General features: G+C 70.1%; 54 protein-coding genes and 1 pseudogene (1 of these 55 only partly in view). 38 read left to right on the top strand and 17 right to left on the bottom strand.

The genetic code is table 11. The features are described 5' to 3' along the window. The 8 genes in view from E4P42_RS10170 to E4P42_RS10135 are tightly spaced (at most 35 nt apart) and all read left to right on the top strand, a layout consistent with a single transcriptional unit that may run on beyond the window. Positions 1-1,473: the 3' end of an AAA family ATPase gene (locus E4P42_RS10170; protein ID WP_209305742.1), read on the top strand. The gene continues 2,907 nt to the left of window position 1, outside the view; 1,473 of the gene's 4,380 nt are visible here — the last part of the coding sequence; its start codon lies off the left edge, out of view; it ends in the stop codon at positions 1,471-1,473. A gap of 35 nt (positions 1,474-1,508) precedes the next feature. Further along, entirely contained in the window at positions 1,509-2,315 is an 807-nt protein-coding gene (locus E4P42_RS10165; protein ID WP_135125764.1) for a hypothetical protein, read from the top strand. Between the two features lie 6 nt (positions 2,316-2,321). After that, entirely contained in the window at positions 2,322-3,488 is a 1,167-nt protein-coding gene (locus tag E4P42_RS10160) for a polyprenyl synthetase family protein (RefSeq protein ID WP_135125762.1), read from the top strand. Continuing rightward, positions 3,485-3,943, top strand: coding sequence for a hypothetical protein (locus tag E4P42_RS10155; RefSeq protein ID WP_135125760.1), 459 nt, complete (start codon positions 3,485-3,487; stop codon positions 3,941-3,943). Before E4P42_RS10160 ends, E4P42_RS10155 begins: the two co-directional genes overlap by 4 nt. Further along, the gene (locus E4P42_RS10150) at positions 3,940-4,197 is read left to right on the top strand and encodes a hypothetical protein (RefSeq protein WP_135125758.1); all 258 of its coding nucleotides are present in this window, start codon (positions 3,940-3,942) and stop codon (positions 4,195-4,197) included. Before E4P42_RS10155 ends, E4P42_RS10150 begins: the two co-directional genes overlap by 4 nt. Continuing rightward, complete coding sequence (locus E4P42_RS10145) at positions 4,194-5,204, top strand: hypothetical protein (RefSeq protein WP_135125756.1); 1,011 nt, start codon at positions 4,194-4,196, stop codon at positions 5,202-5,204. The genes E4P42_RS10150 and E4P42_RS10145 overlap by 4 nt, the downstream gene beginning before the upstream one ends. After that, positions 5,197-5,601, top strand: a complete 405-nt coding sequence (locus tag E4P42_RS10140; protein WP_135125754.1) for an SCP-2 sterol transfer family protein — start codon at positions 5,197-5,199, stop codon at positions 5,599-5,601. The genes E4P42_RS10145 and E4P42_RS10140 overlap by 8 nt, the downstream gene beginning before the upstream one ends. After that, positions 5,598-8,459, top strand: coding sequence for an FAD-dependent oxidoreductase (locus E4P42_RS10135; protein WP_135125752.1), 2,862 nt, complete (start codon positions 5,598-5,600; stop codon positions 8,457-8,459). The genes E4P42_RS10140 and E4P42_RS10135 overlap by 4 nt, the downstream gene beginning before the upstream one ends. Here E4P42_RS10135 and aspS read toward each other — a convergent pair. Next, complete coding sequence (gene aspS / locus E4P42_RS10130) at positions 8,456-10,231, bottom strand: aspartate--tRNA ligase (RefSeq protein WP_135125750.1); 1,776 nt, start codon at positions 10,229-10,231, stop codon at positions 8,456-8,458. The genes E4P42_RS10135 and aspS overlap by 4 nt on opposite strands. Positions 10,232-10,306: 75 nt before the next feature. On the opposite strand from aspS, the gene E4P42_RS10125 reads away from it, so the two are divergent. Both E4P42_RS10125 and E4P42_RS10120 read left to right on the top strand, forming a co-directional pair. Beyond that, on the top strand, positions 10,307-11,218 hold the full coding sequence (locus E4P42_RS10125) for an oxidoreductase (protein WP_245233966.1): 912 nt from the start codon (positions 10,307-10,309) through the stop codon (positions 11,216-11,218). Positions 11,219-11,237: 19 nt separating this feature from the next. Further along, positions 11,238-11,744, top strand: a complete 507-nt coding sequence (locus E4P42_RS10120) for an SRPBCC family protein (RefSeq protein ID WP_135125746.1) — start codon at positions 11,238-11,240, stop codon at positions 11,742-11,744. Here the strand turns inward: E4P42_RS10120 and E4P42_RS10115 are convergent. After that, positions 11,741-13,240 (bottom strand): carboxylesterase/lipase family protein, encoded by a 1,500-nt coding sequence (locus tag E4P42_RS10115; RefSeq protein ID WP_135125744.1) that lies wholly within the window; start codon positions 13,238-13,240, stop codon positions 11,741-11,743. The genes E4P42_RS10120 and E4P42_RS10115 overlap by 4 nt on opposite strands. Before the next feature lie 69 nt (positions 13,241-13,309). Here E4P42_RS10115 and E4P42_RS10110 point away from each other — a divergent pair, with 69 nt between their 5' ends. From E4P42_RS10110 to E4P42_RS10080, 7 genes and pseudogenes are all read left to right on the top strand, one after another. Then, complete coding sequence (locus E4P42_RS10110) at positions 13,310-14,200, top strand: neutral zinc metallopeptidase (protein ID WP_135125742.1); 891 nt, start codon at positions 13,310-13,312, stop codon at positions 14,198-14,200. After that, positions 14,193-15,845 carry a DUF885 domain-containing protein gene (locus tag E4P42_RS10105; protein ID WP_135125740.1) on the top strand — a complete coding sequence of 551 codons (1,653 nt, stop codon included), beginning with the start codon at positions 14,193-14,195 and terminating at the stop codon, positions 15,843-15,845. The genes E4P42_RS10110 and E4P42_RS10105 overlap by 8 nt, the downstream gene beginning before the upstream one ends. Further along, on the top strand, positions 15,842-16,378 hold the full coding sequence (locus tag E4P42_RS10100; RefSeq protein ID WP_135125738.1) for a DinB family protein: 537 nt from the start codon (positions 15,842-15,844) through the stop codon (positions 16,376-16,378). The genes E4P42_RS10105 and E4P42_RS10100 overlap by 4 nt, the downstream gene beginning before the upstream one ends. A 32-nt stretch (positions 16,379-16,410) precedes the next feature. Next, on the top strand, positions 16,411-17,004 hold the full coding sequence (locus E4P42_RS10095) for a TetR/AcrR family transcriptional regulator (protein ID WP_135125736.1): 594 nt from the start codon (positions 16,411-16,413) through the stop codon (positions 17,002-17,004). Then, positions 16,997-18,553, top strand: a complete 1,557-nt coding sequence (locus E4P42_RS10090; protein WP_135125734.1) for an NAD(P)/FAD-dependent oxidoreductase — start codon at positions 16,997-16,999, stop codon at positions 18,551-18,553. The genes E4P42_RS10095 and E4P42_RS10090 overlap by 8 nt, the downstream gene beginning before the upstream one ends. Further along, a pseudogene (locus E4P42_RS10085) lies at positions 18,550-19,376 on the top strand (mycofactocin-coupled SDR family oxidoreductase). The gene E4P42_RS10090 and the pseudogene E4P42_RS10085 overlap by 4 nt, the downstream one beginning before the upstream one ends. A gap of 54 nt (positions 19,377-19,430) precedes the next feature. After that, complete coding sequence (locus tag E4P42_RS10080; protein ID WP_135125732.1) at positions 19,431-20,696, top strand: HNH endonuclease signature motif containing protein; 1,266 nt, start codon at positions 19,431-19,433, stop codon at positions 20,694-20,696. Positions 20,697-20,826: 130 nt separating this feature from the next. Here the strand turns inward: E4P42_RS10080 and E4P42_RS10075 are convergent, their stop codons facing one another. Continuing rightward, positions 20,827-21,708: an acyl-CoA thioesterase II gene (locus tag E4P42_RS10075; protein WP_135125730.1), complete on the bottom strand. Its 882-nt coding sequence runs from the start codon at positions 21,706-21,708 to the stop codon at positions 20,827-20,829. 116 nt (positions 21,709-21,824) lie between these two features. Between E4P42_RS10075 and E4P42_RS10070 the strand changes: the two genes are divergently transcribed. The 4 genes from E4P42_RS10070 to E4P42_RS10055 all read left to right on the top strand — a co-directional run bounded on the left by E4P42_RS10070 (position 21,825) and on the right by E4P42_RS10055 (position 26,202). Next, positions 21,825-22,451 (top strand): TetR/AcrR family transcriptional regulator, encoded by a 627-nt coding sequence (locus E4P42_RS10070; protein ID WP_167759434.1) that lies wholly within the window; start codon positions 21,825-21,827, stop codon positions 22,449-22,451. Between the two features lie 98 nt (positions 22,452-22,549). Further along, complete coding sequence (locus E4P42_RS10065) at positions 22,550-23,779, top strand: amidohydrolase family protein (RefSeq protein WP_135125728.1); 1,230 nt, start codon at positions 22,550-22,552, stop codon at positions 23,777-23,779. 15 nt (positions 23,780-23,794) lie between these two features. After that, the gene (locus E4P42_RS10060) at positions 23,795-24,934 is read left to right on the top strand and encodes an acyl-CoA dehydrogenase family protein (RefSeq protein ID WP_135125726.1); all 1,140 of its coding nucleotides are present in this window, start codon (positions 23,795-23,797) and stop codon (positions 24,932-24,934) included. Continuing rightward, complete coding sequence (locus E4P42_RS10055) at positions 24,931-26,202, top strand: acyl-CoA dehydrogenase family protein (protein ID WP_135125725.1); 1,272 nt, start codon at positions 24,931-24,933, stop codon at positions 26,200-26,202. The genes E4P42_RS10060 and E4P42_RS10055 overlap by 4 nt, the downstream gene beginning before the upstream one ends. 10 nt (positions 26,203-26,212) lie before the next feature. Here E4P42_RS10055 and E4P42_RS10050 read toward each other — a convergent pair whose 3' ends face one another. After that, positions 26,213-27,238 (bottom strand): Rv2578c family radical SAM protein, encoded by a 1,026-nt coding sequence (locus E4P42_RS10050; protein ID WP_135125723.1) that lies wholly within the window; start codon positions 27,236-27,238, stop codon positions 26,213-26,215. 136 nt (positions 27,239-27,374) lie between these two features. Here E4P42_RS10050 and E4P42_RS10045 point away from each other — a divergent pair, with 136 nt between their 5' ends. Then, positions 27,375-27,578, top strand: a complete 204-nt coding sequence (locus E4P42_RS10045) for a cold-shock protein (protein ID WP_135125721.1) — start codon at positions 27,375-27,377, stop codon at positions 27,576-27,578. A gap of 307 nt (positions 27,579-27,885) precedes the next feature. On the opposite strand, the gene E4P42_RS10040 is transcribed toward E4P42_RS10045, so the two are convergent. Beyond that, the gene (locus tag E4P42_RS10040; RefSeq protein WP_135125719.1) at positions 27,886-28,293 is read right to left on the bottom strand and encodes a hypothetical protein; all 408 of its coding nucleotides are present in this window, start codon (positions 28,291-28,293) and stop codon (positions 27,886-27,888) included. A 262-nt stretch (positions 28,294-28,555) separates the two neighbouring features. Here E4P42_RS10040 and urtA point away from each other — a divergent pair, with 262 nt between their 5' ends. From urtA to E4P42_RS27385, 6 genes are read left to right on the top strand one after another with little or no spacing between them, the layout of a single operon-like run. Continuing rightward, positions 28,556-29,821, top strand: coding sequence for an urea ABC transporter substrate-binding protein (gene urtA / locus E4P42_RS10035; protein ID WP_135125717.1), 1,266 nt, complete (start codon positions 28,556-28,558; stop codon positions 29,819-29,821). A gap of 11 nt (positions 29,822-29,832) precedes the next feature. After that, positions 29,833-30,717, top strand: coding sequence for an urea ABC transporter permease subunit UrtB (gene urtB, locus E4P42_RS10030; protein ID WP_135125715.1), 885 nt, complete (start codon positions 29,833-29,835; stop codon positions 30,715-30,717). Further along, a complete protein-coding gene (gene urtC / locus E4P42_RS10025) occupies positions 30,714-31,835 on the top strand; it encodes an urea ABC transporter permease subunit UrtC (protein WP_135125713.1) in 1,122 nt (373 codons plus the stop codon). Before urtB ends, urtC begins: the two co-directional genes overlap by 4 nt. Beyond that, on the top strand, positions 31,832-32,656 hold the full coding sequence (gene urtD / locus E4P42_RS10020; protein ID WP_135125711.1) for an urea ABC transporter ATP-binding protein UrtD: 825 nt from the start codon (positions 31,832-31,834) through the stop codon (positions 32,654-32,656). The genes urtC and urtD overlap by 4 nt, the downstream gene beginning before the upstream one ends. Continuing rightward, complete coding sequence (gene urtE, locus E4P42_RS10015; RefSeq protein WP_135125709.1) at positions 32,657-33,349, top strand: urea ABC transporter ATP-binding subunit UrtE; 693 nt, start codon at positions 32,657-32,659, stop codon at positions 33,347-33,349. 52 nt (positions 33,350-33,401) lie between these two features. Beyond that, a complete protein-coding gene (locus E4P42_RS27385; RefSeq protein ID WP_245233965.1) occupies positions 33,402-33,944 on the top strand; it encodes a hypothetical protein in 543 nt (180 codons plus the stop codon). 15 nt (positions 33,945-33,959) lie between these two features. On the opposite strand, the gene E4P42_RS10005 is transcribed toward E4P42_RS27385, so the two are convergent. Continuing rightward, complete coding sequence (locus E4P42_RS10005) at positions 33,960-35,111, bottom strand: LLM class flavin-dependent oxidoreductase (RefSeq protein WP_135125707.1); 1,152 nt, start codon at positions 35,109-35,111, stop codon at positions 33,960-33,962. Between the two features lie 60 nt (positions 35,112-35,171). Between E4P42_RS10005 and E4P42_RS10000 the strand changes: the two genes are divergently transcribed. The 6 genes from E4P42_RS10000 (at position 35,172) to E4P42_RS09975 (ending at position 39,331) form a co-directional block, all read left to right on the top strand. Beyond that, positions 35,172-35,942: an enoyl-CoA hydratase/isomerase family protein gene (locus E4P42_RS10000; RefSeq protein WP_135125705.1), complete on the top strand. Its 771-nt coding sequence runs from the start codon at positions 35,172-35,174 to the stop codon at positions 35,940-35,942. A 129-nt stretch (positions 35,943-36,071) separates the two neighbouring features. Next, positions 36,072-36,728, top strand: a complete 657-nt coding sequence (locus E4P42_RS09995) for a TetR/AcrR family transcriptional regulator (protein WP_135125703.1) — start codon at positions 36,072-36,074, stop codon at positions 36,726-36,728. A 109-nt stretch (positions 36,729-36,837) separates the two neighbouring features. Next, positions 36,838-37,206 carry a nuclear transport factor 2 family protein gene (locus E4P42_RS09990; protein WP_167759433.1) on the top strand — a complete coding sequence of 123 codons (369 nt, stop codon included), beginning with the start codon at positions 36,838-36,840 and terminating at the stop codon, positions 37,204-37,206. A 13-nt stretch (positions 37,207-37,219) separates the two neighbouring features. After that, entirely contained in the window at positions 37,220-37,858 is a 639-nt protein-coding gene (locus E4P42_RS09985; RefSeq protein WP_135125699.1) for a carboxymuconolactone decarboxylase family protein, read from the top strand. A gap of 1 nt (position 37,859) precedes the next feature. After that, entirely contained in the window at positions 37,860-38,564 is a 705-nt protein-coding gene (locus tag E4P42_RS09980; RefSeq protein WP_167759432.1) for a GntR family transcriptional regulator, read from the top strand. Next, positions 38,561-39,331 carry an SDR family NAD(P)-dependent oxidoreductase gene (locus E4P42_RS09975; RefSeq protein WP_245233964.1) on the top strand — a complete coding sequence of 257 codons (771 nt, stop codon included), beginning with the start codon at positions 38,561-38,563 and terminating at the stop codon, positions 39,329-39,331. The genes E4P42_RS09980 and E4P42_RS09975 overlap by 4 nt, the downstream gene beginning before the upstream one ends. On the opposite strand, the gene E4P42_RS09970 is transcribed toward E4P42_RS09975, so the two are convergent. From E4P42_RS09970 to E4P42_RS09950, 5 genes are read right to left on the bottom strand one after another with little or no spacing between them, the layout of a single operon-like run. Continuing rightward, positions 39,328-40,224 (bottom strand): LLM class flavin-dependent oxidoreductase, encoded by an 897-nt coding sequence (locus tag E4P42_RS09970; protein WP_167759431.1) that lies wholly within the window; start codon positions 40,222-40,224, stop codon positions 39,328-39,330. The two genes, E4P42_RS09975 and E4P42_RS09970, sit on opposite strands and share 4 nt — an antisense overlap. Continuing rightward, positions 40,221-41,405, bottom strand: a complete 1,185-nt coding sequence (locus E4P42_RS09965; protein ID WP_135125693.1) for an LLM class flavin-dependent oxidoreductase — start codon at positions 41,403-41,405, stop codon at positions 40,221-40,223. The genes E4P42_RS09970 and E4P42_RS09965 overlap by 4 nt, the downstream gene beginning before the upstream one ends. 27 nt (positions 41,406-41,432) lie before the next feature. Next, positions 41,433-42,803, bottom strand: coding sequence for a 4-hydroxyphenylacetate 3-hydroxylase N-terminal domain-containing protein (locus E4P42_RS09960; RefSeq protein WP_135125691.1), 1,371 nt, complete (start codon positions 42,801-42,803; stop codon positions 41,433-41,435). A 17-nt stretch (positions 42,804-42,820) separates the two neighbouring features. After that, positions 42,821-43,633: an enoyl-CoA hydratase/isomerase family protein gene (locus E4P42_RS09955; RefSeq protein ID WP_135125689.1), complete on the bottom strand. Its 813-nt coding sequence runs from the start codon at positions 43,631-43,633 to the stop codon at positions 42,821-42,823. Then, positions 43,630-45,960, bottom strand: a complete 2,331-nt coding sequence (locus E4P42_RS09950) for an acyl-CoA dehydrogenase (protein ID WP_167759430.1) — start codon at positions 45,958-45,960, stop codon at positions 43,630-43,632. The genes E4P42_RS09955 and E4P42_RS09950 overlap by 4 nt, the downstream gene beginning before the upstream one ends. A gap of 148 nt (positions 45,961-46,108) precedes the next feature. Here E4P42_RS09950 and E4P42_RS09945 point away from each other — a divergent pair, with 148 nt between their 5' ends. After that, complete coding sequence (locus E4P42_RS09945) at positions 46,109-47,266, top strand: zinc-binding dehydrogenase (RefSeq protein WP_135125685.1); 1,158 nt, start codon at positions 46,109-46,111, stop codon at positions 47,264-47,266. Here the strand turns inward: E4P42_RS09945 and hisS are convergent. Further along, the gene (hisS, locus tag E4P42_RS09940) at positions 47,263-48,528 is read right to left on the bottom strand and encodes a histidine--tRNA ligase (protein WP_135125683.1); all 1,266 of its coding nucleotides are present in this window, start codon (positions 48,526-48,528) and stop codon (positions 47,263-47,265) included. The genes E4P42_RS09945 and hisS overlap by 4 nt on opposite strands. Then, positions 48,525-49,190: an MBL fold metallo-hydrolase gene (locus E4P42_RS09935; RefSeq protein ID WP_135125681.1), complete on the bottom strand. Its 666-nt coding sequence runs from the start codon at positions 49,188-49,190 to the stop codon at positions 48,525-48,527. Before E4P42_RS09935 ends, hisS begins: the two co-directional genes overlap by 4 nt. Before the next feature lie 132 nt (positions 49,191-49,322). Here E4P42_RS09935 and E4P42_RS09930 point away from each other — a divergent pair, with 132 nt between their 5' ends. Next, positions 49,323-50,201, top strand: a complete 879-nt coding sequence (locus E4P42_RS09930; protein WP_135125679.1) for a peptidylprolyl isomerase — start codon at positions 49,323-49,325, stop codon at positions 50,199-50,201. A gap of 9 nt (positions 50,202-50,210) precedes the next feature. Further along, positions 50,211-51,209 (top strand): peptidylprolyl isomerase, encoded by a 999-nt coding sequence (locus E4P42_RS09925; RefSeq protein WP_135125677.1) that lies wholly within the window; start codon positions 50,211-50,213, stop codon positions 51,207-51,209. 76 nt (positions 51,210-51,285) lie between these two features. Here the strand turns inward: E4P42_RS09925 and E4P42_RS09920 are convergent, their stop codons facing one another. Next, positions 51,286-51,639, bottom strand: coding sequence for a hypothetical protein (locus E4P42_RS09920; RefSeq protein ID WP_135125675.1), 354 nt, complete (start codon positions 51,637-51,639; stop codon positions 51,286-51,288). A gap of 54 nt (positions 51,640-51,693) precedes the next feature. Here E4P42_RS09920 and E4P42_RS09915 point away from each other — a divergent pair, with 54 nt between their 5' ends. Further along, positions 51,694-52,218 (top strand): helix-turn-helix domain-containing protein, encoded by a 525-nt coding sequence (locus tag E4P42_RS09915; RefSeq protein ID WP_135125673.1) that lies wholly within the window; start codon positions 51,694-51,696, stop codon positions 52,216-52,218. Here the strand turns inward: E4P42_RS09915 and E4P42_RS09910 are convergent, their stop codons facing one another. Genes E4P42_RS09910 through E4P42_RS09900 form a run of 3 tightly spaced genes read right to left on the bottom strand, consistent with a single transcriptional unit; the run spans position 52,219 to position 56,783 of the window. Continuing rightward, positions 52,219-54,576, bottom strand: a complete 2,358-nt coding sequence (locus E4P42_RS09910; RefSeq protein WP_135125672.1) for a bifunctional (p)ppGpp synthetase/guanosine-3',5'-bis(diphosphate) 3'-pyrophosphohydrolase — start codon at positions 54,574-54,576, stop codon at positions 52,219-52,221. Positions 54,577-54,618: 42 nt separating this feature from the next. Then, on the bottom strand, positions 54,619-55,143 hold the full coding sequence (locus E4P42_RS09905) for an adenine phosphoribosyltransferase (protein ID WP_135125670.1): 525 nt from the start codon (positions 55,141-55,143) through the stop codon (positions 54,619-54,621). Continuing rightward, the gene (locus tag E4P42_RS09900; protein WP_135125994.1) at positions 55,140-56,783 is read right to left on the bottom strand and encodes an ABC transporter substrate-binding protein; all 1,644 of its coding nucleotides are present in this window, start codon (positions 56,781-56,783) and stop codon (positions 55,140-55,142) included. The genes E4P42_RS09905 and E4P42_RS09900 overlap by 4 nt, the downstream gene beginning before the upstream one ends. Positions 56,784-56,790: the final 7 nt, after the last annotated feature.

Here is a 56,790-nt window from a genome sequence, read left to right as displayed (position 1 = left end):
TGGCTGAGCCAGGGCATGACGGTGCGCGCAGGTCGGCTGGCGCGGTCGCATCCATGGCTGCTCAGCCGCGACCTGGTGTCGGCCGGCGGCACGGGAGTGGACCCGGGCAACGCGCATCGCGTCATGCGGGCGCTGGCGGGGGCGCGGACGCCCGACCGGCTGGGCGCCGTCGTCGTGGCCACCGTGGCCGACCTCACCGGCGCGAGCCGGGTCGTCCTGCTGACCGGTGAGGCGCAGGACATGACCGTGCGGGTGGTCCGCGAGGGGGCCGACACAACGACGATCGACGGGCCCTGGAACGAAATCGACTACGACCGGGCTGTTGTCGGTCGTGTGGTGGACAGCGGCGCCCCGGTGACCACCGCGGGCGAACCCGCGCGCGGGTCGGCCCGACGGCTCCGTCACCGCCTTCCGGCGATACTGGCCGTGCCGATCCAGGTGCAGGAGAGGACCATCGGCGTGGTCTACGCCGAACACCGGGATCCGGAGCGGTCGTTCACCGTCCGCGACGAGGAGGCGGTCAGCTTCCTGTGCGACCAGGCCGCCGCACCGCTGTGGAACTTCCAGCTCGAGGCCCGGTTGCGGGCCGCCGACGAGCACCGGCAGTCGCTGATGGATGTGCAGTCGAGATTCGTCCCGAATGAACTGCTGCGCATCCTCGACATCGACGATCTGCGCCGGGTGCGCAACGGCTACCGCGTCGAGCGGGTGATGACCGTGCTGATCTCCGACATCCGCGGTTACACGACGCTGCTCGAGGACATGACCGTCTCCGAGGCCGGAAACCTCGCCATGGGTTTCATGCGGGCCGTCGAGGTGCCGATCGTCTCCTTCGGCGGCATGATCCAAGACGTCCGCGGCGACGAGATCGTCGCCATCTTCGAAGGCGATCCCGACAACGCGGTGCGGGCCGGGCTGGCGATGTTGCGCGCGTTGCGGGACCACAACCGCGAGCGCACGGCGCTGGGGTCCGAGGAGCTGCGGGTGGGCATCGGCATCAACACCGGCACCGTGGGGGTCGGCCTGGTCGGCGGGGTGAACCGGATGGTGCTGACCATCATCGGTGACGCGGTCAATCTGGCGGCGCGCATCGAGAGCACCAACAAGCGCTACGGTTCCGCGCTGCTGATCTCGGACGCCACGCACACCCGGCTGGCCGACCGCGACCAGTTCGACATCCGCCGGATGGAGCGGGTGATGGTGGTCAACCGGCGGCGCCCGGTGACGATCCACGAGGTCTACGACGACGATCCGGCGCCGCTGCGCGAGGCGAAACGGGCCGCGCAGCCCACCTTCGACCACGCGTTCGCGCTCTTCGACGCGGGCGACTTCGAGGGTGCGCGTGCCGTTTTCGAGCGGTGTTGCCGCCTGCTACCCGATGACCCCATCGCCTCGCTGCACCTCACCCACTGTGAGGCGATGGCGCACGGCGAGCTCTCACCCGGTCAGGGATTTGCGCTCGTCCACAAGTAACCGACTATGCATCGACACACGAGGGGGGCACGAAGATGTATCTGAGCGCGGAGCGGATGGCGCTGGCCAATCAGACCGTGATGGAGACGTTTGAGCAGACCTGCGTTGCCTGGCAGACGATTCCTCACTGGGACGTCGGCGACCCCGGTGCAACCAGGGTGCGCGACGACGTCATGAACAAACCGAGTTTCATCGATCTCAAACCCGAGGCCGAGCCGTTTCAGCTCACCCTGGTCCAGGCCGGCGCGCCCACCCCCGACTCGCTACTCTCCGAGGTGATGGCCGCGGCGGTCAAGCTCGCAGGCAAAGTCGACACCAAGATCATCACCGAGTTGCGCACCAAGGCTTCGAAAGCAGTCGAACTTCCCGGCGTCGACCCGGAGCCGAAGAACATCATCCCGACGCTGATCGATGCTCGCGCCCACTTAGAGGACAACGGGTTCCGCGCGCCAACCTGCCTCCTCACCAACACGCAGGGCCTCAAAGTCCTCAGTGCCTTCGTCGGCGGTTACCCGGCCACCGAGTCGTTGCTGACCGCAGCCAATGTCAATGCACTGCACCGGGTCTCGCAGTTGGACAAGGCCGTCGACGCAGGCGGTGGCACATCCCGGGCGGCCGCCGTCATGCTCATGCTCGGCCGCCGGCAGCGCATCGCCCACAACGCTGCTGCCGACGCGTCGCCCGGCGAAGAACCGGTCGACCTGGCGATCAGCGTCATGCCCGGCGTCGCGGTGCTCGGCGAAACCACCGGCGGTCATGTCGAAGTCGAGGTACGCATCCGCTTCGCGATCAGGGTCAAGGACGCCACGGGCATCGTTGCGGTGGTCGACGAAAAGAACTGACCGACGATGACATCGACCGTGCCGGACGCTTCGGCCGCCGCCGGGGTGCTCGAGGACTACCTCGCACTGTGCAAGGAAGCGTGCGACGGTGAGATCTCCCGGCTCTACGGCTCCGAGCGACGCGGAAGCAACACCCTCTACGACCTGATCCTGGATTACCCGTTGCGCGGCGGGAAGGCGCTGCGCCCGACCCTGGCCATCGCGATGTGCCTCGGGCTCGGTGGTCACCTCGACGCGGTCCTGCCGAGCGCCGCGACACTCGAGCTCTACCACAACGCCTTCCTGATCCACGACGACATCGAGGACGAATCGTGGTGGAGGCGCGGCAAACCCACCCTGCACATGGACCACGGCGTCCCGATCGCCATCAACGTCGGCGACGCCATGCTCTCGCTGTCACTGCAACCGCTGCTCGACAACGTCGAGCGGGTCGGCCTCGGATCCGCGCTGCGCATCCTGCGTGCCGTCGCGCGCATGGCGCGGATGACCGTCGACGGGCAGGCGCTCGAGCTGGAGTGGATCCGGTCGAACACCTGGCAGTTGCGCGACGCGGACTACCTGGGGATGGTCGAGCTCAAGACCAGCTGGTACTCGTTCATCACCCCGCTGCAGGTCGGGGCCATCGCCGCCGGCGCCGGACCCGACCGGTTGAAGCCGCTCGAAGCGCTGGGCCGGCACCTGGGGGCGGCGTTCCAGATCACCGACGACCTGCTCAACCTGCGCGCTGACCCCGAGGACTACGGCAAGGAGATCGGCGGCGACCTCTGGGAGGGCAAACGCACGCTGATCCTGCTGCACGCCCTGCGCCATGCCGAGCCAACGGAACGTGAACGGGCGGTGTGCATCCTGACCAGGCACCGCCCCGGCGGCGACGGCGATCCCGGGCTCACCGACCTGCTCGACCGGCTCACCTCCCGCGGCGACCTGTCCCGGGCGGCCCGCGCCGAGATCGCCGCGCGCCTGGGCACCCGGCAGACCAAGACCCTCGACGACGTCCGCTGGCTGTACGCGCTGCTGCACCGCGCCGGCTCGATCGCCCACGCCCGCGATGTCGCCGCCCGGCACGCCGAGGAGGCGGCCGGCGTCCTGGGCGAGCTGGACTGGCTGCCGCCCAGCCGGCACCGCGACACCCTGGACGCGCTGGTCGACTTCGTGCACGGACGGACCCGATGACACCCGAGGCGCTGGCCAGGATGCTGGCCGAGCTGGAACGCCTGCGGGAGCTGACGCTCGACCTGATCGAACGCGACGCTCCCCGGCTGCTTCCGGCCCCACCCGATGAATCCTCGGGCACCGAGCGGGCGGTGTTCGATCTGCTCGTCGGCGCGCGCCGTGCCGTCCTGGGCAGTCCGACCGCCGCCCGTCGCGTCCACGACCTGCTGGTCGCCGAGGGCCGCCGCTACGCCGACACCCCGGAGGGGGCGCGCCTGCGCGACGGACTCATCGCCTCCGAGGCCGTCGAGAACCTGCGCCGGGTGTGGGAGACGGTGAGCCTCAACGTGCTTGACGGCCCCGCCGCACCTCACTCGGCGCCGACGGCGTGGGCCGAACTGGTGGCCGACGCCATCGTCGGGCACGGTGTGGACGACGCGGTGCTGGCACGGCTGCGGCCGGAGGGGTTCGCGTGACGCTCCTGGACCCCCGCAATGCGCTCGCCGAGCAGAGCGCCTTCATCGCCTATCTCACCGGTCTGGCCGGGATCGGGCACATCGTCCGCGACCTCGCTGAGCACGCACCCCGCACCCACACCGCAGGCCCCGCCGACGACGTCGTCGATCTGCTCCTCGGCCTGGCCAGCCTCGGGGCGGCGATCGAACGGCTGGCGCCCCCACCGCCGAGCGCTCCGGTGACGCCGACGACCGGCACGCGGTGGTTGCGGTGACTGCGGCCCTGTCCAGCAGCGACTTCGTCCGCGCGCCACTGCTGTCCGCCGCCGACCCCGTCGACTTCAAGGAATGGCAGCACTTCGTCGTCCACGCACCCGACGTCCGTATTCTGGTCAATCTCAGCCTCACCCACGACGGCCGCGGCCTCATCCCACGGGTGATCGTCGTCGTCCACCACCGGACGTGGACCGGCGCTGTCGAGCGGTTCGAGCACACCGACGTCACCGTATCGGCCGACCTGTCCGAACTGGCCGTCGGCGGCAACCGGATCACCGTGCGGCCCGATGGGTACGACATCGTCGTCGATCTGCCCACCCACCAGATCAGCGGTCAGATCCACTGCACCTCGGGCAGTAGACCTTTCGTGGTCAACAATCAGCCGGTGGGCGACGACGGGCGGATGTGCTGGCTGTTCGTGCCGCGGCTGCGGGCCGACGGCCGGCTGCGCATCGCGGGCCGGGAGCACCGGATCGCCGATGCCGTGGCCTACCACGACCACAACTGGGGCCGGTTCCGGTGGGGCGACGACTTCGGCTGGACGTGGGGCACCATCCTGCCGACCACCGCGGACGACCCGTGGTCGCTGGTGTTCCTGCAGATGACCGACCGGCGACGGTTGCGGACCCTGTCGCAGGCGCTCTACGTGTGGCACCGTGACGAACCGGCCGCGATCTTCCGGCACGCCGCCGTGCAGACCCATATCGACGGGCCGCTCGGCCGCCCGGCGGACTGCACGCTGCCCGCGCCGATGCGGTTGGTGCTCAACGGCCGGACACCCGGGGTACCCGAGCGGATCCGGGTCAGCGCCGAACGTGCCGGCGACACCGTGCACGCCGAATTCCGTGCCCAGTCCTACGTCCGCCTGGCCCAGCCGAGTGAGGCCCACCTCGACCGGTCGGTGGTGCTGTGCGAGGCGGGCGGCACCGCGCACGTCCGGGGTAGGGTGGGCGGCCGCGACCTCGACGTCGTCGGCACCGCAGTATTCGAGTTCCTCCATGGCTGAGAGGGTCTCGTCGTTGCTGCGACGTTCGGTCGCCCACCTCGCCGAGGAGGTGCCCGACAGCTACCTCCTGGTCCTCGACGCGCTCGGCCCGCTGGTGGTCGCCCTCGACGTCGACGGCGAACACTTCGGCCTGCGCGGTGGCGAGCGCATCGAGGTCTGCGACAGCGCCCCGGCGGCACCCAAGGCGTGGATCAGCGCCTCGCGGGACGCGGTGCTCGCCGTGCTCGACGCCGCGGTCGGACTCGAGGACGCCGTCGAGTCGGGGATGGTGGAGGTGCGGGGCGCACTCGACGACATCCTGCGCGCCCACGACACGCTGCTCGCATACGTCCACGCCGCAGTCCGCGCGCCGTCCCAGCCCGGGCTCCTGACCGCCCTGCGAGTGGGTGCGTCATGAACGCGCACATCGCCACGCCCGCATCGTGCGCGCGCCGCCCCACGGTCGCAATCCTGGGCGCGGGTATCGCGGGTCTCACCGCGGCACACGAGCTGGCCGAGCGTGGCTTCGAGGTCACCGTGTACGAGCCACACGCCGACGAGCGGGCCGGACTGGGTGACGAACCGGCGCAGTGCTTCCCGCCGGTGAAGCTGGGCGGCTTGGCGGCCTCGCAGTACTCCACGGTGGGCAGTCGGGACGGCAGCGAAGCCGAACTGCGGCCTTTCCCGGGCCGGCGCGGCAACCCCCGTCCGCCCGGGCGCGCAGTCGCCGGTGAGCACGGCTTCCGCTTCTTCCCCGCCTACTACCTACACATCTGGGACCTGTTCCAGCGCATCCCCATCTTCGAACGCCTCGACCGTCCGGGCGGGGAGTTCCGGTGGCTGCCGACCTCGCGGACCGTCATGGACAACGTGCGACGGGTGATCACCCAGGGCATGACGGTGGAGGGCAAGCCGTCGCTGGTGTTCCCGCGTGAGGCGCCGCGCAGCCCAGCCGAATTCGCGAGCGTCGTACGGCAACTCGGCGACGTCGGGGTCACCGCAGGCGATGTGGCGATGTTCGTGAGCAGGCTGCTGCGGTTCCTGGTGACCAGCCCGCTGCGGCGCGCCACCGAACTGCAGCAGATGTCGGCTTATGACTTCTTCGTCGGGCGCGACCGGGCGAACGGCCCCACCCGGTTCGCCTACTCCCCCGCGTTCGACCGCTACCTGCGCGAAATGCCCCGGGTGCTGGCCGCATTCGACCCGCAGTGGGGCGACGCGCAGACCAACCTCACCACATATCTGCAACTTCAGCTGACGATGGAGCGGCGCGACAACAAGGCCGACGGCGTGCTCAACGGGCCGACCACCGAAGCGTGGCTCGATCACTGGTACCGCCACCTCGTCGCGCTCGGCGTCCGCTTCGTCCGCGGGTCCGCCGAGCGCCTCGAACCCGCCCCCGCGCACCCGGCCACCCCGCCGCACCGCCGGCCGCGCGTCCAGGTCACGCTGGCCGACGGAACGCGGATCACCCCGGACTACACCGTGGTCGCCGTCGATGCTCCTGCGGCCGAGAAGATCACGACGGCACTGCGAGCGGCAGGCGCCGGAGGGACCATCGCCGGCCTCGACGGGTTCACCACCTCCGTGCCACCGGAGGCCGGGCCGCTGCAACCCGCCGACACCCGCTCCGGCGCCCGGCGCGACCCCTACCGGATGGACCAGATGGGCCGGGTGCCGTGGGACCGGTTTCAGACGCTGGCAGGCATCCAGTACTTCTTCGACACCGAATTCCAGCTCCTGCGCGGACACATGTACTACTCGGGCAGCGAATGGGCGCTGTCGTCGATCAACCAGCACGGGCTGTGGGAGCAGCGGCCGAATCTGGGACGCGACGGCCATATCTCGGTGTTGTCGGTCGACATCGGCGACTTCAACACGCCGTCAACGGTTCTGATGGACGAGGACGGCCGCGGCAAGACCGCCCGGGACTGCACGCCCGACGAGATCGCCACGGAGGTGTGGCGCCAGATCGCGGCGGCGCTGACCCAGGGCACGGATCGGACGCCGGAAACAGTGCTGCCCTGGCCGGCGTGGTACGCGCTCGACCGAGGCCTGGTGATGGCCGACGGCGAAGGTCAGGGCACCGGCCGCCCCGTCCGCAACCAGACCCCCTATCTCGTGCCGATCGTCGGGGACTGGCCGAACCGCCCGGGCGGCAATCCGTGGAACCCGCACGGTACGTCCCCGGTGCCGCGGCCCTCGGACGAACAATGGCGAGACGACCTCGTGCGACGCGACGTCTGGCAGGCCGGTCACGGCGGATACCAGGTCCACCACAACTCGGTGGTGTTCGCCGGCACGTGGACCAAGACGTTCACCCGCATGACGTCGATGGAGGCCGCATGCGAGTCGGGCCGCCACGCCGTCAACGCGATCCTCGACCACTACCTCTGGGTGCAGACCGACGGCCTCGACCGCCGGGACGACACGTCGCTGCACTGGCGGTTCCCCTACGGCTTCCTGGATCAGGGGCACTCGAGCCCGGTGCGGATGCCGACGCCGGCCGGGGACTACTGCTACATCTTCGACATCGAGAACCGTGAGCCGGCCGAGACCCGCCTGCTGCGCGTCCTCGACACCCGTCTCTACCGGCAGTCGCTGCCGCATCCGCTGGACGTCCCCACCGGCGCGCCCGCGCCGCATCCTCCTCGGGAAGGAGTCACGATGACCACTCCGCCGACCGGCATCGATCAGCAGGTGCTCGCCACGCTCACGGCATGGCGCCAGTTCCTCGAACAGTGGACCACCATGGCGTCCGGCCTGCCGCTGATGGCCGGAGCGCCTGCGCCGCCGTCCCCGGCCGACTACACCCAGCAGCTGTTCGGTTATCTGCAGGCGTGGCGGCAGTATCTCGAACAGACCGCCGGCGTGCTTCCGTCGCCGGGGTCTCCGCCGCAGCCGCCGGCCGAGACCATGGACGCGCAGACACCTGCGACCGGCGGGCGCCGTCGTACGGAGCCCGATGAGTGGGTCGGGAGATTCTCCGCCGCCGACAAGTCCGCCCAGTCCGGACCCCTGGAGCCACCGAAGGTCGAACACAGTTCGTGGAATGAATTCGGCAACCAGATCGACTGGACCAGGGACCCTCGACGCGAGATCCGCGACATCGGTGCGCCGCTACGGGGCGAGCCGGTGACCCGGGGCACGCCGTCACCGGCCGTCGCTATGCCACGGTCGGCGCACACCAGGACGGTGAGCCCGGCGCAGGTCGATGCCGCACGGATCGAGACGCCCTCGCTGTTCTCCGAGCGGACGACGCGGCCCCGGGGTTAGGCGTCCGGGTCCTTCTTGGGTTTGGCGTCGATCCCGGATTCGCGGCGCTGCTGCGGGGTGATCGGCGCGGGCGCACCGGTCAGCGGGTCCGCGCCGCCGCCGGACTTCGGAAACGCGATCACCTCGCGGATCGAATCCATCCCGGCCAGCAGCGCGGTGATGCGGTCCCAACCGAACGCGATACCGCCGTGCGGCGGGGCGCCGAACGTGAACGCGTCCAATAGGAATCCGAACTTCTCCTGGGCTTCGTCATGCTCGATGCCCATCATCGCGAACACCCGCTCCTGGATGTCGCGGCGGTGGATACGGATCGAGCCGCCGCCGATCTCGTTGCCGTTGCAGACGATGTCGTAGGCGTCGGCGAGCGCGCTGCCCGGGTCGGTGTCGAACGTGTCCTGAGACCCCGGCTGTGGCGCGGTGAACGCGTGATGCACGGCGGTCCAGGCACCGGAGCCGACCGCGACGTCACCGGCGGCGGTCGCCTCCTCGGCCATCTCGAACAGCGGCCAGTCGACCACCCAGGTGAGCGCCCACGCGTTCGGATCGATCATGTCGAGGCGTTTGGCGATCTCGATGCGCGCGGCACCGAGCAGGGCCCGCGACGACTTCGCCGGCCCCGCGGCGAAGAAGATGCAGTCCCCGGGGTTCGCGCCGACGTGCGCGGCCAGACCAGAGCGTTCAGCGTCGGTGAGGTTCTTGGCCACCGGACCGCCCAACGTGCCGTCGTCGGCGACCAGCACGTAGGCCAGACCCTTCGCACCGCGCTGTTTGGCCCACTCCTGCCAGCCGTCGAGCGTGCGGCGGGGCTGTGACGCGCCGCCGGGCATCACCACGGCACCCACGTAGGGCGCCTGGAACACCCGGAACGTCGTGTCGGCGAAGAAGTCCTTGCACTCGACCAGCTCGAGACCGAACCGCAGATCGGGTTTGTCGGAGCCGAACCGGCGCATCGCCTCGGCGTAGGTGATCCGCGGCAGCGGCGTCGGCAGGTCGTAGCCGATCAGCGCCCACAGCGCGGTGAGGATCTCCTCGGAGACCGCGATCACGTCGTCGGCGTCGACGAAGCTCATCTCCATGTCGAGCTGGGTGAACTCGGGCTGACGGTCGGCGCGGAAGTCCTCGTCGCGGTAGCAGCGGGCGATCTGGTAGTACCGCTCCATGCCCGCCACCATGAGCAGCTGTTTGAACAGCTGCGGGCTCTGCGGCAGCGCGTAGAACGAGCCGGGCTGCAGACGCGCGGGCACCAGGAAGTCGCGGGCGCCCTCCGGGGTGGAGCGCGTCATCGTCGGGGTCTCGATCTCGACGAAGTCGTGCCGGGCCAGCACCTCACGGGCGGCGGCATTGACCTTGGACCGAAGCCGCAGCGCGTTACCCGGGCCCTCGCGCCGCAGGTCGAGGTAGCGGTACTTGAGTCGGGCCTCCTCGCCGGCCTCGTCGTCCAGCTGGAACGGCAGCGGGGCGCTCTCGCCGAGCACCGTCAGCGAGGTGGCGTTCACCTCGATGCCGCCGGTCGGGATCTCGGCGTTCTCGTTGCCCTCGGGCCGGATCTCGACGACACCTTCGACGGCGACGCAGAATTCGGCGCGCAACCGGTGCGCGGCCTCGAGCACCCCGCCTTCACGGAACACCACCTGGGAGACCCCGGATGCGTCGCGCAGATCGATGAAGATGACGCCACCGTGGTCGCGGCGACGGGCCACCCACCCGGCCAGCGTCACCTTCTGACCGGCGTCGGCGGGCCGCAGCGAACCGGCGGCATGACTGCGCAGCACACAATCTCCTGGAATAGCCTTACGGGAACAACGGGCCAGTGTAGTGGGGGCCGTCGCGCCGGTACCTTGGCGACGGTGCAGCCCACGTCCGTCACTGGAAACGCCCCGCGCATCGCGCTCATCGGACCCGGCGCCGTGGGCGCCACGATCGCCGCGCTGATCCACGAGGCCGGCCGGCCGGTCGCGCTGTACGGGCGCACCGCGCGCGCCTCCCTCGACGTGCGCCCCGAGGACCGCGACCCGATCGTCGTGCCCGGGCCGGTGCGCACCGACCCGGACGCGGCCGATGGCCCGGTCGACGTCGTGCTGCTGGCGGTGAAGGACACCCAGAACGAGGCCGCGGCGGGGTGGCTGGCCCGGCTGTGCGACGACCGCACCGTGGTGTGCGCACTGCAGAACGGGGTCGAGCAGGTCGAGCGGGTGGGTCGGTACTGCCCGGACGCGACGGTGGTGCCCGCCGCGGTGTGGGTGTCCGCCGAGACCGATCCCCGGGGCTGGGTGCGGGTGCGCACCGACGCGCGGCTGGTGCTGCCCGACACCGCGGCGGCCGCCCGGCTGGCCGACGTGCTGGGCACCGACCGGCTGCGCGTCGACCTCGACCCGGACTTCCCCTCCGCCGCCTGGCACAAGCTGCTGGTCAACGCGGTGGTCGGGCTGATGGTGCTCACCGGGCGGCGGGCCGGGATGTTCCGCCGCGACGACGTCGCCGCGCTCAGCCGCCGCTATCTGGCCGAATGCCTGGCCGTCGCGCGGGCCGACGGTGCCACCCTGCCCGACTCGGTGATCGACGACATCGTCGGCATGCTGGCCGCCGGACCGGCCGACATCACCACCTCGATGCTCACCGACCGGGAAGCCCACCGTGCGCTGGAGTGGGACATCCGCAACGGCGTGATCGCCCGCAAGGGCGCCCGGTACGGCGTCGCCACGCCGATCAGCGACATCGTCGTGCCGCTGCTGGCCGCCGCGGGTGACGGCCCCGGGTAGACACCGTGCTCTACCCTGTATGGCCATGCACGCCTGCGAACGCGTCGACCTGTCGTTCGTCGACTCCGCGCCGTACCGGTTCGTCAGCACGGTCGACCTCGCGATCACGCCCGAACAACTCTTCGAGGTGCTCGCCGACGCCGAATCGTGGCCGCACTGGGCGACGGCCATCACCAAGGTGAACTGGACCAGCGCCGAACCGCGCGGCATCGGCACCACCCGCACCGTCCACATGCGCGGGGGCATCGTCGGCGACGAAGAATTTCTCGCCTGGGAGCCGTTCAGCCACATGGCGTTCCGGTTCAACCAGGCGTCGACGAACAGCATCGCCGCGTTCGCCGAGGACTACCGGGTGAAGCCCACGCCGCAGGGTTGTCACCTGACCTGGGTGATGGCGATGAAACCGCGCGGCCTCCCGGCGCGGCTGGGCATGTCCCTCGGGCGGCCGCTGATGGCCCGCACTTTTCAGGGCTTCCTGCACAACCTGCGCCGCTACACCGACGAGCGGTACCCCGTCACCGGCTAGTACACGCCGCTCCAGGCGCTGCGGCGCACCGCGTCCGGATCGTCGACCGAGTCGTCGCGGGCCGACCGGATCACCCGCGTGCGGCGGCGCTGGGCGTCGTAGCGGGGCCAGTCGTCGCGCCACTGCTCACCGGGCGCCCACCCGCGGGTGGCGAAGTCCAGCCAGGTGCGCTGCATCCGGCGTCCCACCGACGGCAGGACGCGCCGGCCCAGCGGGTGGATCTTGCGGCCCAGATAGGACGCATAGCTGTGCTGGATGTGCACGATCTCACTGCCGTGCGTGGCGCCGAGGCCGAGCGCGCGCAGGGTCCAGGTGGTGTGGTCGAAGCGGTACACGTGGGTCTGGGCGTGCGCGCTGTAGGCATCGGCGAACGCCCAGGTCGGCCCGCCGAACATGACATCGGAGCCGATCGCGATCAGCGCGCGCCGGCGCGGGAAGTCCGGGTAGGCGCCCAGGATGCGCTCGCGGGCCTGCGGCGCGCAGCGGGCGATCCAGGATTCGACGCCGGCCGGCGTGGTCGGCAGCATCGGCGGTTTACCCCAGGCGAACATCGACGCCTCGTGACTGTTGGTGCCGACGATCAGCGGCACCGCCTGCCGCACCGCCCCGGCGCGCGCCGCCTCGATCGGGTGCTGGGGCAGCAGCTCCACGCCGTGGGTCAGGCCGTACGCCAGCGCCGGGGTCTCGGCCGCGCTCTCCAGCTGCAGCTGTCCGGCCGCGCGGCGCAACAGCCGCTGCGGGGCGGCCTTGACCTGGTCGACGTCGAGGCCGAGCAGGTCGAGAAAGCGTCTGGCGCGTTGCGCCCGGGTCTCCCGGTCGGTGATCAGCGGCAGCGCCGGGCTCTGTGCGATGGCCCTGGCGAACAGCCCGTCGGCGGCCGGGCTGGTGAGCAGCGCCAGCACCGAGGTGGCGCCGGCGGATTCGCCGAACACCGTCACCCGGTCGGGGTCGCCCCCGAACGCGGCGATGTTGTCGCGCACCCATCGCAGCGCGGCGATCTGATCGCGCAGGGCGAGGTTGTCGTCGAACCCGTCGCCGAGGTCGCTGAGGTCCAGCCCGCCGAACACCCCGAGCCGGTAGGTGACGTTGACCACCACGACCTCGCCGTTGGCCGCCAGCCGCGACCCGTTGTAGAGCTGCAGCTGCCCGGCGCCGTAGACGAACGCCCCGCCCGGGATCCACACCATCACCGGAAGCGAACCGGAGACGTCGGGTGACCACACCGTGACGGTCAGGCAGGCCTCGTCGCGGATTTTCGGGTCATCGCGGCCGCCGCCGACGAAGGACTTGCCCTGCGGCGGGATGGGGCCGTGGTCGACGACGTCCCGCACCCCCGTCCACGGCTCTGGCGCCACCGGCGCGGCGAACCGGAGGTCGCCGAGGGGCTGGCGGGCATAAGCCACGCCCCGCCACACGTGCACGCCACCCTCGGTGGTGCCGCGGAGCCGCCCGAGGGTCGTGTGCGCGACGGTGGCGGCTTCGGCGACGACGGACACAGAAGAAATCGTAGTGTGGGTAGCTGACCGACGGCGCCGTGCGCCGACCGACGGCGGACGGAGTGCGCGATGACCTTCAACGAGGGCATGCAGATCGACACCAGCACCACGTCGAGCAGCGGCGGGCGCCGCGGCGGCGGCCGCGGGATCGCGATCGGCGGCGGCATGGGCGGCCTGCTGGTGGTGATCGTCGCGCTGTTCCTCGGGGTCGACCCCGGCACCGTGCTGCCCCAGCAGGCCGAATTGGGCACCGAGGACGTCTCGACGCCCGGCTTCGACCTGAGCCAGTGCAGGACCGGCGCCGACGCCAACGAGTTCGTGCAGTGCCGCGTGGTGGCGACCGGCAACTCGCTGGACGCGGTGTGGGCGCAACTGCTGCCCGACTACACCCGGCCGCAGGTCGAGATCTTCACCGGCAGCGTTGACACCGCGTGCGGACCGGCCACCAGCGCGGTCGGCCCGTTCTACTGCCCGGGCGACCAGACCGCCTATTTCGACACCGACTTCTTCGACACGTTGCGCACCCAGTTCGGCGCCAGCGGCGGACCGTTCGCCCAGGAGTACGTCGTCGCTCACGAGTTCGGTCACCACGTCCAGCAGCTGGAAGGGTCGCTGGCCCGCGCCCAGCAGGACCCCGAGGGGCCCACCGGCGGCGGGGTGCGCACCGAACTGCAGGCCGACTGCTACGCGGGGATCTGGGCGCACTACGCGGCGGTCACCACCCAGCAGAGCACCGGGGTGCCGTTCCTGGAGCCGCTGAGCGACCGGGACATCGCCGATGCGCTCTCGGCCGCGGCGGCGGTCGGTGACGACCGCATCCAGCAGGCCGCCACCGGCCGGGTGAATCCCGAGTCGTGGACCCACGGTTCCTCCGAGCAGCGCCAGAAGTGGTTCACCGTCGGCTATCAGACCGGCGACGTCAGCAAGTGCGACACGTTCGCCACCAACGACCTTGGCTAGGGTCCGCAGCGCCGTCGACGCCGTCGCCGAGCGCTACCTCGACACCGTCGCCGAGCTGGACCCCTGCACCGCAACCGAACTGGGCATCACCGGCCGCGATCGCGATTACGACGAGGACATCACCGACTACTCCCCCGACGGGGTCGCCGCGCGCGCCGAGGCCGCCCGTGCGGCACTCAAGGAACTCGACGGCGTGGCCGCTGTCGACGAGACCGACGCGGTGACCGCCGCGGCGATGCGCGAACGCCTCGGCGTGCTCGTCGAGATCCACGACGCCGGCCTCGACGTCGGCGAGCTCAACGTGATCGCCTCCCCGTTGCAGACCATGCGCGACGTGTTCGACCTGATGCCCACCGGCAGCGATGAGGACTGGGCCGTGATCGGCCGGCGGCTGGCGGCACTGCCGCAGCGGGTCCCCGGTTACGCCGAGGCGTTGCGGGTCGCGGTCGCCGAAGGCCGTCCGCCGGCGATCCGACAGGTGCAGCGGGGTGTCGCGCAGGCCGCACAGATCGAGCGGCTGTTCGTCGACATGGTGGCCGGCGCGGCGACGGACCCGGCGCTGCAGGCGGATTTGGACCGCCACGCCGCGGCTGCCGCCGCGGCGTACCGGGACCTGGGCCGGGTGCTGCGGGAGGACATCGCGCCGCACGCGCCGGACCGCGACGCGTTCGGCCGCGACGCCTACCGGCTGCTGTCACGGTCCTTCCTCGGGGCCGCCGTCGATCTCGACGAGACCTACGCGTGGGGCCTCGATCAGCTGGAAGCCATTGTGGCCGAACAGGTGACGGTGGCAGAACGGCTGTACCCGGGCGCCGGGGTGGCCGAGACCATCCGGCGCCTCGACGGCGAACCGCGCTATCAGGTCCACGGCACCGAGGCGCTGCAGCAGTGGATGCAGACGCTGTCGGACCGCGTCGTCGACGCGCTGGCCGGCACACACTTCGACATCGCGCCGGCGTTGCGCACGCTGGAGTGCCGCATCGCGCCCACTCAGACCGGCGGCATCTACTACACCGGGCCGTCGGAGGATCTGACCCGGCCGGGCCGGATGTGGTGGTCGGTGCCGCCGGGGAAGGAGACCTTCCACACCTGGCAGGAGACGACGACCGTGTTCCATGAGGGGGTGCCCGGCCACCACCTGCAGATCGGGCACGCGGTGGTCCTCGCCGACCAGCTCAACCGGTGGCGGCGGCTGGGCTGCTGGGTGTCCGGCCACGGCGAGGGCTGGGCACTCTACGCCGAACGACTGATGGCCGAGCTCGGCTGGCTCGACGACGACGGGGCACGGATGGGCATGCTGGACGCGCAGCGCTTCCGCGCCGCCCGCGTGGCCATCGACATCGGCGTGCACTGCGGCCTGCGCGCCCCCGACGGGGGAACGTGGGATGCGCAGCGGGCCTGGGAATTCCTGCGGGCGCATTCCGCGCAGTCCGATGATCACCTGCACTTCGAACTCGACCGCTACCTCGGCTGGCCGGGGCAGGCCCCGTCCTATGCGGTGGGCCAGCGGATCTGGCAGCAGCTGCGCGAGACCATGCTGGCCCGCAGTATGCCGCTCAAGGAGTTCCACAGCCGGGCGCTGGATCTCGGCGGCCTGCCGCTCGACGTGCTGCGCGCGGCCCTACTCGAGGAGTTCACCCGATGAGCACCGCCGAACCGATCGAACCGGACACCAAGGACTGGACGTGGGTGCTGGAGCGGCCCTGTCCGGATTGCGGGTTCGACACCGCCGGCGTGGCCCACACCGAGGTGGCGCAGCGGATCCGCGACGACGGCGACGAATGGATCCGCCGCCTCGCCGCACCCGCTGCCACAACTCGTCCGCGGCCGGGGACGTGGTCGACGCTCGAGTACGGCTGCCACATCCGCGATGTGCACCGGATCTTCAACGAGCGGCTGACGTTGATGCTGACCCAGCACGAACCGCTGTTTCCTAACTGGGACCAGGATCGCACCGCACTCGAAGACGATTACGCGGCGCAGGATCCGGGCGTGGTGGCCGGTGAGCTGTTCGATGCCGCGGTGACGGTCGCCGACACCTACGACTCCGTGCCCGACGACGGATGGCACCGGCGAGGATTGCGCAGCAACGGCAGTGAGTTCACGGTCGCCTCGATCGCGCTGTACCACCTGCACGACATCGTCCACCACGCCTGGGACGTCGACGTCAATCATTGACCACATTGAACACATATCGCTAATGTGTTCAAATGCCCGCGGCAGCTGACCGGCCGGTCGCCCCGGCGTTACTGGCCGCCACCACGGCCACGTTGCGCCGCCTCGGCCCGCGTCAGTTCAGCCTGACCGCCGTCGCCGAGGCCGCCGGCGTGTCACGCGGCACCGTCCACAACGCGCTCGGCAGCCGCGACCACGCCATCCGCACCGCGCTCGACCACCTGGCGTCGGTGTTCATCGAGACCATGGCCGCCGAGGTCGACAAACAGACGACGCTGGCCGACCAGGTCGCCGCGGCCGCGGTCGTGGTGTGCGCCCACCGCCAGCAGTCCGATGCGGTGGCGCCGCGCGGCATCAACGAGAGCATCCTGGTGCTGCTATTGCGCAACATCGGCGACGACCTCATGGTCCGATCGCTCGACCTGTGGGAGCCCCTGGTTCGCGCCGGCATCGAGCGCGGCGAGGTGCGCGCCGGGGTGAACTGTCCCAGGGCCGCGGAGTGGATCGTGCGGCTGCTGTTCAGTTTCGAACTGCTGCCGCCGCTGGGCGTCAACGTCGACAACCCGCGCGCGGTGCGCCGATTCGTCGCCGAACACATCGTGGCCGGACTGGGAGGCCCGCATGCCTGAACCCGATCATGAGGTCGCCGTCATCGGCGCGGGACCCGGTGGCATCGCCGCCGGATATCTACTGCGGCGCAGAGGCATCACCGACTTCGTCATCCTGGAACGCGGCCACGACTTCGGCGGCACCTGGCGCGACAACCACTACCCGGGGCTGGCCGTAGACATCCCCACGCTGTGGTACCAGCTGTCGTTCGCGGTGAACCCGGACTGGTCGCGACTGTTCGCGCCCGGCCCGGAGATCTACGCCTACCTGCGGGACACCGCGAAACGGCTGGGCCTGTACCCACACCTGCGGCCGCACCGTGAGGTGGCGTGCCAGCGGTGGGACGAAGCCGCGGGGCTGTGGCGGCTGACGCTCGCCGATGGCGCCCGGGTGTCGGCGCGGTTCGTGATCAGCTCGGTGGGCGGCTACGTCAACGCCAAACCGCGCGTCGACATCGAGGGCATCGATGACTTCACCGGAACCATCCTGCGGCCCAACGCCTGGGACGACACGTATGATCCACACGGCAAGCGCGTCGCGGTGATCGGCACCGGGTCCAGTGGCGTCCAGATCGCCGCGGCGCTGTCAGGGGTGGCCGCCAATCTCGATGTCTTTCAGCGCACCCCGGCATGGGTGCTTCCCAAGATCGACTTCGACATCCCACCGGCGATGCGCCGGGCGCTGCGGGTGCCGGGTGTCGTGCCGGCGGTCAACCTCGCCGGCCGCTACCTGATGGACGCGTTCATGGTGGCGCCGATCGTGCACCTGTTCTCCCGGTTACCCGACCGGCTGCTGGTGCGGGCGATGCCGTGCTATGACGCGTACTGCCGCGCGCTGTACCGGCTGTTGCTGCGGGTGGTGGTCCGCGATGCGGCCACCCGGCGTGCGCTGGTCCCGCGCTACGGGATCCTCGCCAAGCGACCGGTCATCTCCAGCAGCTTCCTGCCGGCGCTCAACCATCCCGACACCCACCTGATCACCACGCCGATCGAGCGGATCACCGCCGGCGGGGTGCGCACGGCCGACGGCGTCGAGCACCCGGCCGACCTGCTGGTGCTGGCCACGGGCTACGAGCTGTGGACCGATCCGGAGACCTATCGGGTCGGAACGGTCGTGGGCGACAACGGGTTCGACCTCGCCGAGTTCTATCGCGCACACGGGCTGCGCGCCTACGCCGGCACCGCGCATCCGCGGCTGCCCAACCGGTGGGAGATCGTCGGGCCGCTGGGCTTCGTCGGGTTCGCGTGGCCGGACTTCGTCGAGACCATGGCCGCGCACGCGGTGCGCGTCATCGCCGAGGCGCGGCGGCGCGGCACCCCCGTGGTGGCCGTCGGGCAGGACGCGTTCAACCGGTGGAACGACCGCATGCGGCGCGCGGGCCGCGTCGCGCACCTCTACTTCACGGACTGCAATCCCGGGTTGAGTACCTACTTCGTCAACAGCCAGCGCGACACGGTCTATCACCGGCCGCAGACGATCGCCGGGTCGCGGCGCTTCGCGCGCCGCTCGCCGCTGTCGGACTACGACTTCGCCACCCGCTCCGCCGTTTCCGAGGAGATCCCCGCATGAGCGCTGACGAGTTGCCCCTGGCCGGACGCGTCGCCTACGTCACCGGAGCCGCCCGCGGGCAGGGCCGCTCGCACTGTGTGCGGTTGGCGCGTGCGGGGGCCGACGTGGTGGCGATCGACGCGTGCGCGCCGGTGAGCGAGGCCAACGGCTATCCCCCGGCCACCCCGGACGACCTCGCCGAGACCGTGCGGCTGGTCGAGGGTGAGGGCCGCAAGATCCTGGCCGAGGAGGTCGACGTCCGCGACGCCGAGGGGCAGGTGCGGGTGGTGGCCGACGCGGTCGAGCAGTTCGGCCGGCTCGACATCGTCGTGGCGAACGCCGGCGTGCTGAACTGGGGCCGGCTCTGGGAGATCACGCCGCAGCAGTGGCAGGACACCCTGGACGTCAACCTGACCGGAGTGTGGCACACGGTCCGGGCGGTGGTGCCGCCGATGATCGCCGCGGGCAACGGCGGATCGATCATCACGATCAGCTCCGCGGCCGGGATCAAGGCCGTGCCGGGGTGCGGACACTACTGCGCGAGCAAGTTCGGCGTCGTCGGGCTGACCAACTCACTGGCGGTCGAGCTGGGCGAGTTCGGCATCCGGGTGAACTCGGTGCACCCGTACGGCACGGACACCCCGATGGGCAACGACACCTCGATGTATCAGGTGTTCGCCGACCATCCCACCTACATCCACAGCTACTCGCCCGGCGCGCTGCCGACCGACTCGCTGGCCGCGCCGGATCTGATCTCCGACATCGTGTTGTGGCTGGCGAGTGACGCCTCGTCGCTGGTGACCGCGGCCCAGATCCCTGCGGAAAGGGGTATCTCAAGATCTGAGGGCTTGCGTCGAGAGGGGCGAGACGTGTCGTACCCCTCTGCGAGAATCGTGGTATGTCCTCGACCGCAACCGGTTTGCTTCCCAAGGAGCGGCTGGCGCTGTTGTTCGAGGAGATGTCGGAACTGTGCGGTCAGCGCAATGCCATCGATGGCCGTCTCGCGGAGATCGTGGCCGAGATCGACGGCGACCGGTTGTGGGGGGCCACCGGGTGCCGGTCCATCGCGTCACTGGTGGCCTGGAAGACCGGTACCTCGCCCAGCAATGCCGAGACCATGGTCGCGGTGGCGCATCGGCTCGAGCAGTTCCCGCGCTGCGCCGAGGCGCTGCGGGAGGGCCGGCTGTCGCTGGACCAGATCGGCGTGATCGCCAAGGGCGCCGCCGACGGATCCGATGAGCACTATGTGGAGCTGGCCCAGAACGCGACGGTCACCCAGCTGCGCACCATGGTCAAACTCGAACCCCGCCCGCAACCGAAGCCGAAACCCGAACCCGAGTCCTGGATCACCAAGCATGAGGACGGCGACTACACCACGTGGCGGATCCGGCTCACCACGTTGGAGGCGGCCCGATTCGACGCCGCGTTGCAGTCCCATCGGGACGGGTTGATCGCGGATTGGACCCGCGACCACGACGCTGACTATGACGCGCACGGCGTGGATGCGCGTGGCAGGCCGCCCGAGCAGGCACCCTCGTTTCCGACCACGGTGGAGGCGTTCATGAGCCTCATTGAGGCCGGCTGGGACACCGAGGTGGCGCGCCGCCCGCATGGGCATCACACCACCGTGCTGGTGCACCTCGATGTCGACAGACCGGCGGCGGGCGTGCATCTGGGGCCGATGCTCAGTGATGAGGATCGCCGCTTGCTGTTGTGTGACGCCACCTTTCAAGCGTATTTCGAACGCGACGGCCAACCCCTCGGCGCCGGACGCGCCACCCGCGCCATCAACCGGCGGCTGCGCCGCGTCCTGGAGCATCGGGACCGCTGCTGCGTGGTCCCCGGCTGCGGCGCCACCCGCGGTTTGCACGCCCATCACATCCGGCACTGGCAGGACGGCGGCCCCACCGATCCAGACAACCTCGTGCTCGTATGTCCGTACCACCATCGGCTGCACCACCGCGGCTTCATCACGATCAGTGGGACCGCGGGGCGCCTCGTGGTGACCGATGACGACGGCCGCCCGCTCCGTGCGGGGTCCCTGGCGCGGCCACCCACCACACCCCCACCCACGGTGCCGCCGTATGCCGGACCGACCGGGGAACGCGCCGACTGGTGGTGGTACCGACCCTTCGACCCACACCCACCACCATCCACCAACTAGCCATGCTGCCGGCCTCAGGGGTCGCGCGGGTACATTCGCGCACCTCGAAAACGCGCCGCCGCGTAGGCGCGCCAGCTCACTGTCAGCCGTGCTGCAACGTCACAGGCGGCACAAGCTCGCCTCGGCCGACCTACAACCGGTTCTGCTCGGCGATCGCGGTGTCGGACGTGCGCAGCGGCCGGATAAGCCCGTCCTGCGTGAATGACGCGATCAGCTCACCCTCCTCGGTGTGCACCGTGCCGCGGACATAGGACATCCCCGCACCGACCTGCGTGCTCTCGTGGCCGTAGAGCAGCCAGCCGTTCCAGCGGACCGGCTCGTGGAAGGTGACGCTGACCGTCATCGGCGCCGTCGAGACCGTCAGGTGCGCCTGCGCGGTGCCGATCCCCTCGTGCGCGCGCATCGTCGTCGAAATACCCAGGTGCCCGGTGAAATACGCGATCAACGCCTTGGTGAGATCGGCCCGTTCGGGGATCGGGTCGTAGTGCAGCCAGGCATGCAGCTCGGGTGGCCCGACCTCGTCGGGACTGTTGACGTCGACCACGTCGACCACGCGCACCTCCCGGCCGGCCATCGGCATGTCGGCGGGATGGGCCTGCGCCGGCGACGCGACGTCTGGGCGCGGCAGCTGGTGGCGAATCACGTCGCCCGACGGCACATCGGTGAACACCGTCACGGTGATGCAGCGCTTCCCGTTCTGCGACGCTGACACCACCGCCGTCGCGGTGGACCGCCCCTCCGACACCACATCGATCTCCAACTCGACCGGTGGCCCCACCATCACCGCCCTGGCGAACACCGCGTACACCGACCGCACGGACTTGCCGACGAACCTCTTGGCCACCGCCACGATCGCCTGTGCGAGCACCTGCGTCCCCTCGACCACCTGGCGTTCATCCGCGCCGGCCAGGCCGGTCTCGGCCGTGAACCGGTTCTCCCCCGCCGGCCGGGCGTCGAAGAGGTCGAGCAGCATCTCGACCGTCCACTGCGCCTGCGTCGATTCCGTCGTCATCCGTGCACGCCCCTGTCCGTGTCTCGTCGGCCCCACTACGAGAAGCTACATAGCCTTCTGCGAAAGCGGTAACGTCATTCTCGACAGCAGGGTCCCGGGGACGGCGGGAGGGGTCCATGACCAAACCACGCGGGCGGTCGTCCACGGCCATGCGCACCGACGCTCCATCGCGACCGGAACGCTTCATGCGCTCCGCACTGGACATCCTCGGCGAGACAGGCCGCACCGACTTCACCGTGCTCGAGGTCGTGGAACGGTCAAAGACGTCGCTGCGCTCGTTCTATCAGCACTTCACCACCAAAGACGAGCTGCTGCTGGCCCTCATCGACCGCATCATGGCCGAGTCCACACAGCGCTGGCGCGCCGAAGCTGCTGAACTGCCCGCTCCGCAGGCGCTGCGCACACTGATCGACCGGATCTGCGTGGCTCCCGGCTCGAGCACCCAGGACCGGGTCAACCGGGGCCTGACGTCCTACAACGACCACCTCGCCGAGGCGCTGCCCGGCGAGTACGCCCGCGTGCTCGCCCCGGTGCACGCCCTGATCGGCGACATCATCCGCCGCGGCATGGCCGTCGGCGACTTCCGCGACGACATCGACGTCGACAGCACGTCCGCGCTCATCATGCAGGCCGCCCTCGGCGCGATGCGGTTGCGCGTGCTGGGCGCCGAGCTGTCCGGGGCACCGGTCGAGGCCGCGCACATCTACCAGTTCTGCGTTCGCGGACTCGAAGCGCGGCGGTGACCAGCTTCTTCCGCCGAACAGGCACTCGTTCACGATCAGGCCGTCCGGGTGGTAATGTCATTACCGGTTAGTGCGAGCCACGTTTCCAGGAGGCCGGTATGCCGTCACGCGAGCTGACCTTTCCCGTGTTCGACGCGGACAATCACTTCTACGAGCCCAAAGAGGCGCTCACCCAATTCCTGCCCGAGCACCGCAAGGGCGTCATCGACTACATCGACGTGCACGGCCGCACCAAGATCGTCGTGCGCAACCACATCAGCGACTACATCCCGAACCCGACCTTCGAAGTCGTGGCCCGCCCCGGCGCCCAGGAGGAGTACTTCAAACACGGCAGCGGCGGCAAGAGCTTCCGCGAGGTCATGGGCAAGCCGATGAAGGCGATCCCCGCCTTCCGCAACCCGCAGGCCCGCCTCGAGGTGCTCGACGGCCTCGGCCTGGACTACACGATCATGTTTCCGACGCTGGCCAGCCTGGTCGAGGAACGCATGAAGGACGACCCCGACCTGATCCTCGACATCATCCACGCGCTGAACCAATGGATGTACGAGACATGGCAGTTCGACTACGAGGGCCGCATCTTCTCCACCCCGGTGATCAACCTGAGCGTCGTCGACCGGGCCCTCGAAGAACTCGACTGGTGCCTCGCCCGCGGCGCGAAGACCGTGCTGGTGCGGCCCGCGCCGGTTCCCGGCTACCGCGGCACCCGCTCGCTGGGCCTGCCGGAGTTCGACCCGTTCTGGGATGCCTGCGTCAAGGCCGGCATCCCGGTGTGCATGCACGCCTCCGACAGCGGTTACGCCCAGTACCTCAACGACTGGGAGCCCGCCGACGAGTTCCTGCCCTTCCGGCCCACCGCCTTCCGCATGGTGGCGATGGGCAAGCGGCCGATCGAGGACACCATGGCCGCGCTGGTCTGCCACGGCGCGCTCACCCGCAACCCCGAGCTGCGCATCCTGTCCATCGAGAACGGCGCATCGTGGGTGCCCTATCTGTTCCACCAGTTCGAAGACGTCCACAAGAAGATGCCGCAGGAGTTCCCGGAGAACCCCATCGAGGCGTTCACGCGCGGGGTGTACGTCGCGCCGTTCTGGGAGGACGACTTCAAGCAGATGGCCGATCTGATCGGCATCGACCGCGTCATCTTCGGCTCGGACTGGCCGAGCCCCGAGGGGCTGTCGGATCCGATCACCTTGATCGACGACCTCGAGGCCCACGGCCTGGACGATGCCGGGATTCGGAAGGTGATGGGCGGCAACCTCGTCGACCTGTTCCGGGTGCCCGACCGGGTGGTCCACCGGCCCGATGTTCCCGCGCTCGTGATCGCCTGACCGAAAAGGACGCCCATGACCGAGGTCGCCTCCCCAGAGAGCCTGCTGTTCGCCTCCACCGCACAGGCATTCCTCGAGAAGGAGGCATCGCTGGCGAAGGTCCGCGAACTGCACGCGGCCGGAACCTCGTTCGAACCGGCCTGGTGGCAGCGCGCCGCCGAGCTGGGGTGGGCGAGCCTACTGGTGCCCGAGGAACTCGGCGGCGGCAGCGTGTCCGGCAACGGCGTCGCCGACCTGGCACTGATCGCCGAACAGATCGGCCGCACCGTCGCCCCGGGCCCGCTGCATCCGGTGAGCACAGTGCTGGCCGGGCTTGTCGACGCCGACGAACCCGAGCGCCACGCCGGCCTCATCGAGTCCCTGATCTCGGGCGAGTCGGTGGCCTCCTGGGCGGTGTACCAGCCTGGCCACCACTGGTCACCGCTGGAGCCCGGCGTGACCGCCACCCCGACCGGTTCGGGTTTCCGGCTCGACGGCGCCGCCGATCGGGTGGAGGCCGGCGCACAGAGTGCCGCGCTGCTCGTGTCGGCGACATGTGACGGTGACCTGCGGCAGTTCGTCGTGCCGACCGACGCCGCCGGAGTGACCGTCGCCGCGCAACGGTCGGTCGACCTGGTCAAGACCTACGCCCACGTCCGGTTCGACGGTGTGGAGGTCGACGCGTCCGCTGCCGTCGGATCACCGTCGCAGACCGCGGCACTCATCGCACGGCAGAGCCAGATCGCCCAGGTTCTGCAGTGCGCAGAGACCGTCGGGATCCTCGGCACCGTGATGGACATGACCGTGCAGTGGGCGTTCGACAGGCATTCATTCGGCCGGCCGCTGGTCTCCTACCAGGCGCTCAAGCACCGCTTCGCCGACCTGAAGATCTGGCTCGAGGGGTGCCGGGCCACCACCCGGGCGGCCGTCGCGGCGGTGGCCGAGCGCACCGACGACGCGGAGTTCGCGGTCGGCGTCGCGAAGTCCTACGTCGGCGAGTACGCCCCCGCCATGGTCCAGCACTGTGTCCAGCTGCACGGCGGCATCGGTGTGACGTGGGAGCACGACCTGCACCTGTATCTGCGCCGGGTCACGCTGTACCGCTCGATGTTCGGCACCCCCGAGGACCACAACGTGCGCGTCTACGCGCTGACCAAGGAGCTGGAAACGGCATGACGGAGACATCGACCCGCGGTGCGCGAACCTCCGCCGGAGACGGCGAGTCGGTGGCCGAATTCGCCGCCCGGGCCCGAAGCTGGCTCGCGGAGAACATGCCTCGCGTCGATCAGCGCAACCTGCCCGACGCCGACCGCGGTGAGGAAGCGCCGTGGCTGCGTGCCCGCGAACTGCAACGCATGCTGTACGAGGGCGGCTTCGCGGGCATCTGCTTCCCGCGGGAGTACGGCGGGCTGGGGCTGCCCATCCAGTACCAGCGCGCCTTCGACAACGAGTCCCGCGGCTACGAGCTGCCGATCATCCTCAACACCCCGACGTTCACGATCTGCGCGGCCACCATCCTCGACATGGGCAGCGACGAGCAGAAGCGCCAACACATCGGCGGCGCGATCCGCGGTGACGAGGTCCTGGTCCAGTTGCTGTCCGAACCCAGCGGCGGATCCGACCTGGCCGGCGTGCTCACCCGGGCCGACCGACGCGGCGACAAGTGGGTGATCAACGGCGCCAAGACCTGGAGCACCAGTGCGTTCGCCGCGGACTACGGGCTGCTGCTGGCGCGCACCGACTGGGACGTGCCCAAACACGAGGGCCTGACGATGTTCCTGGTGCCGTTGAACGCCCCGGGGATCACGATGCGCCGCATCAAACAGGTCGACGGCGGCAACGAATTCTGCGAGGAGTTCTTCGACGACCTGGAACTCGACGACGCGGCGGTGGTCGGCGAGGTCAACAAGGGGTGGGAGGTGGCCTCACGCCAGCTCTACCACGAACGCCGGGCCGTCGGCGGCGGCTCCGAATTCGCCAGCGGCTCGGGCCCGGAGGGCGACACCGATCAACCTGTCGACTACGTCGCGCTGCTCGACGCCGTCGGCCTGACCGACGATCCGCACGCCCAGCAGTTGGCGGGCCGCGCCCTGGTCCATCGGGCGGCGCAGGAATGCCTGATCGACCACGTCTATCACGGCGTGCAGGACGGGTCCCTGCCCCCGGCGGCCGGATCGATCATCCGGATCTCGCACGCGGAGACCATCCAGCTCGAAATCGATACGGCCATCGCGATATCCGGCAGTGCCGGGGTGGTCGACACCGGCGACGGGTCGATCCGCTACGGCGACCGGTTCCTGTCGCGCCAGACCGCCTCGCTGGGCGGCGGCACCACCGAGGTGGCCCGCAACGTCATCGGCGAGCGGGTGCTCGGCTTCCCGCGGGAATACGCCGCCGACCGTGGCGTGCCGTTCAACCAGGTCAAGCAGAACAAGAGCAGCTGAGGCGCCGGGGTCAGAACAGCGTGGCCTGCGCCGGTGCCGCCGCGACCATCGCGGGCACCGGTGCGGGTCCGTCGGCACGGGTCGTGCGCCGCTGAGCCACCAGGCGGTGTTTGGCCAGCAGAGGCGCCGCCCGGGCGCGCAGCATGTCGCGGTAGTCCGCCGGAAGGTATGCGCTGCGCCGGTAGAGCGCCTCATACCGCCCCACCAGTTGCGGATGCGCCCGCGCCAACCACTGCATGAACCAGCCCCGGGTGGCGCCGCGCAGGTGCAGACCGAACACCGTCGCACTGCCGGCACCCGCCTCGGCGATCTGCCCCAGCAGGCAGTCGAGGTGCTCGACCGAATCGGTCAGATGCGGCAGCACCGGCGCCACCATCACGTGGCAGTCCAGCCCCGCGTCACGGATCGCGGCGATCAGCCCCAACCGTGCCTGCGGCGTGGGGGTGCCGGGCTCGACGTCCCGGTGCAGCTCCGCATCCCCCACCGCGAGCGAGATCGCAACGCTGACCGGAACCCGTTGCGCCGCATCGGCGATCAGCGGCAGATCCCGGCGCAGCAGGGTGCCCTTGGTGAGGATCGAGAACGGGGTGTGCGCTTCGGCAAGGGCCGCAACGATTCCCGGCATCAGCGCGTACCGGCCCTCGGCGCGCTGGTAGGGATCGGTGTTGGTGCCCAGCGCGACGGTGTCCCGGCCCCACGACGGCCGGCGCAGTTCCCGCCGCAGCACCTCGACCACATTGGTCTTGACCACCACCTGGGTGTCGAAATCGGTTCCCACGTCGAAGTCCAGGTACTCGTGGGTGGGCCGGGCGAAGCAGTAGCGGCAGGCATGCGAGCAGCCGCGATACCCGTTGACGGTGAACTGGAACGGCAGCATGGACGCGTTCGGCACCTTGTTGAGCGCGGACTTGCACAGCACCTCGTGGAAGGTCATGCCCTCGAACTGCGGGGTGCGCACACTGCGGACGAAGCCGAGGCGCTGCAACCCGGGCAGCGCACCGTCGTCCACCTCGACTCCCTGGCCCTGCCACCGCATACCTCCATTCGAACTCACGTTCGAGGCGGCTGTCAAGGGCCCGCGCTCCGCGGATTCTCCGATCATTGAGGCCGCGTGCTAGCCTCAGCCCGGAATGCTTTTCGCATTTCGCAGGAATGAATGGAAAGAAACACATATGGCACAGGGAACCGTGAAATGGTTCAACAGCGAGAAGGGCTTCGGCTTCATCGCTCCCGACGGCGGCGCTGATGACGTCTTCGTCCACTACTCCGAGATCCAGGGCGGCGGATTCCGCACGCTCGAGGAGAATCAGCGAGTCGAGTTCCAGATCGGTCAGGGTGCGAAGGGGCCGCAGGCCACCGCAGTGACTGTCATCTAACAGACTTCGAGAAAGAAGTGGGCCGGCATCTGATGCCGGCCCACTTTTTTGCCGTCAATCGGCGTTGGAAAAATCAGCGACGTTCCGATTTGGGTGCGTCGGAGAATTCCGGGTTCTGCACCGGCGCGGACGACTGGGCCGGCGACACCGGCTCGCTCACGGCGGGGTGGGAGAACAAATTGTCATGCTGCATGTGTGTGAAGTTCCTTAACTGGAAGTCCTGAGTGGAGGCACTGATCTCGGCCTCGGGAGCGCCGTTACGCGAACGGTCCACCTATGACTGTACGCCCGTTGCGGCCCGCCCGGGTCACCAGGGCCGCAATGAGCACTGCACCCCGCTGCCCCCCTGCTGCGACATGACGACCTGGCCGTCGACGGCGATCTCGCAACGGAACTCGGGATTGACCCGCAGACCACCGCTGGCGCTGACGAACGCCCACTGGGTCGGGTCGTTGAGCGTGGTCTCGAAGGTCCACGGCGCCGCCGGCCCCACCATCACCCGCGCCGCGGGCATGTAGGCCGGCGAGTTCGCCTCGGCCTGGCTCGGCGGGTCGGCGTTGACGTAGTAGATGTTCGCGGTGAGGTCGCTGGTCGTGGTGATGGTGTAGGTGACCTTGTGCGGCGCGGGTTGCGCCGTCGCCGCCGCCTGACTGCCCGCCATCGCCACGGCCACCAGCATCGCCGCGGCTCCGGCCCTGCTCGTCACTGTTCGCATGTCCGTCACTCGCATGTTCTTCCCATCGGCGGATGCCATCGGCGCGTTACCCGCCCGATCGGCCGTGACCGCACGGCGACCTGAACGGCAAACCAATCGTGGGCCAGCAACAGGTTAATCAGTTCGTCACATACAGACATTTCCGAGAAACACGGGCGCTCTAACGTCCCGAAACGACACCCTCCGGGTGCCTTCACATCTGCGGTGACGACGGCCGGGGGCTACGGCGAGATCGCGCTGCCGACATGACGAAAGGCTCTTCATGCGACCACCTCGGCGCCTTGCGCTCAAGAAGTCGGCCCTGGCCACCACCAGCGTCCTGCTCACCGCGGGCCTGGTCCTCTCCGGCTGCGGCTCCCGTGCCGGCGACACCGAGGCGGCAAACGCCGAATCCTGCGTGGACACGTCCGGCCCCACCATCAAGGTGGGCTCGCTCAACTCGCTGTCGGGCACGATGGCGATCTCCGAGGTCACCGTCCGCGATGCGATCAAACTCGCCGTCGACGAGATCAACGGCGCCGGCGGCGTGATGGGCAAGCAGATCCAGCTGATCGGCGAGGACGGCGCGTCGGAGCCGACGGTGTTCGCGGAGAAGGCCGAGAAGTTGATCAGCAGTGACTGCGTCGCCGCGGTGTTCGGCGGCTGGACGTCGTCGAGCCGCAAGGCGATGCTGCCCGTGTTCGAGAGCGCCAACTCCCTGCTGTACTACCCCGTTCAGTACGAGGGCCTGGAGGCGTCGAAGAACATCTTCTACACCGGCGCCACCACCAACCAGCAGATCGTGCCCGCCCTGGACTACCTCAAGGAGCGCGGCGTGAAGTCGCTGTACCTCGTGGGCAGCGACTACGTGTTCCCCCAGACGGCGAACCGGATCATCAAGGCCTACGCCCAGGCCAACGGCATCGAGATCAAGGGCGAGGATTACACGCCGCTGGGATCGACGGACTTCTCGACCATCGTCAACAAGGTGCGCAGCGCGGACGCCGACGCCGTGTTCAACACCCTCAACGGCGATTCCAACGTGGCGTTCTTCCGGGAGTACCGCAACGTCGGCCTGACGGCGCAGGACATGCCGGTCGTCTCGGTGTCGATCGCCGAGGAAGAGGTCGGCGGCATCGGCGTGCAGAACATCACCGGCCAGCTCACCGCGTGGAACTACTACCAGACCATCGACACCCCGGTGAACAACGCGTTCGTCGCGGCCTACAAGAAGGCCTACGGCGCCAACAAGCCCACCTCGGATCCGATGGAAGCCGCCTACGTGTCGGTCTACCTGTGGAAGAACACGGTCGAGAAGGCGAAGTCGTTCGAGGTCAACGCGATTCAGGACAACGCGGGCGGCGTCACCTTCGACGCGCCGGAAGGCCTGGTCACCATCGACGGGGAGAACCACCACATCACCAAGACCGCCCGCATCGGTGAGATCCGCCCCGACGGTCTGATCTACACCATCTGGGAGTCCCCCGGACCGATCGAGCCGGATCCGTACCTCAAGTCCTACCCGTGGGCCGCCGGTCTCTCGAGCTGAGCCGATAGCGCATGGATGTCCTGATCGGGCAGCTGGCAACGGGATTGAGCCTCGGCTCGATCCTGTTGCTGGCCGCACTCGGACTCTCGCTGACCTTCGGTCAGATGGGGGTCATCAACATGGCCCACGGCGAGTTCATCATGACCGGGTGCTACACCGCCTATGTGATCCAGCAGATCGTGTCGAGCGCCGGTGCGTCCCTGTTGATCTCGCTGGCCGTGGGCTTCCTCGTCGGCGGCGCGATGGGTGCCCTGCTCGAGGTGACGCTGATCCAGCGGATGTATCACCGCCCGCTGGACACGCTGCTGGTCACCTTCGGTGTCGGACTCGTCCTGCAGCAGATCGCCCGCGACATCTTCGGCGCCCCGGCGGTCAACGTCGTTGCCCCGTCGTGGCTCTCGGGCGGGGTGGAGGTCTTCGGCGCCGTGGTGCCCAAGACCCGCATCTTCATCCTCGTGCTGGCCGTCGCGTGCGTGGCCGTGCTCGCCACCGTGCTCAAGACCAGCCCGATGGGCCGGCGGATCCGGGCGGTGGTGCAGAACCGCGACCTCGCGGAGACCAGCGGCATCTCCTCACGCAAGACCGACATCACGACGTTCTTCATCGGATCCGGCCTGGCCGCCGTGGCCGGGGTGGCCCTGACACTGATCGGGTCGACCAGCCCCACCACCGGGCAGAGCTTCCTGATCGATGCGTTCCTGGTGGTGGTCGTCGGCGGGCTCGGCCAGATCAAGGGCACGGTCATCGCCGCGCTCGGGCTGGGCTTCCTCAACTCGTTCATCGAATACAGCACCACCGCATCGCTGGCCAAGGTGATCGTGTTCGTGATCATCGTGATCTTCCTGCAGGCCCGCCCGCAGGGTCTGTTCACCGTGCGGACAAGGAGTCTCGTATGAGAACCCTGCTGGGACGCCGGCAGACGTGGATGGGGTTCGGCGTGGCCGCGCTGCTGCTCTTCGCGGTCGCGCCGGCGGTGCTGTCGGACTTCCGGCTCGGCCTGCTCGCCAAGTTCCTGTGCTTCGCGATCGTCGCGGTCGGGATCGGGCTGGCCTGGGGCCGGGGCGGAATGCTGGTGCTGGGTCAGGGCGTCTTCTTCGGCCTCGGCGGCTACATGATGGGCATGCACCTCAAGATCGCCGATGCGCAGCTGCGCGGCGACGACGTGCCCGATTTCATGCAGATCGCCGGGGTCCGCGAGCTGCCCGCCTACTGGGCGCCGTTCGCCTCCCCCGCCTTCACCCTGCTGGCGATCGTGGTGGTCCCGACCGGCATCGCGGCGGTGCTGGGCTTCGGCGTGTTCAAGCGCCGCGTCAAGGGTGCCTATTTCGCGATCCTGTCGCAGGCGCTCGCAGCGGCGCTGGCCATCCTGCTGGTCGGTCAGATGAGCCTCGGCGGCAGCAACGGGCTCACCAACTTCCGCACGTTCTTCGGCTTCACGCTCAACGACCCGCTCAACAAGCAGATGCTGTACTTCATCGCCGCCGGCGTGCTCCTGGGTGTGGTCGCCGTGGTGCGCCAACTCATGCAGAGCCGCTACGGCGAACTGCTGGTCGCGGTGCGCGACGGCGAGGAGCGGGTCCGCTTCCTGGGCTACGATCCGGCCAACATCAAAGTCGTCGCCTACACCGTCGCCGCGCTGTTCGCGTCGATCGCCGGGGCGCTGTTCACACCGATCGTCGGGTTCATGGCGCCGTCGCAGGTCGGCATCCTGCCCTCGATCGCGTTCCTGATCGGCGTCGCGATCGGTGGCCGCACCACGCTGCTGGGTCCGGTGCTCGGCGCCATCGGGGTCGCGTGGGCGCAGACGCTGTTCTCCGAACGCTTCCCGTCGGAGTGGATCTACGCCCAGGGTCTGTTGTTCATCGTGGTGGTCGGGTTCTTCCCCGCGGGGCTGGCCGGGGTGTCCGTGCTGCTCAAACGCCGTCGCGTCCGCAAACCCCCCGCTGCCGAACCGGAATCGACCACCGAACCCGACCCAGACCCCGACATCGAGAAGGTGGGAGCCGCCCGATGATTGACGCCGACCGCGCACCCATCGCCGGCGGCAACGCGGGGATGGGCGCCCAGTACCTGCAGGTGCGGGGGCTCACCGTCGATTTCGACGGGTTCAAAGCCGTCAGCGACGTCGACCTGACGTTGTTCCAGGGAGATCTGCGGTTCCTCATCGGGCCCAACGGCGCCGGCAAGACCACGGTGATCGACGCGATCACCGGCCTGGTGAACGCATCCGGGTCGGTCAACAAGTCCGGCGTCGAACTGCTCGGCAAAAAGGTGCACCAGATCGCCCGGCTCGGGGTGGGCCGGACCTTTCAGACCGCCAGCGTCTTCGAACAGCTCACGGTGCTGCAGAACCTCGACATCGCCGCCGGTGCACAGCGATCGGCGTGGACGCTGCTGCGGCGCCGCTCCGGGGTGCTGCCGGCCATCGAGGAGGCGCTCGACACCATCGGGTTGACCGACCTGGCCGAGCAGCCCGCCGGCGTGCTCGCCCACGGGCAGAAGCAGTGGCTCGAGATCGGCATGCTGCTGGTGCAGAACGCCGACGTGCTGCTGCTCGACGAGCCGGTCGCCGGGATGAGCACCGAGGAACGCGAGGAGACCGGGAACCTGTTGCGCCGCATCGGCGGTGAGCGCACCGTGGTGGTGGTCGAACACGACATGGACTTCATGCGGGCGTTCGCCACCTCGGTCACGGTGCTCGCGCGCGGTCAGGTGATCGCCGAGGGCACGGTCGCCGAGGTGCAGGCCAACCCGAGAGTCCAGGAGGTCTACCTCGGCACCGCGGCCGCCGGCGCGGACGGCATCCCCGCAGACCTGGTCGAGGAGGGTTCATAGATGTTGCAGCTCATCGACGTCCGTACCGGGTACGGGCGTTCGGAGGTCATCCACGGCGCCAGCATCGAGGTCCCGGTCGACGGCGTCGCGGCGGTGATGGGGCACAACGGCGCCGGTAAGACTACGCTGCTGCGCGCGGCGGTGGGCCTGCTGAAGTGCTCGGCGGGCACGGTGCTGTTCGACGGCGAGGACATCACCCGGTTGCGGCCCAGCGCCCGCGTGGCGCGGGGCCTGGCCTATGTGCCGCAGGGGCAGCAATCCTTCGGGCAGTTGACCACGGCGGAGAACCTGCAGGTGGTGGCCGACGGTCGGAAGAACGGCAAGGCGCTGATCGACGAACAGCTCGACCTGTTCCCCGCGCTCAAGGAACTGCTCACGCGGCGGGCCGGGCTGCTCTCCGGTGGTCAGCGTCAGCAGCTCGCGATCGCGCGCGCGCTCATCACCGGCCCGAGGTGCCTGATCCTCGACGAGCCGACGGAGGGTATCCAGCCGTCGGTGGTCGCCGAGATCGAGGGCGCCATCACCGCGCTCACCGCGCGCGGGGACCTCGGCGTGCTGCTGGTCGAACAGCACATCGGGTTCGCGCTGGAATCCGCGCAGCGGTACTACATCCTCGAGGCCGGCCGTATCACCTCCAGCGGTACGGGTGGGTCGGCCTCGGAGGCCGACGTGCGCGCCGCCATGGCGATCTAGATACCGCGCTCCCACCGTTGGCGCCGGCGCCCGGTGATGCGATGCTGTGGCCGTGAACGAACCGCTGGTGGTCGCGGAGACCGGCCGGTTCGTCGTGGCCGAGGACGCCGACCGGGTACTGCTGTTCGACCGCGGACACACCCCGTCGGAGGTGGCCATCCTGCTGCTGATCATCGGCGCGCTGGTGTTCGGCATGTTCGGCCTCGTCACCCTGCTGACCGCACTCACCGGCACGCCGGCGCCGCGGTCGATGGCCATCGGCGCCGCCTTCCTGGCCGTCGGCGTCGCTTCGTTCGCGGGCATGATGCGCGCCGTGAGCGCGCACCGCCGGTCGCGGTCCACCCCGTTGCGCGAGCGCCGTCCGGCCGCGGTGTTCGACCGGCGCTACCGCGTCTTCGTCGACGCCGGCGGTGAGATCGTCGCCCCGCTGGACCAGGTCACGTTCACCCGGCGGATGCGGCTGGCGTCCAGCGCACCGGAGCTGGTGGCCGTGACACCCGCGGGAACGCGGGTGCTGTTGCGGGGCAGCCCGTTCACCGGCGGTGTCGGCAACCTCGACGCGGTGCTCGACGCCATGGTGCACGGCGCCCGGTGAGGCCGGACCCGATCGTCAGCGCAGATTGGTCGGGTTGAGGTCGTCGGGCATGTGCTGGCCCGCGTCCTCGTAGGCCTTCTTGATCGCCGCCATCGCCGGGGCGCCGTAGTCGCGCTTCTTGGCCACCACCATGTCGTAGCTCGCGCGCAGCGGGTCGAGATGGCCGCGGAACTCCGGAATGACGTAGCGCCCCATGAGTTCGTAGCTGCGCAGGGTCGCCTCCCGGTCGGCCCAGTCACCGGCGAGCACCAGGAAGCCGCCGAATCCGCCGGTGAGCTGCTGCAGGCGGTGCAGCGCGGCGATCATGTCGTCCGGGGTGCCGACAATCGCGGCGTCCTCCTCGATCTCCTGCTCCAGCGTGTAATCGTTCTTCAGCCCCGCCACGCGTTTGAAGTATCCGATCCGCTCGGCCTCGCGGCCCTCCCGGACCTCGGCGACGGCCTGCTCGCGGGTCGGGGCCAGGTGCGCGCGGATGACCAGGCGCCAGCCGTCGCGGCGGAACTCCCTGCCGTTGTCGGCAGCGGCCTTCTCCCCGAGCGCCCAGTGCGCGGCCAGGTCCTTCTGCCCGCCGATCAGTCCGGCGCCCAGCGACAGCACGCCGACGCCGTGGGTGCCGGCTGCGACCATGCCCGACGGCGACGTGCTCGACGCGACCGCCACCGGCATCGCACCGTTGACCGGAAGGAGTTGCAGCCGAGCCTCGTTCAGGGTGAACCAGTCACTGTGGTGGGTGACGGTCTCCCCCGCGAGCAACCGGGTGATGACGCCGAGGGCCTCGTTCATCCGGGGCCGCTGGGTGACCGGGTCGATGCCCATCATGGTCGCGTCGGAGATCAGCGCGCCCGGCCCGACACCGAGCATCGCGCGGCCGCCGGTGAGGTAGTCCAGCTGCACGATGCGGTCGGCCACCATCATCGGATGGTGGTACGGCAGGCTGATCACGCCGGTGCCGAGCCGGATGCGGCTGGTGCGCTGTCCGGCGACGGCCAGGAACATCGCCGGGTCGGCGATGTTCTCCCACGCTGCCGAGTGATGCTCGCCCACCCAGGCTTCGTCGAAACCCCAACGGTCGCACCAGGCGATCAGTTCGAGGTCGCGCTCATAGGTGGTGAGCGGGCTCTCCCGCACCGGGTGGTAGGGCGCGATGAAGGTCCCGAATGTCAGCATGTCCGCATCCTCCTATAGTCAACATCGACGTTCACGTTCACACACCGAGAGGACGGCGCCGTGCTCGACCCCGCCATGTACCGCACCATCGAGATCACCGTCTCCGCCGACGGCGTCGCCGTGCTCACGCTCAACCGCCCCGACCGCGCGAATGCCGTTGACGACGTGATGCATTCGGAGCTGTCGACGGTATTCGCCGCCGCCCAGGACGACAGCCGGGTACGGGCGGTGGTCCTCACCGGCGCCGGCCGGTCGTTCTCGACCGGAGGCGACGAATCCCCGGATCGCGCGTACGCCACCCGCACCGGCCGCACCCCGATCGAGGAGGCCCGCCACATCGTCGAGGACATCGTCGGGCTGTCGAAACCGCTGATCGCCGCCGTCAACGGGCACGCCATCGGCCTGGGTGCGGTGCTGGCCACCCTGGCCGACATCTCGTACATGGCCGACGGCGCGAAGCTGGGCGATCTGCATGTACATGCGGCGCTGCCGGCCGGCAACGGCGCGGCGGCCATCTGGCCGCTGCTCGTGGGCATCAACAGGGCCAAACACCTCCTCATGACGGGCGAGATCCTCACCGCCGCCGAGGCCGAACGCTTCGGCCTGATCACCCGGGTCCTGCCGGCCGCCGACGTGGTGCCGTCGGCGATGGCCACCGCCGGACGGCTCGCCGGCCTGGCGCCGCAGGCCGTGCAGGGCACCAAGGCGTCGGTCAACCGTCTGCTCGCCATGGCATGCGGGGCCGTCCTCCCGTTGTCGCTGTCCCTCGAGGCCGCCGCCATGGAGCACGACGACTTCCGCGCCGCCATGGCGCGACTCGATCGACGCTGAACATCCCGGACGCTACGACGCCGACACGAAATTGTCAACGTCTACGTTCACGTTCACGAACGGTCTGTCCCTAGTGCGCCGCTGCAGCTCGCAGCGCTGATGGCGTAGGTTGACACGACGACCCGGCAGGTGAGGAGGCCGACGATTCCAGCCGCACGCCCCCAGAGCGACAACGCCCGACGCCGGGCCGAACGCCGCACCGCCGACCGCCGCGCCTCCAACGAGCGTTGGCGGACGATCCTGGAAGGCGCCACCGTCGTGTTCCGGCGGGAGGGGTTCGCCCGCGCCCGGCTCGAGGACGTCGCCACCGAGGTGGGCATCAACCGCGCGTCGCTGTACTACTACGTCGGCACCAAAGAGGAACTGCTCGTCGCCCTCATCGACCAGCCCGCGCACGAGATGACCGCGCACTGCCGCGAGGCGCGAGACGCCGATGCGCCCGCCGACGAGAAGCTGCGTCGCGCGTTGCGTGCCTATCTCGACGATCTGCAGAACTATCCCGAGCTGTTCCTGTTGTTCAGCGAGAGCCAGCACATCGCGGTCATCCCCGAGGCCGAGGGCATCGTCGCCAACGCCGACGCCTACGGCAAGACGCTGCTCTCCATCATCGAGGAGGGTGTCGCCTCCGGGGTGTTCCGCGCCGACCTCGACACCCGGCTCGTCATGCTCGGCATCCTGGGCATGCACAACTGGATCCACCGCTGGTATGTGCCCGGCGGCCGCAACACGCTGGCCCAGATCGGCGATGTGTTCGCCGAGATGGTGCTGTCTGGCGTGCGTCGCTGACATCGGAACTGTACGCGATTTCGCCCCCATAGCCGCCAACGGCACTGTTGACGGGTCGTTCATCACTGCGATTGAATACAATCCGGTTCGACTCGACGATGGGAGCGCGATGACCGACGACGCCGCCCTGGCCAAGCTCACCGCCCAGTACTGCCACCGGTTCGATGACGGCGCGATGGATGCGCTGCTGGACCTCTTCGACCCCGACGCGACCGTCGAGTTCGGCGGTCAGCGGCCGACCGGTCACGAGCAGCTCAGCACGTTCTTCACCGCCATCGCGGCCGCGACAGCGGGCGGCCGGCACCTGTGTGTTAACCACGAGTTCGACATCGACGGCGAAACCGCCTCCGGCGTGGTCGATTTCCTGCTGATGCGGGCCAACGGCGAACCGCCGATGGTCGGCCGCTACCACGACACCTATCGCAGAAACGACGGTCGCTGGCGCTTCGCCGGCCGCACGATCGTCCCCGCCGGCTGAACAGGAGCCCACCGTGCCACGTCTGAACCAAGTGCCCAGGGCCGAGGTCGGCGACGACTTCACCCGCAGCATGTACGACTTCATGTTCGGCGACCGCGACCCGGTCGCCGAACCCGGGGCGGTCGGCGGCACGACCGGCGACTGGTGGACGGTGTTCGCCCAGTCTCCCGCCGCGTTGCGCCACGCCGTGCGGGGCTTCCGGCTCTACCGCCAGGAGGTCAGGATCCGGGCCGACCACCGCGAACTCGGCCAGATCCGCGCGGGCTGGGTGGTCGGCAGCCAGTTCGTCTTCTCCCAGCACTGCAAGGCCTGCCGGTCGGCGGGCCTGTCGGAGGAGAAGATCGCCGCGATCCCGTCCTGGCAGACCGCCGACTGCTTCGACCACACCGAACGGCTCCTGCTCGCCTACACCGACTGCCTGGCCGCCCAGCACGGACGCGTCCCCGAGACGCTGTTCACGCAGTTGCGGGCGGTGTTCAGCGACCAGGAGATCCTCGAGTTCACCTACACCACAACGATGTACGTGATGCACGCGATCATGTCGCGCGCGCTGCGGCTGGAGTTCGACGACCGCGACGACCCGGTGGTCGAGGTGTCCTCCGCAGACGGCGAGGTGCTCGACATCGGTGCGGCCACCTCGGGCGGTGCGTGAGGTGACCGATCCGGCGATCCCGCGCGGCCGCTCGGAGCGTGCCTACCGGCTGATCCGGCGGGCGATCGTGGAGGGGCAGTTCGAGCCGGGTTCCCGGCTGGTGGAACAGCGCATCGGGGAGATGTTCGACCTGTCCCGCACCCCGGTGCGGGAAGCGTTGCGCGCGTTGGCCGCCGACGGGTTGGTCACCATCGAACGCAACCGCGGCGCGGTGGTGGCGACGATGTCGGAGACCGACATCCGCGACCTGTACGAACTGCGCGCGCGCCTGGAGTCCCTGGCCGCCGAACGCGCCGCGATGCGGATGACCGCCGACGGCATCGCCGAGCTGGACCATGCGATCGCCGAATTCGACGCGGGCATCGAGGCGGTGGCCGACCCCGACGTCGCCCCCGAGATCGGGCTGCGCCAGATCACCGCCGCCAACAACGCCTTTCACCAGGCCATCGTCGACGGCGCCCAGCACCGGCGGCTGTCGGCGCTGCTGGTGCACGCCGTCGACATCCCGCTGGTGTACCAGGTGTTCCGCCATCAGAGCCGGGCGCAGAGCGAACGGTCGAACCTCTTCCATCGCATGGTGCGCGATGCCATCGCCGCGGGCGAGGCCCAGCGGGCCGGTGCGCTGATGGCCGAGCACATCATGCAGGGCCGCGACTCGCTGCTCGCGCTGCAGGACCAGCCGGCCCGCACCACCCACGCGTCGTGACCGTCGCAGTCATCGAACGGTTCCGGCTCGACGGGCAGGTCGCCGTCGTCACGGGCGCCACCTCCGCGCTCGGTATGGCCATCGCCCGGGCGCTGGGCACCGCCGGCGCCCGGATCGCCCTGGCGGGCCGGCGCATCGACGAGGTGCGCGCCCAGTGCGCGCTGCTGACCGCGGACGGCATCGACAGCACCGCCGTGCGGGCCGACGTCGCGGTCCCCCGGGACTGTGACGACGCGGTCGCGGAGGTGATGGGCACGTTCGGGCGGGTGGACGTGCTGGTCAACAACGCCGGTGTCGGTACCGCCGCGCCGGCCACCCGCGAGGACCCCGAGCAGTTCCGCCGCACCGTCGAGGTCAACCTGATGGGTGCGTACTGGATGAGCCAGGCGTGCGGCCGGGTGATGGCACCCGGATCGGCGGTCGTGATGATCAGCAGCATCCTCGGGCTCACCACCACCGCCCTGCCCCAGGCCGGGTACGTCTCGAGCAAGGCGGGCCTGCTCGGGCTGACACGCGACCTGGCGCGGCAGTGGACCGGCCGCAAGGGCATCCGGGTCAACGCGATCGCACCGGGGTTCCTCTCGACGGGCCTCACCGAGCTGACGCCCGACGGCTTCAACGACGAGTTCGTGACCACCCGGGTGCCGGCCGCGCGACTGGGCACCCCCGAGGAGGTCGCCGCCGCGGTGCTGTTCCTGGCCAGTCCGGCCGCGTCGTTCGTCAGCGGCGCCACCCTCGCCGTCGACGGGGGCGCGCTGATCACCTAGCCCGCGCGGCGCGCGAACAGTGTCGCCGCGAGGTGGTCGAGCACGGCCGGGTCCACCAGCTCGGGTGCGTAGAGGACCTCCGGCGGGAAGTACAGCACGATCTCGTCGATGCCGATCTCGGCCCAGCGGGCCACCCAGTCCTCGAAGGCGCCGACCGACGACCAGATGGGATCCGGGGTGGTCGCCGGGTTGCCCGCCAGGATCTGGCGCCGGACCGTGCGCGGGTCGCGGCCGGCGGCCGCGCAGAACTCGTCGAGCGCGGCCGAGCGGGACTTCGTCACCGCGATCAGTTCGGCGGACGACAGCCCCCACCCGCCGAAGGAGCTCCAGATGTCCCCATGTCGCGCAACCACTTCCAGGCTCTCGCGGCGGTGCGCGGCCACGCACAGCGGTGGCCGTGGCGCCGCCACCGGCGCCGGGCGCAGGCGCAGGTGGTCGGCGCGGTAATGCCGTCCACTGTGGTCGACGGATTCGCTGCGGAGCAGCCGGTCGACGAGGCCCACTGCCTCGGCGAACCGCTCGGCCCGCTCCGCGGCCGGCCAGACCGGTGTCTGCACCGTCGCGTGGTCGGTCGGCGCGTAGCCCGCGCCCAGCCCGAGCTGCAGGCGGCCACCCGACATCTGGTCGATGCCGAGGGCCTGGCGCGCCAGCATCACCGGATGGCGCAGCACCACGTTCGCGACCAGCGGACCGATCAGGATGCGGTGGGTGCACGTCGCGATGCCGGCCAGCGTGGTGAGCGCCTCCAACCAATTGGCCCGAGGCGCCGCCGGGTTCACGATGTGGTCGTCGATCCACAGGCTGCGGAACCCGAGGCGCTCAGCCTGCTCGCACCGGTCGATCAGCGTGTCCCACCCGACGTTGGGGAACAGCAGCACCCCGAAGTCGGTCACGTGGCGGCGGGCAGGGCTTCGGCTTCCGCGCGGCGGGCGTCGCGCTCGGCGAGGAACTTCTGGGTCTCGCCGGCGATGGCGCTGTAGATGTTGCCCATGAGCCGTTCGCGGTGGAAGATCGTCCAGTCCCGGCTGCGCTCCAGCGGTTCCAGGCTGTCCTGGAACTTCGGCATGACATAGCGGCTGATCAGCTCGTAGGACTTCAGCGTCGCCTCGCGGTTGGCCCATTCGTGGGCCATCAGCAGGTAGGTGCCGAACCCGCCGGACTTCTCGTGCAGGCGACGCAGTTGCTCGACGGCCATCTCCGGCGTGCCGATCACACCGACCCCGGTCTCGTTGACCGCGGACACGATGTCCTCACCCGGGTCGAAGTCACCGAGAATCGGGATGGCGCCGACGTTCTGGAAGTAGTCCACCCACTGGGTGAGCCCCTTTTCCACGTCGCGGCGGGCCTGCTCTTCGGTTTCGGCGATGTGCATCGGCCCGCACAGCCGCCAGCCCTCGCGGCTGACCGTGTTGCCGTGCGCGGCGGCGGTTTCGGTGGCGGTCCGCCAGTTGCGGGCCAGCGCGTCGAACGCCTTTCGCTGCGTGGCCGCGATCGACAGCAGGCCGACCCCGAACTTGCCTGCGGCCACCGGTCCCGACGGTGACGCGGTCACCGCCACGCTGACCTCGATGCCCGGACGGCTGTAGGGCCGAAGCTGCAGACGGGCGTCGCGCAGGGTGAACCAGTCGGTCTCGCGGGTCACGGGTTCCTCGTCCCGCCACAGCGCGAGCACCGCCTCGAGGCCCTCGAGCATCATGTCGCGCTGCCGGGTGGTCTCGATCCCCATCATGTAGGCGTCGCCGGGCAGCGCACCGGGGCCCACGCCCACGATGAGCCGCCCGCGGGTGAGGTGGTCGAGCTGCACCATGCGGTCGGCGAACATGAACGGGTGGTGGTACGGCAGCGAGGCCACGCCGGTGCCGAGCCGGATGCGCTTGGTCCGCGCCGCGGCCGTCGCGATCATCAACTCCGGTGCGGCGATGATCTCCGTTCCGCCAGAATGGTGTTCACCGAACCAGGCCTCCTCGTAGCCGAGGTCCTCGACCGCCTCCACCAGCTGCAGATCGCGTTCGAGCGCAAGCGTGGGGTTCTCGCCGACCATGTGATACGGGGCTATGAAGACTCCGAAGCGCATACCGCCAATCTACGTCCACGTTCACGTTCACGCAAGGCCTGCGGCCCGGCGGGCCAGTCGCTTCGCGCGATCCATGTCGTAGTGCTTGCGGGTGACCAGCCGCTGCGCGAACAAGCCGCCGCCGGACTGCACGTTCGTCACCAGATGCCAGCCGCCGTAGGAGTCGGCGGTGCTGTCGCGGATCGCGTGGAACAGCTTGGCGCGCACCTCGCCCGGTACGTCGGCCGATCCGGTGAGGTACTTGCGCAGATGCTCGCCGATGTCGGGGTTGTCGAGGTCGGCCATCGACGGTGTGGTGATCACCCCGCCGCCGGCGATGTCGTGCAGGTGGCGCACCATCAGATTGAAGTTCGCCGCGCCGAGGTACTTCGTGGCGTTGGTGTAGAGGTCGTCGGGATAGTAGTACCCCTCCGGTGTGGTGTGGGCGTTGCTGATCGCGGCCTCCATCCCGGCGCGCAGGTTGGTCGCGTGGATCATCAGCTCGTCGATCTTCTCGCGCACGTGGGCGATCCTGGCGGTGCCGTTGGCCTCGGCGATCAGTTGGGCCAGCCCCACCATCTCGTCGGCCTGCTCCACCATCACCGCCGTGCCGCCGAGGCGCTCCCACAACCCGAGCGAGTGGGCGAAAACCCCGGCCCGGTCGGCGATTCCGTCGAGGAAGACGTGCTCATGCGGCACGAACACGTCGTCGAACACCACGAACCCGTCGGGCATGCTGCGGCGGGCGCTGAGCGGGTAGTCGCGTTCGTCGCCGCCGCGCGCGTGCACGGTCCGGCTGATCACGTGCACCCCGTCGGCGTTGACCGGCACCGCGCAGGCGATCGCGTAGTCCTCCTCCCCCGGCTTCATCGACTTGGTCGGCATCACCATGAGGTGGTGGGCGAACGGTGCGGCACTGATGTGCAGTTTGGCGCCGCGGATGACGACACCGTCGGGGCGCCGCTCGACCACCCGCACGTACTGATCGGGATCCGGCTGTCCGGCAGGGGCTTTGGAGCGGTCGCCCTTGGAGTCGGTGATGCACTCGGCGATGCGGATGTCGTCGCGGCGGGCCCGTTCGACGTAGGCGTTGATCCGCTCGACGAACTGCGGATACTCCGACAGCCGCATCGCCGCGACCACCAGGGTCATCAGCGACTGGTAGGTCACGTTGAGCAGCAGGTCCATCTCGGTGAGCACCGGCACCCGCTCCCGCAGTTCGGCGACGCTGTGCGGCGCCTCGACCAACGGGTTCACCGCGTCTGCGCCGCCGCTGTAATACTCGTCGTAGCCGGCCGCCACCGCGTCCAGTGCGGGCGCCAGCAGCGGATCGGTGTCGAGGTCGTCGACCAGCTTGCCGTCCTGGTAGATCCGGCGCCCGTCGCGCAGCGATTCTTTGTACTGCTCGCCTGTCATCATGTCGGTATCGGCTCCTGTCAGGTGTTGGTGAACGCGGGTGCGCGGTGCTCCAGGAAGGCGCGGACCGCCTCGTCGTGGTCGGCGGTCAGTGTGGTGACGACCTGACTGCGGTTCTCCAGATCCAGGCCGGCCTGCAGGCTGCCGACCTCGAGTTGGGCCCACATCACCTCCTTGGTCATCCACAAACCCATCGGGCTGTGACCGGCGATCTGCCCGGCCAGCCGCAGCGCGGCGGCCGGCAGCTCGTCGGCGGGCACCACCTGGTTGACCAACCCGATCGACAGCGCCTCGACCGCGCCGACGCGCCGACCGGTCAGCATGATCTCGAAGGCTATGGTGGCGCCGACGATCCGCGGAAGCAGCCAGCTGACGCCGATGTCCGTGCCGCCCAAGCCGAGCCGGATGAACGCCGAGTGGAACGCCGCGGTGTCGGCGACCACGCGGAGATCGCACGCCAGTGCCAGCCCCATCCCGCCGCCTGCGGCCGCCCCGTTCACGGCGGCGACCACCGGCTGGCGCAGGGCGCGCAGCGTGGTCACCAGCCCGGCGATGTCCTGTTGCAGCGCCATCCGCGCAGCGGGCGTGCGTTGGGCGGGATCGGCGACCCGCTGGGCGTAGAAGTCGACGTCCAGCCCGGCGCAGAAGGCCCGGCCGGCGCCGGTGAGCACCACCACGCGGCAGTCCCGGTCGTCGCGGATGCGGTGTAGCGCCGCGCGCAGGTCGGCGATGAGGTGTCCGTCGAGCGCGTTGAGGGCCGCGGGCCGCTGCAGTGTCAGCAACGTGACGCCCGGCGCGGCCGCGGAGAGCGTCACCGTCGGCTCGGGGGTCACCGGTGGGTCCGTTCGTTGTAGGGGCGACCGCGGTCCGGGTCGACGTCGCGGGGCAGACCGAGCACCCGTTCGGCGATGATGTTGCGCTGAATCTCCGAGGTGCCGCCGGCGATGCAGTACTTCTTCATCTCCAGGAACGAGCGGGTGCCCGCAGGCATCGGATCGCCGGCGGGCCAGCCGAGCGTGAGGTCGGGGCGCAGGTCGACGCGGACCCGTTCGGCGCGTTCGTGCAGGTCGGCGCTGACCAGTTTGCGGACCGAATCGATCGCCCCGGGATCACGATCGGGCGTCGCGGCAGCCCGGAACGTGGCCGCCTGCAGGGCGCGTTCGTCGACCAGCAGATCCTGTAGGCGATGTCGCACGTCGGCCGTCGCCCACGCACCCGCGTCGACGGCCTCGGCGATGAGCGCGTCGGCCACCCCCGGCCCGACGACCGGTGATCCGGTCAGGCTGTTGCGCTCCTGCATCAAGGTGCTGATCGCGACCTTCCAGCCGGCGCCCCGCGGGCCCAACCGCGCCGCATCCGGGATGACGACGTCGGTGAGGAACACCTCGTTGAACTCGGCGTCGCCGGTCATCTGCCGCAGCGGCCGCACCTCCACACCCGGCGTGCGCATGTCCAGCAGGAAGTACGTGATGCCGTCGTGTTTCGGCAGCTGCGGATCGGTGCGGGCCATCAGCAGGCCGTAGTCCGCGGTGTCGGCGAAAGAGCTCCAGATCTTCTGCCCGTTGATTCGCCACCGGTCCCCGTCGATCGCGACGGCCGACGTCGACAGCGACGCCAGATCCGATCCCGCGCCCGGTTCGCTGAACAGCTGACACCACCGGTGCTCGCCGAGCGCCAGCGGGCGCAGATAGGTCTCGCGCTGCTCCTCGGTGCCCCACAGGGCGATGGTGGGGCCGGCCAGCCAGACACCGACGAAGTCCTCCTCGGGGCGGTCGACACCGCGGCGGCGCAGCTCCTCGACCACCGCGCCGCCGGCCTCGCGGTCCAGTCCGCGTCCGCCGTGCTCGCGTGCCCAGGTGGGTGTCGCCCAGCCCGCCGCACCGAGTTCGCGGTACCACTGACGCCGGGTGTCGGTGTACTTATGACCGGCCGGCGGCGGCGCGGTGTCCGCGGCGACCTCCGGGGTGAGGTGGGCGGCCAGCCAGTCCCGTAGTTCGGCGAGCACCGGGCTGTCACCGCCGGCGGGCGTCACCTCGGCCGCGGCGGCGCCCGGCTGCCGGCCGGCGACCAGGTCGCCGAGCCGCGCCCGGTGGGCGGCCGGCGTGTCGATCAGGTACTGGTCGGCCTTGGCGCGCCGCACGTACAGGTGCGCGACGTGTTCCCAGGTGTAGCCGATGCCGCCGTGCAGCTGGATCATCTCGACGGCGTTGCTGACCGCGGCGTCCCCGCAGTGGGCGGCGGCCACGTGCGCCGCGAACACCGCCTCCGCGGTGGCACCACCGGGATCCGCCAGGCCGCGAACGGCGTACCACGCACTGCTGGAAGCCAATTCGGCGCGCACCGCGGCGTCGGCGAGGCGGTGTTTGAGCGCCTGGAAGGAGCCGATCTGCCTGCCGAACTGCCTGCGGTCGAGCAGGTAGCGGCGGGTGAGCTCCACGCAGTGCTCGGCGATCACGGCCTGTTCGGCGGCCAGCAGTGTCATCGCCTGGACCCGCACCTCGGCCAGAATGCGTTCGCCCGCACCGCATTCGCCGATGGCACGGGCCGACGCGCCGGCCACGGTGAGATGAGCGGTGGGCCGGGTCGGGTCGAGGCAGTCGAGCCGGTGGCGCGCCGGCCCGCCGTCTTCGCCGTCGAGCGCGAACAGCGTCGCGCCGTCGGGGGTGTCGGCGACCACCAGGACCAGGTCGGCGTCGGCGCCGTCGGGGACGTGCCGCAGCTGCCCGTCGACCCGCCAGCGGCCACCGTCGCGCGTGGCGCGGCCCCGGGTCCGGGCCAGCGTGGCGGTGCGGCGCCCCTCGACCAGCGCGGGCAGCAGGTCCGCGCATGCCGCGTCGTCCCGGGTGGACAGCAGCGCTGCGGTGGCGAGGCAGGCGGTGGCGAAATAGGGGGCCGGCACGAGCTCACGGGCGAGTTCCTCGCACACGATGGCCTGCTCGACCAGACCCGCGCCACTGCCGCCGTACTGCTCGGGCACCGCGATGCCCAGTAACCCCAGGGCGGCGAGCGACGACCAGCCCGCCCGTCGCGCCGTCGCCGGATCCGCGTCGCGCAGGTCGGCCAGCGGGAGTTCCTTGGCGACCAACGCGCGCACCATGGCTCGCAGATCGTCGTGCTCGCTTGTCGGGCCGGCCGCTGCGGCCATCGTGGACGCCACCATTTTGTATACATTAGGGCCGATTTGACGGCTGTCAATGCCCTGGCGGTGCCTATACGACGGTTTCGTATGCAATCCGGTGAAGCACGCCGGGGCTGCTCTACCCGACGTGCGCGACGGCGCATACTGCCCGCATGAACTCGGAGCGCCGATGAGAGCTGTCAGCTGTGAACAGGGCACCCTGGCGGTGGTCGACCTGCCCGCACCCCGTCCCGCGCGCGGCCAACTGGTGCTCGACGTCCGGCGCTGCGGCATCTGCGGGTCGGACCTGCACGCCAAGGACCACGCCGACGAGCTGACCGACGTCATGACCGGGGTCGGCTACCCCGACTTCATGCGCAGTGACACACCGGTGGTGATGGGCCACGAGTTCTGCGGTGAGGTGGCCGAGCGCGGCAAGGGGGTCGGCAAGGAGTTCGCGCCCGGGACCCCGGTGGTGTCGTTCCCGCTGGTGCGCGCCGCCGGCAGCGTGCACCTGACCGGACTGTCACCGCTGGCCCCCGGCGGGTACGCCGAACAGGTGCTCGCCGAGGCCTCGATGAGCTTCGCCATCCCTAACGGGCTCGACCTGGACACCGCCGCACTCACCGAACCGATGGCCGTCGCCCTGCACGCGGTGCGGCGCAGCGAGATCGGCCGGCGCGACACCGCGATCGTCATCGGATGCGGGCCGGTCGGACTGGCCGTGATCTGCCACCTCAAGGCGCTCGGCGTGCGGACCATCGTCGCGAGCGACTTCTCGGCCACCCGGCGCGACCTGGCCACCCGCTGCGGCGCCCACACCGTCGTCGACCCGGCCGTGGACTCGCCCTACGAGGCGAGCGGTCAGTCCGGCGCCATCACCGCGGCCCCGCAACTGTACGAACTCGGCGTCGGCTCGATGGAGAAGCTGCGACGGCTGCCGGGCTGGTCGCACCTCTACCGGGTGGCCGACAAGCTCGGCGCCGCGGGCCCCAAGCGCCCGGTCGTCTTCGAGTGTGTCGGCGTGCCCGGCGTGATCGACGGCATCATCGGCGCCGCCCCACTGCAGTCACGGGTGATCGTGGTCGGCGTCTGCATGGGCGCGGACCGCCTGCACCCCGCCATGGCGAACGGTAAGGAGATCGACCTGCGGTTCGTCTTCGGTTACACGCCTCTGGAGTTCCGCGACACCCTGCACATGCTGGCCGAGGGCAGGCTCGACGCGTCCGCGCTCATCACCGGGACCGTCGGGCTGGACGGGGTGGCCACCGCATTCGAGGTGCTCGGCGCCGCCGAGCACCACGCGAAGATCCTCGTCGACCCGCGCAGCTCCGCCGTGGCGCCTTAGCTCACGCGCGAAACCACTACGCCGACAACGTCGTCGGCCGCCACGTCGACCTGCTCACCGGTGGCGAGATCCTTGACGCCGACGGTGCCCGCCTCGACGTCGCGGTCACCGGCGACCAGCGCCAGCGTCGCCCCGGACCGGTCGGCGGCCCGCATCGCGCCCTTGAGCCCCCGGTCGCCGTAGGCCAGGTCCACGCGCACCCCGGCGGCGCGCAACTGCGCGGCCACCACCGCGAGCCGGAGTTTGGCCGTGTCGCCGAGCGGTACGCAGAACACGTCGCAGGTGCTCGCCTGGCCGACCTCCCGGCCCTCGGCGCGCAGCGCCAGCACCGTGCGGTCCACGCCGAGGCCGAACCCGATGCCGGAGACGTCCTGACCGCCGAGCCGGCGCATCAGCCCGTCGTAGCGTCCGCCGCCGCCGATCCCGGACTGCGCGCCCAGGCCGTCGTGGACGAATTCGAACGTGGTCTTGGTGTAGTAGTCCAGTCCGCGCACCATCCGCGGGTTGATGACGAACGGCACCCCGAGCGCCTGCAGGTGCGCCTGCACGGTCTCGAAGTGCTGTTTGGCGCTGTCGGACAGGTGGTCGAGCATCACCGGCGCGGCGGCGGTCATCTCCCGCACGTGCGGCCGCTTGTCGTCGAGCACCCGCAGCGGGTTGATCTCCGCGCGCCGCCGCGTCTCCTCGTCGAGATCGAGCCGGAACAGGAAGTCTTGCAACAACTCCCGGTACTGGGGGCGGCATGTGTCGTCGCCCAGCGAGGTGATCTCCAATCGGAACCCATCGAGACCCAGGGAGCGGAATCCGGCGTCGGCGACCGCGATCACCTCCGCGTCGAGCGCCGGATCGTCGATCCCGATCGCCTCCACGCCCACCTGCTGCAGCTGGCGGTAACGGCCGGCCTGGGGCCGCTCGTAACGGAAGAACGGCCCCGAGTAGCACAGCTTGACGGGCAGCGGGCCGCGGTCGAGCCGGTGTTGGATGACCGCGCGGATCACCCCGGCGGTGCCCTCGGGACGCAGAGTCACCGACCGGTCACCGCGGTCGGCGAACGTGTACATCTCCTTGGAGACGACATCGGTCGACTCTCCGACCCCGCGGGCGAACAGCGCGGTGTCCTCGAAGATCGGCAACTCGATGTGGCCGTAGCCGGCCCGGCGGGCGGCGGTCAGCAGCGCCTCACGCACGGCGACGAACTGCGCCGACTCCGGCGGCAGGTAGTCCGGCACACCCTTGGGTGCCTGGAACGCGGTCTCGGTCACAGAGTCAGTCCTTCGAGGAACGGGTTGGTGCGCCGTTCGGCGCCGATCGTCGACCGCGGCCCGTGACCGGGCAGCACGACGGTGTCATCGTCGAGCACCAACAGCTTGGTCAGAAGCGACCCCAGCAGGTCGCGTCCGCTGCCGCCGGGCAGGTCGGTACGCCCCACCGACCGCCGGAACAGCGTGTCGCCGGTCAGCGCGACCTGCTCGGTGTCCCCGGCGAGCCGGAACGTCACCGACCCGCGGGTGTGCCCCGGCGTGTGGTCGACGGTGACCGCCAGCCCGCCCAGGTCCAGCGTGGCGCCGTCGCGGTCGAGTTCGACGAGCTGGCGGGGTTCGCGGAACATCGCGCCCAGCAGGACCTGGCCGATGCGGGGACCGAAACCCTTGATCGGATCGGTCAGCATGAACCGGTCCTCGGGGTGGATGAACGCCGGGCAGCCGTAGGTGTCGGCGACCTTCTGGGCCGACCAGATGTGGTCGATGTGGCCGTGGGTGAGCAGCACCGCCGCCGGGGTCAGGCGGTGTTCGTCGAGGATCCGGCGCAGGGGCGCAGACGCCCGCTGGCCGGGATCGACGACGATCGCGTCCGACCCCGGTCGTTCGGCCAGCACGTAGCAGTTGCACGCCAACATGCCCGCCGCAAATCCGGTGATCAACACGTGTCCCAGTTTCCCATGCCGGGACGGGCGCCGATTCTGTGCGGGTCGATCACCGCACACTCAGCAACTTTTGGCACACTCGGTGCCGACCGAACGCGGAGACGACCGCGTGAACGAGAAGGGACAGCGGCGGTGCCGACCAACGAACAACGGCGCGCGGCGGCCAAGCGCAAACTCGAACGCCAACTCGAGCGCCGGGCGCAGCAGGAGCGCAAGCGACGGATCATGACCATCGTGGGCTCCGCGGCAGCGGCGGTCGTGGTGATCGCGGCCGTCGTGGCGACCATCGTCCTCACCAATCGGGACAGCGGCGAGAACACCGCGTCGGCGGAGGCGTCCACCAGCACGTCGGCCGCCCCGGTGCAGCAGGCCGCCAACGGCACCCTGCCGCCCTTCACCCCGCCGGCCAACCTGGGCGCCGACTGCCAGTACCCCGCCGCCGGGGATCCCAGCAAGCCGGTCGACCCGCCCCGCGCCGGTCAGGTGCCCACCGAACCCGCGCAGGTCACCGCCAGCATGACCACCAGCCAGGGCAACCTCGGCCTGGTGCTCGACAACGCCAAGGCGCCGTGCACGGTCAACAGCTTCGCCAGCCTCGCCCAGCAGGGCTACTTCAACGACACCCCGTGCCACCGGCTGACCACCAGCCCGAGCCTGTCGGTGCTGCAGTGCGGCGACCCGACCGGACAGGGCACGGGCGGGCCGGGCTACCGGTTCGCCAACGAGTACCCGACCAACCAGTACCAGCCCGACGACCCGGCGCTGCAGGAGCCGGTGACCTACCCGCGCGGCACGCTGGCCATGGCCAACGCCGGCCCTGACACCAACGGCAGCCAGTTCTTCCTGGTGTACAAGGACTCGCAGTTGCCGCCCGGCTACACCGCGTTCGGCACCATCGACGAGACCGGCCTGGCCACCCTGGACAAGATCGCCGCGGGCGGTGTCGAGGGCGGTGGCCAGGACGGCGCGCCGACCACCGACGTGCAGATCACGTCGCTGCTGCTGGACTGATCCGGCGAGATGAGTCAGCCGCCCGGACCGTACCCCCACCCGGCACCGCCGCCCGGATACCCGGGCGGCTACCCGCCGCCCGGCGCGCCGCGGCCCACCAACTCGCTGGCCGTCGTCGCCCTGGTGTTCGGGATCCTGTTCGCCCCGCTGGGCATACTGTTCGGCCACCTGTCGCTGTCGCAGATCAAACGCAGCGGTGAGGAAGGCCGCGGGCTGGCGATCGCCGGGCTGGTGATCGGTTACGTGCTGACGGCGCTGACCATCGTGGTCGTGGTCCTGAGCATCCTGTTCATGCTGGCGGTCGCCCAGACCGTCGAGGAGCACTACCGCCCCGGCGAGTCGCCGCGCTACACGGCCGCCCCGGACGGCACCGGCGAGCTGCCGGCGTTCGACCCGCCCCGCGGGCTGGGCGCCAATTGCCAGTACCCGGCCAGTGGCACGCCTGCGGACAAGCCGGTGACCCCGCCGCGGGACGGCCGCGTGCCGACCGACCCGGCCCAGGTGAGCGCCAGCGTGTCGACCAGCCAGGGCAACATCGGCCTGCAACTCGACAACGCCAAGTCGCCCTGCACGGTCAACAACTTCGCCAGCCTGGCGCAGCAGGGCTTCTTCGACAACACGGAGTGCCACCGGCTGACCACCGCCCCGGCCATGAAGGTGCTGCAGTGCGGCGATCCCACCGGAACGGGCGCAGGCGGCCCCGGCTACCGCTTCCCCAACGAGTACCCGACCAACCAGTACCGGCTGTCGGATCCCGGGTTGCGCCGGCCGATCGAGTATCCGCGCGGGACCCTGGCGATGGCCAACAACGGGCCGGGCACCAACGGCAGCCAGTTCCTCCTCGTCTACGGCGATTCGCAGCTGCCGCCGACGCACACGGTGTTCGGCACCATCGACACCACCGGCCTGGCCACCCTCGACAAGATCGCCGCGCGCGGGGTGGCCGACGGCGGGGAGGACGGGGCGCCCGCCGCCGAGGTGACGATCACCAGCGCCCGCCTGGACTGAGTCCCCGCGAGCGGACGCAATATCACGCGAAACAGACTCGCGGAGGGCTACTTTGCGGCTGCTCGCGAGGGAACGGTCAGCCCTGGGCGGGGGCGCGCAGCGAGGCGGCCACCGCCTCCGCGTCGGGCAGGCTGACGATCAGCACGTCGTCGCGCTGACCGCTCAGGGCGATCCGCACGGCCGGCACGTGCGCCCGCGCCACCGCGAACGTCCGCCGGCCGCGCTGGCGCCAGGTTCCGATCTTGGCGCGTCCGGGCAGGCCGAGCCCCGGCGCCCGGGCACCGGTCACCGCGGCCAGCGGTTCGGTGACCACGTCCACGGCCGTCACCGCCGACAGCGGCACCCGCAGGTCCCCGCGTAACGCGGCGATCTTCTCGCCGACCGTCAGCCGCACCTCGAGATCCTGTCCCACCCGTCGCACCTGCGCCATCACGGCTCCTTTCTCACTAATGAGAATAATAGCAGCGTTGATACCATTCGCCCCGTGGCCACCGCCGACGTGCTGCTGCACCCGCTGCGCCTGCGCATCGTGCAGGCGCTGCTCGACGGCAGCGTGCTGACCACCGCCGCGCTGCGCGACGCGCTGCCCGACGTGCCGACGGCCTCGCTGTACCGGCACATCGCGACGCTGCTCGACGCGGGTGTGCTGCAGATCGTCAACGAGCGACCGGTGCGCGGCGCGGTCGAGCGCAGCTACCGGCTGCACCTGCCGAGCGCCGTGGTCACCCCGGACACCGCCCGCACGATGACCCGCGACGAGCACCGCCGGGCCTTCACCGCGTTCGCCACGATGCTGCTCGCCGACTTCGACCGCTACCTGGCGCGCGCCGAGATCGACTTTCCCGCCGACGGGGTGGCCTACTCGCAGGCGGCGCTGTGGCTGACCGACGACGAGCTGGCGGAGATGAGCCGGGAGATCGCCGAGGCGGTCACCTCGCGGATGGCCAACGGCCGCGCCCCGGGCCGGGTCAAACGCCTGATCAGCACCGTGCTGATGCCGGGCCGGTGATCAGGCCGCGCTGGTGACGCGGTAGACGTCGTAGACGCCCTCGACGTTGCGGACCACCCGCAGCAGGTGGCCCAGATGCTTGGGGTCACCCATCTCGAACGTGAACCGGCTGATCGCCACCCGGTCGTTGGAGGTGGTGACCGAGGCCGAGAGGATGTTGACCTTCTCGTCGGCGAGCACGCGGGTGACGTCGGAGAGCAACCGGTGCCGATCGAGCGCCTCGACCTGGATGGCCACCAGGAACACCGACGACGGCGACGGCGCCCACTCCACGTCGATGATCCGCTCGGCCTGCTCCTGCAGCGACGAGGCGTTGGTGCAGTCGGTCCGGTGCACGCTGACCCCGCCGCCGCGGGTGACGAACCCCATGATCTGGTCGCCCGGCACCGGGGTGCAGCACTTGGCCAGCTTGGTCAGCACGCCGGGCGCACCGGGCACCGCGACACCGGTGTCGTCGGTGCTGCGCTGACGCACCGGCATGGTGGCCGGCGTCGACCGCTCGGCGAGTTCGTCCTCGGCCGCGTCGTCGCCGCCGAACTGCGCGAGCAGCCGCTGCACCACGTGCCGGGCCGAGACGTGACCCTCCCCCACCGCGGTGTAGAGCGCGGAGACGTCGGCGTAGCGCAGTTCCCGGGCCAGCGCCGCCATCGACTCGGCGTTCATCAAGCGCTGCAGGGGAAGTCCGCCGCGGCGCACCTCGCGGCCGATGGCGTCCTTACCGGCTTCCAGCGCCTCCTCGCGGCGCTCCTTGGCGAACCACTGGCGGATCTTGGCCTTGGCGCGCGGCGACACCACGAAGCTCTGCCAGTCCCGCGAGGGCCCGGCGTTCGGCGCCTTGGACGTGAAGATCTCCACGACCTCGCCGTTGTCGAGTTTGCGTTCCAGCGCGACGAGGCGGCCGTTGACCCGGGCGCCGATGCAGCGGTGCCCGACCTCGGTGTGCACCGCGTAGGCGAAGTCCACCGGCGTCGACCCGGCGGGCAGCGTGATCACATCCCCCTTCGGGGTGAACACGAAGATCTCCTGGACCGCGAGGTCGTAACGCAGCGACTCGAGGAACTCGCCCGGGTCGGCGGCCTCCCGCTGCCAGTCGAGCAGCTGGCGCATCCAGGCCATGTCGTCGATCTCGGCGGCGGCGTGCCCGGCCGGCGCGCCGTTGCGGCCCTTGTTCTCCTTGTAGCGCCAGTGCGCGGCGATGCCGTATTCGGCGGTGCGGTGCATGTCGCGGGTGCGGATCTGCACCTCCAGCGGCTTGCCCTCCGGCCCGACGACCGTGGTGTGCAGCGACTGGTAGACCCCGTAGCGCGGCTGGGCGATGTAGTCCTTGAACCGCCCCGCCATCGGCTGCCACAGCGAGTGCACGACACCGACCGCGGCGTAGCAGTCGCGGATCTCGTCGCACAGGATCCGCACGCCCACCAGGTCGTGGATGTCGTCGAAGTCGCGGCCCTTGACGATCATCTTCTGGTAGATCGACCAGTAGTGCTTCGGCCGGCCCTCGACGGTGGCGTTGATCTTCGACGTGGTCAGGGTGTTGACGATCTCGGCGCGGACCTTCGCGAGGTAGGTGTCGCGCGACGGCGCCCGGTCGGCGACCAGCCGCACGATCTCGTCGTACTTCTTCGGGTGCAGGATCGCGAACGACAGGTCCTCGAGCTCCCACTTGACCGTGGCCATCCCCAGCCGATGGGCAAGCGGGGCAATCACTTCCAGGGTCTCGCGGGCCTTGCGGGCCTGCTTCTCCGGCGGCAGGAAGCGCATGGTGCGCATGTTGTGCAGCCGGTCGGCGACCTTGATGACCAGCACCCGCGGGTCACGGGCCATCGCGATGATCATCTTGCGGATGGTCTCGCCCTCGGCCGCCGTGCCCAGCGCGACCTTGTCGAGTTTGGTCACCCCGTCGACGAGGTGGCCCACCTCGGTGCCGAACTCGGCGGTCAGCGCTTCGAGCGTGTACCCGGTGTCCTCGACGGTGTCGTGGAGCAGCGCCGCGATCAGCGTGGTGGTGTCCATACCGAGTTCGGCCAGGATGTTGGCCACCGCCAGCGGATGGGTGATGTACGGGTCGCCCGACCGGCGCAGCTGGTCGGCGTGCCGCTGTTCGGCGACGTCGTAGGCCCGTTGCAACAGCGTGAGGTCGGCCTTCGGGTAGAACTCGCGATGCACCGCGACCAGCGGTTCGAGCACCGGGTTGACCGTGCTGCGCTGAGCGGTCATCCGGCGGGCGAGGCGGGCGCGCACCCGGCGCGAGGCGCTCGACGATTGCTTCGGCGGCTCCGCCGGCGCCGGCGGTTCGGGGATGTCGACGACCGGTAGGGGCGCAGTGACCGGCGCGGAGGTCGACGTGTCGTCAGCCATCAGTACACCTCCTCGTCATCGCACAGACTTCGAGGATATCGCTCACACCGTGTAGAGGCTGGTGACGGGCAGTGTCCCGACGGCGTCGCGGCCGCGCAGCGCGGTCAGCTCCAGCACCACCGCGGCGTTGCGCACGGTGGCTCCACCGCTGGTGAGCAGGCGCTGCGCGGCGACCACTGTGCCACCGGTGGCGAGCACGTCGTCGATGATCGCGACCGTGCGCCCCGTGATGTCGGTGCCGTCGGCCGGTATCTCCAGCGTCGCGCTGCCGTATTCGAGGTCGTAGGTCTGGCTGTGCACCGGCGGCGGCAGCTTGCCGCCCTTGCGCACCGCGAGCACGCCGGTGCCCAGGCGCAGCGCCACCGCGGCGCCGAGTAGGAAACCGCGGGCGTCGATGCCTGCGATGAGGTCGGCCCCCTCGACGGATGCGGCCAGCGCGTCGGTGACGGCGGCCAGGCCCTCGGCATCGGCCAGCAACGGGGTCAGGTCCTTGAAGGCGATGCCCGGTTCGGGGAAGTCGGGCACTTCGCGCATGAGCGACTCGATCAGATCGGCGATCTGGGTCACTGCGACAACCTCCAGCGGTCCATATTCCAGCCGGCGCCCCAGCGCGTCGGATTGCTGCTCACCGCGTACATGTTCGACGAGGTCAGCAGCGTGCGCTGCTGACGGTACAGCGGCAGCGTCGGCATGTCCCCCCACAGGATGGGCGCGCCCTCGGACAGCAGACGGGCGAGTTCCTTGGGGTCCGAGGTCACCGCCAGCGATCCGACGATGCCGTCGATGCGCGGGTTCGAGTAGCCGCTCAGATTGTTGCCGTTGCCCGTGTGCAGGGCGTACGCGTCGAGCGCCGAGGAGCCCGTCGAGCCGCTGCCCGGCGCACCGCCGGTGCCGGCCAGCAGCACGTCGATCTCGTTGTTGCGCAACGACAGCGGGCCGACCTCCGGGCCGGCGGCATCCTCGACGGTGATCCCCGCCGGGGCGCACGCGTTGGCGATCGCGCCGACCGTGGCGGCCAGCCGGGCGTTCGGGCTCTGGTAGCCGATCCGCACGGTGAGCGGCCGGTTGTCCAGCGCTGCACGGGCGGCCGCGGGATTGGCGACGGCGAACTCACCGGCCTGGGGGGTGGCCTCGGCGGCGGCGAACGCGTCCTCGGAGGCGGGGTTGAGCCGCGCGTTGGCCACCGGAACCTCGGCGTTGCGGGCGATCACGTCGCGCGGGGTGCAGTGGGCCAGCGCCCGGCGGGCCGGCGTGGCGGCCAGCGGTCCGCGCGGTGCGAAGATCAGCTGCTCGATACCCGCCGACGGGCTGTCCTCGCGGACGTAGCCCTCGGGCATGTTGAGGATGCCCGACGAGCCGGCGGCGATGTCGACGACGTCGTAGGCGCCCTCGTTGACCCGTTCCTGGATGTCGGCGCCCTGCGGGTGGACGGTGACGCGGTTCGTCACCGCGGGGGCGCCCCACCACTTGTCGTTGGCCACCAGGGTGACCGCGCCGTCCTCGCCGACGGAGTCGATCTTGTACGGACCCGACGACGGGAACTTCTTCAGGTCGATCCCGGGTTCGAGGTTCCAGGTGGTGTTCCACGCCTGGGCGATGCGCTCGATGGCGGGCACATCGCCGGCCTGCAGCGCGGCGGTGACGTCGAGGCCCAGTTCGTCGGCGATCACGTGTGACGGCATCAGCGCGGTCGCGGCGAACAGTTGACCGAAGTCGACGAAGCCGCGGTCCGGGACGAACGACACCCGGGCCTTCTTCTGTCCCGGGGCGCACTCGACCGAGGCGATGTCGCTGTAGCCGCCGCGGTTGGCGGCGTCGAACTGCGGATTGCGGCCGGACTGCGACGCCCAGGCCAGCACGAGGTCGTCGCAGGTGACCGGCTTACCGTCGGAGTACACCGCTTCGTCGCTGATCTGATAGTCGAGCACCAGCGGTGCCCGCCCGACCACCGCGATGGTGCCGAAGTCGTGGTCGCCGACGATCTGCCCGTCGGGGCCGTGGTAGTTGAACCCGGTCAGCACCCGCGCGAACGCCTGCGGACCGCCCGACGCCGCACCGGCGACCGTGTTGGTGTTGTAGCTGATCAGCCCGCCGTCGACGGCGTAGTCCACCGATTCGGCGGGGCCGTTCGCGCATGAGGTGAGCGCCGTGGCGGCCAGCGTGACCACCGCGGCGGCCGTCGCGGCACGCCGGATGCCGAAGCCCATGCGGCCA

This window comes from Mycobacterium sp. PS03-16, assembly GCF_004570325.1.
Lineage (GTDB): Bacteria > Actinomycetota > Actinomycetes > Mycobacteriales > Mycobacteriaceae > Mycobacterium.
This window is presented reverse-complemented; position numbering and strand designations above follow the sequence as displayed.

What these genes read in the sequence shown, in the direction of transcription:
- E4P42_RS10165 (WP_135125764.1), top strand. Translation starts at nt 1,509, where the DNA reads ATGTATCTGAGCGCGGAGCGGATGGCGCTGGCCAATCAGACCGTGATG.
- E4P42_RS10160 (WP_135125762.1), top strand. Translation starts at nt 2,322, where the DNA reads ATGACATCGACCGTGCCGGACGCTTCGGCCGCCGCCGGGGTGCTCGAG.
- E4P42_RS10155 (WP_135125760.1), top strand. Translation starts at nt 3,485, where the DNA reads ATGACACCCGAGGCGCTGGCCAGGATGCTGGCCGAGCTGGAACGCCTG.
- E4P42_RS10140 (WP_135125754.1), top strand. Translation starts at nt 5,197, where the DNA reads ATGGCTGAGAGGGTCTCGTCGTTGCTGCGACGTTCGGTCGCCCACCTC.
- E4P42_RS10135 (WP_135125752.1), top strand. Translation starts at nt 5,598, where the DNA reads ATGAACGCGCACATCGCCACGCCCGCATCGTGCGCGCGCCGCCCCACG.
- E4P42_RS10120 (WP_135125746.1), top strand. Translation starts at nt 11,238, where the DNA reads ATGGCCATGCACGCCTGCGAACGCGTCGACCTGTCGTTCGTCGACTCC.
- E4P42_RS10110 (WP_135125742.1), top strand. Translation starts at nt 13,310, where the DNA reads ATGACCTTCAACGAGGGCATGCAGATCGACACCAGCACCACGTCGAGC.
- E4P42_RS10100 (WP_135125738.1), top strand. Translation starts at nt 15,842, where the DNA reads ATGAGCACCGCCGAACCGATCGAACCGGACACCAAGGACTGGACGTGG.
- E4P42_RS10095 (WP_135125736.1), top strand. Translation starts at nt 16,411, where the DNA reads ATGCCCGCGGCAGCTGACCGGCCGGTCGCCCCGGCGTTACTGGCCGCC.
- E4P42_RS10090 (WP_135125734.1), top strand. Translation starts at nt 16,997, where the DNA reads ATGCCTGAACCCGATCATGAGGTCGCCGTCATCGGCGCGGGACCCGGT.
- E4P42_RS10080 (WP_135125732.1), top strand. Translation starts at nt 19,431, where the DNA reads ATGTCCTCGACCGCAACCGGTTTGCTTCCCAAGGAGCGGCTGGCGCTG.
- E4P42_RS10075 (WP_135125730.1), bottom strand. Translation starts at nt 21,708, where the DNA reads ATGACGACGGAATCGACGCAGGCGCAGTGGACGGTCGAGATGCTGCTC.
- E4P42_RS10070 (WP_167759434.1), top strand. Translation starts at nt 21,825, where the DNA reads ATGACCAAACCACGCGGGCGGTCGTCCACGGCCATGCGCACCGACGCT.
- E4P42_RS10065 (WP_135125728.1), top strand. Translation starts at nt 22,550, where the DNA reads ATGCCGTCACGCGAGCTGACCTTTCCCGTGTTCGACGCGGACAATCAC.
- E4P42_RS10060 (WP_135125726.1), top strand. Translation starts at nt 23,795, where the DNA reads ATGACCGAGGTCGCCTCCCCAGAGAGCCTGCTGTTCGCCTCCACCGCA.
- E4P42_RS10055 (WP_135125725.1), top strand. Translation starts at nt 24,931, where the DNA reads ATGACGGAGACATCGACCCGCGGTGCGCGAACCTCCGCCGGAGACGGC.
- E4P42_RS10050 (WP_135125723.1), bottom strand. Translation starts at nt 27,238, where the DNA reads ATGCGGTGGCAGGGCCAGGGAGTCGAGGTGGACGACGGTGCGCTGCCC.
- E4P42_RS10045 (WP_135125721.1), top strand. Translation starts at nt 27,375, where the DNA reads ATGGCACAGGGAACCGTGAAATGGTTCAACAGCGAGAAGGGCTTCGGC.
- E4P42_RS10040 (WP_135125719.1), bottom strand. Translation starts at nt 28,293, where the DNA reads ATGCGAACAGTGACGAGCAGGGCCGGAGCCGCGGCGATGCTGGTGGCC.
- urtA (WP_135125717.1), top strand. Translation starts at nt 28,556, where the DNA reads ATGCGACCACCTCGGCGCCTTGCGCTCAAGAAGTCGGCCCTGGCCACC.
- urtB (WP_135125715.1), top strand. Translation starts at nt 29,833, where the DNA reads ATGGATGTCCTGATCGGGCAGCTGGCAACGGGATTGAGCCTCGGCTCG.
- urtC (WP_135125713.1), top strand. Translation starts at nt 30,714, where the DNA reads ATGAGAACCCTGCTGGGACGCCGGCAGACGTGGATGGGGTTCGGCGTG.
- urtD (WP_135125711.1), top strand. Translation starts at nt 31,832, where the DNA reads ATGATTGACGCCGACCGCGCACCCATCGCCGGCGGCAACGCGGGGATG.
- urtE (WP_135125709.1), top strand. Translation starts at nt 32,657, where the DNA reads ATGTTGCAGCTCATCGACGTCCGTACCGGGTACGGGCGTTCGGAGGTC.
- E4P42_RS10005 (WP_135125707.1), bottom strand. Translation starts at nt 35,111, where the DNA reads ATGCTGACATTCGGGACCTTCATCGCGCCCTACCACCCGGTGCGGGAG.
- E4P42_RS09990 (WP_167759433.1), top strand. Translation starts at nt 36,838, where the DNA reads ATGACCGACGACGCCGCCCTGGCCAAGCTCACCGCCCAGTACTGCCAC.
- E4P42_RS09965 (WP_135125693.1), bottom strand. Translation starts at nt 41,405, where the DNA reads ATGCGCTTCGGAGTCTTCATAGCCCCGTATCACATGGTCGGCGAGAAC.
- E4P42_RS09960 (WP_135125691.1), bottom strand. Translation starts at nt 42,803, where the DNA reads ATGATGACAGGCGAGCAGTACAAAGAATCGCTGCGCGACGGGCGCCGG.
- E4P42_RS09950 (WP_167759430.1), bottom strand. Translation starts at nt 45,960, where the DNA reads ATGGTGGCGTCCACGATGGCCGCAGCGGCCGGCCCGACAAGCGAGCAC.
- E4P42_RS09945 (WP_135125685.1), top strand. Translation starts at nt 46,109, where the DNA reads ATGAGAGCTGTCAGCTGTGAACAGGGCACCCTGGCGGTGGTCGACCTG.
- E4P42_RS09925 (WP_135125677.1), top strand. Translation starts at nt 50,211, where the DNA reads ATGAGTCAGCCGCCCGGACCGTACCCCCACCCGGCACCGCCGCCCGGA.
- E4P42_RS09920 (WP_135125675.1), bottom strand. Translation starts at nt 51,639, where the DNA reads ATGGCGCAGGTGCGACGGGTGGGACAGGATCTCGAGGTGCGGCTGACG.
- E4P42_RS09910 (WP_135125672.1), bottom strand. Translation starts at nt 54,576, where the DNA reads ATGGCTGACGACACGTCGACCTCCGCGCCGGTCACTGCGCCCCTACCG.
- E4P42_RS09900 (WP_135125994.1), bottom strand. Translation starts at nt 56,783, where the DNA reads ATGGGCTTCGGCATCCGGCGTGCCGCGACGGCCGCCGCGGTGGTCACG.